53 protein-coding genes, 1 tRNA gene and 1 other RNA gene (1 of these 55 running past the window's edge) are annotated in these 55,895 nt (G+C 65.7%); 31 read left to right on the top strand and 24 right to left on the bottom strand.

Translation table 11 applies throughout. The annotated features are described in order from the left end of the window. Positions 1–214, bottom strand: the 5' end (the start) of a protein-coding gene (locus C5689_RS12555) for a helix-turn-helix domain-containing protein (protein ID WP_108917610.1). Its footprint begins 404 nt before the window's first position; 214 of the gene's 618 nt are visible here — the first part of the coding sequence; it begins with the start codon at positions 212–214; its stop codon lies beyond the left edge, outside the window. Positions 215–379: 165 nt separating this feature from the next. On the opposite strand from C5689_RS12555, the gene C5689_RS12550 reads away from it, so the two are divergent. Further along, positions 380–1,225 (top strand): UDP-2,3-diacylglucosamine diphosphatase, encoded by an 846-nt coding sequence (locus tag C5689_RS12550; protein ID WP_108917609.1) that lies wholly within the window; start codon positions 380–382, stop codon positions 1,223–1,225. Further along, positions 1,225–2,316: a glycosyltransferase family 4 protein gene (locus C5689_RS12545; RefSeq protein ID WP_108917608.1), complete on the top strand. Its 1,092-nt coding sequence runs from the start codon at positions 1,225–1,227 to the stop codon at positions 2,314–2,316. The genes C5689_RS12550 and C5689_RS12545 overlap by 1 nt, the downstream gene beginning before the upstream one ends. Here C5689_RS12545 and C5689_RS12540 read toward each other — a convergent pair. Together C5689_RS12540 and C5689_RS12535 are read right to left on the bottom strand one after the other, a co-directional pair. Beyond that, a complete protein-coding gene (locus C5689_RS12540) occupies positions 2,266–3,153 on the bottom strand; it encodes a hypothetical protein (protein WP_108917607.1) in 888 nt (295 codons plus the stop codon). The genes C5689_RS12545 and C5689_RS12540 overlap by 51 nt on opposite strands. Positions 3,154–3,248: 95 nt before the next feature. After that, entirely contained in the window at positions 3,249–3,848 is a 600-nt protein-coding gene (locus C5689_RS12535; RefSeq protein WP_167398719.1) for a nucleotidyltransferase family protein, read from the bottom strand. An 89-nt stretch (positions 3,849–3,937) separates the two neighbouring features. Between C5689_RS12535 and C5689_RS12530 the strand changes: the two genes are divergently transcribed. Beyond that, positions 3,938–4,720 (top strand): HesA/MoeB/ThiF family protein, encoded by a 783-nt coding sequence (locus tag C5689_RS12530; RefSeq protein ID WP_108917606.1) that lies wholly within the window; start codon positions 3,938–3,940, stop codon positions 4,718–4,720. Here the strand turns inward: C5689_RS12530 and C5689_RS12525 are convergent. From C5689_RS12525 to secA, 9 genes are all read right to left on the bottom strand, one after another. Next, entirely contained in the window at positions 4,704–5,054 is a 351-nt protein-coding gene (locus C5689_RS12525; protein WP_108917605.1) for a RidA family protein, read from the bottom strand. The two genes, C5689_RS12530 and C5689_RS12525, sit on opposite strands and share 17 nt — an antisense overlap. 473 nt (positions 5,055–5,527) lie before the next feature. Beyond that, the gene (locus C5689_RS12520) at positions 5,528–7,063 is read right to left on the bottom strand and encodes an acyl-CoA carboxylase subunit beta (RefSeq protein WP_108917604.1); all 1,536 of its coding nucleotides are present in this window, start codon (positions 7,061–7,063) and stop codon (positions 5,528–5,530) included. 61 nt (positions 7,064–7,124) lie between these two features. Continuing rightward, positions 7,125–7,781: a COG3904 family protein gene (locus tag C5689_RS12515; protein ID WP_108917603.1), complete on the bottom strand. Its 657-nt coding sequence runs from the start codon at positions 7,779–7,781 to the stop codon at positions 7,125–7,127. A 116-nt stretch (positions 7,782–7,897) separates the two neighbouring features. Then, positions 7,898–7,973 (bottom strand) — tRNA-Val (locus C5689_RS12510). 186 nt (positions 7,974–8,159) lie between these two features. Next, positions 8,160–8,444, bottom strand: a complete 285-nt coding sequence (locus C5689_RS12505; protein ID WP_108917602.1) for an HU family DNA-binding protein — start codon at positions 8,442–8,444, stop codon at positions 8,160–8,162. 284 nt (positions 8,445–8,728) lie between these two features. Next, positions 8,729–11,155, bottom strand: a complete 2,427-nt coding sequence (gene lon, locus C5689_RS12500; RefSeq protein WP_108917601.1) for an endopeptidase La — start codon at positions 11,153–11,155, stop codon at positions 8,729–8,731. Positions 11,156–11,444: 289 nt separating this feature from the next. After that, the gene (gene clpX / locus C5689_RS12495; protein ID WP_018266556.1) at positions 11,445–12,710 is read right to left on the bottom strand and encodes an ATP-dependent Clp protease ATP-binding subunit ClpX; all 1,266 of its coding nucleotides are present in this window, start codon (positions 12,708–12,710) and stop codon (positions 11,445–11,447) included. 323 nt (positions 12,711–13,033) lie between these two features. Beyond that, complete coding sequence (locus C5689_RS12490; RefSeq protein ID WP_108917600.1) at positions 13,034–14,254, bottom strand: 6-phosphofructokinase; 1,221 nt, start codon at positions 14,252–14,254, stop codon at positions 13,034–13,036. Between the two features lie 97 nt (positions 14,255–14,351). Next, entirely contained in the window at positions 14,352–17,177 is a 2,826-nt protein-coding gene (gene secA / locus C5689_RS12485; protein ID WP_108917599.1) for a preprotein translocase subunit SecA, read from the bottom strand. Between the two features lie 239 nt (positions 17,178–17,416). Here secA and C5689_RS12480 point away from each other — a divergent pair, with 239 nt between their 5' ends. Continuing rightward, positions 17,417–17,710: a GIY-YIG nuclease family protein gene (locus C5689_RS12480; protein WP_108917598.1), complete on the top strand. Its 294-nt coding sequence runs from the start codon at positions 17,417–17,419 to the stop codon at positions 17,708–17,710. Between the two features lie 294 nt (positions 17,711–18,004). Here C5689_RS12480 and C5689_RS12475 read toward each other — a convergent pair whose 3' ends face one another. Continuing rightward, the gene (locus C5689_RS12475; protein ID WP_108917597.1) at positions 18,005–18,979 is read right to left on the bottom strand and encodes a polysaccharide deacetylase family protein; all 975 of its coding nucleotides are present in this window, start codon (positions 18,977–18,979) and stop codon (positions 18,005–18,007) included. Here C5689_RS12475 and C5689_RS12470 point away from each other — a divergent pair. The 3 genes from C5689_RS12470 to C5689_RS12460 are packed head-to-tail and all read left to right on the top strand — an operon-like array spanning position 18,978 to position 20,790. After that, on the top strand, positions 18,978–19,454 hold the full coding sequence (locus C5689_RS12470; protein ID WP_108917596.1) for a GNAT family N-acetyltransferase: 477 nt from the start codon (positions 18,978–18,980) through the stop codon (positions 19,452–19,454). The two genes, C5689_RS12475 and C5689_RS12470, sit on opposite strands and share 2 nt — an antisense overlap. 5 nt (positions 19,455–19,459) lie before the next feature. Next, positions 19,460–20,443, top strand: coding sequence for a zinc-dependent alcohol dehydrogenase family protein (locus tag C5689_RS12465; RefSeq protein ID WP_108917625.1), 984 nt, complete (start codon positions 19,460–19,462; stop codon positions 20,441–20,443). Continuing rightward, complete coding sequence (locus tag C5689_RS12460) at positions 20,440–20,790, top strand: acyl carrier protein (RefSeq protein WP_108917595.1); 351 nt, start codon at positions 20,440–20,442, stop codon at positions 20,788–20,790. Before C5689_RS12465 ends, C5689_RS12460 begins: the two co-directional genes overlap by 4 nt. 39 nt (positions 20,791–20,829) lie before the next feature. On the opposite strand, the gene C5689_RS12455 is transcribed toward C5689_RS12460, so the two are convergent. Continuing rightward, complete coding sequence (locus tag C5689_RS12455; RefSeq protein ID WP_108917594.1) at positions 20,830–22,335, bottom strand: bifunctional aminoglycoside phosphotransferase/ATP-binding protein; 1,506 nt, start codon at positions 22,333–22,335, stop codon at positions 20,830–20,832. A gap of 220 nt (positions 22,336–22,555) precedes the next feature. After that, the gene (mgtA, locus tag C5689_RS12450; RefSeq protein WP_244594684.1) at positions 22,556–25,165 is read right to left on the bottom strand and encodes a magnesium-translocating P-type ATPase; all 2,610 of its coding nucleotides are present in this window, start codon (positions 25,163–25,165) and stop codon (positions 22,556–22,558) included. A gap of 116 nt (positions 25,166–25,281) precedes the next feature. Between mgtA and C5689_RS12445 the strand changes: the two genes are divergently transcribed. Beyond that, the gene (locus C5689_RS12445; protein WP_108917592.1) at positions 25,282–26,634 is read left to right on the top strand and encodes an O-antigen ligase family protein; all 1,353 of its coding nucleotides are present in this window, start codon (positions 25,282–25,284) and stop codon (positions 26,632–26,634) included. On the opposite strand, the gene C5689_RS12440 is transcribed toward C5689_RS12445, so the two are convergent. Together C5689_RS12440 and C5689_RS12435 are read right to left on the bottom strand one after the other, a co-directional pair. Next, the gene (locus tag C5689_RS12440; protein ID WP_108917591.1) at positions 26,606–28,291 is read right to left on the bottom strand and encodes an outer membrane beta-barrel protein; all 1,686 of its coding nucleotides are present in this window, start codon (positions 28,289–28,291) and stop codon (positions 26,606–26,608) included. The genes C5689_RS12445 and C5689_RS12440 overlap by 29 nt on opposite strands. A 104-nt stretch (positions 28,292–28,395) precedes the next feature. Further along, positions 28,396–28,656: a DUF2312 domain-containing protein gene (locus C5689_RS12435; RefSeq protein WP_108917590.1), complete on the bottom strand. Its 261-nt coding sequence runs from the start codon at positions 28,654–28,656 to the stop codon at positions 28,396–28,398. Positions 28,657–28,898: 242 nt separating this feature from the next. Here C5689_RS12435 and C5689_RS12430 point away from each other — a divergent pair, with 242 nt between their 5' ends. From C5689_RS12430 to C5689_RS12420, 3 genes are all read left to right on the top strand, one after another. Then, on the top strand, positions 28,899–29,360 hold the full coding sequence (locus C5689_RS12430; protein WP_108917589.1) for an RDD family protein: 462 nt from the start codon (positions 28,899–28,901) through the stop codon (positions 29,358–29,360). A gap of 120 nt (positions 29,361–29,480) precedes the next feature. After that, positions 29,481–30,212, top strand: a complete 732-nt coding sequence (locus C5689_RS12425) for an arginyltransferase (RefSeq protein ID WP_108917588.1) — start codon at positions 29,481–29,483, stop codon at positions 30,210–30,212. A 137-nt stretch (positions 30,213–30,349) separates the two neighbouring features. Further along, complete coding sequence (locus C5689_RS12420; protein ID WP_108917587.1) at positions 30,350–30,760, top strand: hypothetical protein; 411 nt, start codon at positions 30,350–30,352, stop codon at positions 30,758–30,760. A 145-nt stretch (positions 30,761–30,905) separates the two neighbouring features. Here C5689_RS12420 and C5689_RS12415 read toward each other — a convergent pair whose 3' ends face one another. Beyond that, positions 30,906–31,298, bottom strand: coding sequence for an AprI/Inh family metalloprotease inhibitor (locus C5689_RS12415; RefSeq protein WP_108917586.1), 393 nt, complete (start codon positions 31,296–31,298; stop codon positions 30,906–30,908). A 204-nt stretch (positions 31,299–31,502) separates the two neighbouring features. Between C5689_RS12415 and hemN the strand changes: the two genes are divergently transcribed. The 3 genes from hemN to C5689_RS12400 all read left to right on the top strand — a co-directional run bounded on the left by hemN (position 31,503) and on the right by C5689_RS12400 (position 34,406). Further along, entirely contained in the window at positions 31,503–32,849 is a 1,347-nt protein-coding gene (hemN, locus tag C5689_RS12410; protein ID WP_108917585.1) for an oxygen-independent coproporphyrinogen III oxidase, read from the top strand. A 278-nt stretch (positions 32,850–33,127) separates the two neighbouring features. Next, the gene (locus tag C5689_RS12405) at positions 33,128–33,868 is read left to right on the top strand and encodes a P-loop NTPase family protein (protein WP_108917584.1); all 741 of its coding nucleotides are present in this window, start codon (positions 33,128–33,130) and stop codon (positions 33,866–33,868) included. A 43-nt stretch (positions 33,869–33,911) separates the two neighbouring features. Beyond that, positions 33,912–34,406, top strand: coding sequence for a bactofilin family protein (locus tag C5689_RS12400; protein WP_108917624.1), 495 nt, complete (start codon positions 33,912–33,914; stop codon positions 34,404–34,406). A gap of 3 nt (positions 34,407–34,409) precedes the next feature. Here C5689_RS12400 and C5689_RS12395 read toward each other — a convergent pair whose 3' ends face one another. From C5689_RS12395 to C5689_RS12385, 3 genes are all read right to left on the bottom strand, one after another. Beyond that, positions 34,410–35,918, bottom strand: coding sequence for an acetate--CoA ligase (locus tag C5689_RS12395; protein WP_108917583.1), 1,509 nt, complete (start codon positions 35,916–35,918; stop codon positions 34,410–34,412). Positions 35,919–35,982: 64 nt separating this feature from the next. Beyond that, complete coding sequence (locus tag C5689_RS12390) at positions 35,983–36,924, bottom strand: ribose-phosphate pyrophosphokinase (RefSeq protein ID WP_108917582.1); 942 nt, start codon at positions 36,922–36,924, stop codon at positions 35,983–35,985. Between the two features lie 92 nt (positions 36,925–37,016). Continuing rightward, positions 37,017–37,229, bottom strand: a complete 213-nt coding sequence (locus C5689_RS12385; protein ID WP_108917581.1) for a hypothetical protein — start codon at positions 37,227–37,229, stop codon at positions 37,017–37,019. Positions 37,230–37,403: 174 nt separating this feature from the next. Between C5689_RS12385 and C5689_RS12380 the strand changes: the two genes are divergently transcribed. The 3 genes from C5689_RS12380 (at position 37,404) to C5689_RS12370 (ending at position 40,209) form a co-directional block, all read left to right on the top strand. Then, on the top strand, positions 37,404–38,108 hold the full coding sequence (locus C5689_RS12380; RefSeq protein ID WP_108917580.1) for a GNAT family N-acetyltransferase: 705 nt from the start codon (positions 37,404–37,406) through the stop codon (positions 38,106–38,108). Between the two features lie 140 nt (positions 38,109–38,248). Continuing rightward, positions 38,249–39,469, top strand: a complete 1,221-nt coding sequence (gene mnmA / locus C5689_RS12375; RefSeq protein WP_108917623.1) for a tRNA 2-thiouridine(34) synthase MnmA — start codon at positions 38,249–38,251, stop codon at positions 39,467–39,469. After that, on the top strand, positions 39,469–40,209 hold the full coding sequence (locus C5689_RS12370; protein ID WP_108917579.1) for a class I SAM-dependent methyltransferase: 741 nt from the start codon (positions 39,469–39,471) through the stop codon (positions 40,207–40,209). The genes mnmA and C5689_RS12370 overlap by 1 nt, the downstream gene beginning before the upstream one ends. A 4-nt stretch (positions 40,210–40,213) precedes the next feature. Here C5689_RS12370 and C5689_RS12365 read toward each other — a convergent pair whose 3' ends face one another. Both C5689_RS12365 and C5689_RS12360 read right to left on the bottom strand, forming a co-directional pair. Further along, positions 40,214–40,531 carry a helix-turn-helix domain-containing protein gene (locus C5689_RS12365; protein ID WP_108917578.1) on the bottom strand — a complete coding sequence of 106 codons (318 nt, stop codon included), beginning with the start codon at positions 40,529–40,531 and terminating at the stop codon, positions 40,214–40,216. Beyond that, positions 40,525–40,878 (bottom strand): type II toxin-antitoxin system RelE/ParE family toxin, encoded by a 354-nt coding sequence (locus tag C5689_RS12360; protein ID WP_167398718.1) that lies wholly within the window; start codon positions 40,876–40,878, stop codon positions 40,525–40,527. The genes C5689_RS12365 and C5689_RS12360 overlap by 7 nt, the downstream gene beginning before the upstream one ends. Before the next feature lie 93 nt (positions 40,879–40,971). Between C5689_RS12360 and ssrS the strand changes: the two genes are divergently transcribed. From ssrS to mutT, 9 genes are all read left to right on the top strand, one after another. Continuing rightward, positions 40,972–41,127, top strand: a non-coding RNA gene (gene ssrS / locus C5689_RS12355) — 6S RNA. 30 nt (positions 41,128–41,157) lie between these two features. Then, positions 41,158–41,748, top strand: a complete 591-nt coding sequence (locus C5689_RS12350) for a 5-formyltetrahydrofolate cyclo-ligase (protein ID WP_108917577.1) — start codon at positions 41,158–41,160, stop codon at positions 41,746–41,748. 98 nt (positions 41,749–41,846) lie between these two features. Further along, positions 41,847–44,774 (top strand): bifunctional [glutamine synthetase] adenylyltransferase/[glutamine synthetase]-adenylyl-L-tyrosine phosphorylase, encoded by a 2,928-nt coding sequence (locus C5689_RS12345; RefSeq protein WP_108917576.1) that lies wholly within the window; start codon positions 41,847–41,849, stop codon positions 44,772–44,774. A gap of 292 nt (positions 44,775–45,066) precedes the next feature. Beyond that, entirely contained in the window at positions 45,067–45,969 is a 903-nt protein-coding gene (locus C5689_RS12340) for a peptidylprolyl isomerase (protein ID WP_108917621.1), read from the top strand. Between the two features lie 139 nt (positions 45,970–46,108). Further along, complete coding sequence (gene argJ, locus C5689_RS12335) at positions 46,109–47,356, top strand: bifunctional glutamate N-acetyltransferase/amino-acid acetyltransferase ArgJ (protein WP_108917575.1); 1,248 nt, start codon at positions 46,109–46,111, stop codon at positions 47,354–47,356. Between the two features lie 144 nt (positions 47,357–47,500). Next, a complete protein-coding gene (locus C5689_RS12330) occupies positions 47,501–48,196 on the top strand; it encodes an HAD family hydrolase (protein ID WP_108917574.1) in 696 nt (231 codons plus the stop codon). A gap of 61 nt (positions 48,197–48,257) precedes the next feature. Next, positions 48,258–48,680, top strand: coding sequence for a hypothetical protein (locus tag C5689_RS12325; protein ID WP_146188381.1), 423 nt, complete (start codon positions 48,258–48,260; stop codon positions 48,678–48,680). Between the two features lie 77 nt (positions 48,681–48,757). Beyond that, a complete protein-coding gene (locus tag C5689_RS12320; RefSeq protein ID WP_108917572.1) occupies positions 48,758–49,270 on the top strand; it encodes a hypothetical protein in 513 nt (170 codons plus the stop codon). 12 nt (positions 49,271–49,282) lie between these two features. Continuing rightward, entirely contained in the window at positions 49,283–49,684 is a 402-nt protein-coding gene (gene mutT / locus C5689_RS12315; protein WP_108917571.1) for an 8-oxo-dGTP diphosphatase MutT, read from the top strand. Here mutT and C5689_RS12310 read toward each other — a convergent pair. Then, a complete protein-coding gene (locus C5689_RS12310) occupies positions 49,653–50,975 on the bottom strand; it encodes a DUF1835 domain-containing protein (protein ID WP_108917570.1) in 1,323 nt (440 codons plus the stop codon). The genes mutT and C5689_RS12310 overlap by 32 nt on opposite strands. A 294-nt stretch (positions 50,976–51,269) precedes the next feature. On the opposite strand from C5689_RS12310, the gene C5689_RS12305 reads away from it, so the two are divergent. From C5689_RS12305 to C5689_RS12285, 5 genes are all read left to right on the top strand, one after another. Beyond that, positions 51,270–52,178: a class I SAM-dependent methyltransferase gene (locus C5689_RS12305; RefSeq protein WP_108917569.1), complete on the top strand. Its 909-nt coding sequence runs from the start codon at positions 51,270–51,272 to the stop codon at positions 52,176–52,178. Positions 52,179–52,401: 223 nt separating this feature from the next. Next, the gene (gene rimP, locus C5689_RS12300; protein WP_108917568.1) at positions 52,402–53,181 is read left to right on the top strand and encodes a ribosome maturation factor RimP; all 780 of its coding nucleotides are present in this window, start codon (positions 52,402–52,404) and stop codon (positions 53,179–53,181) included. A 24-nt stretch (positions 53,182–53,205) separates the two neighbouring features. Further along, the gene (nusA, locus tag C5689_RS12295) at positions 53,206–54,840 is read left to right on the top strand and encodes a transcription termination factor NusA (protein WP_108917567.1); all 1,635 of its coding nucleotides are present in this window, start codon (positions 53,206–53,208) and stop codon (positions 54,838–54,840) included. Then, the gene (locus C5689_RS12290; protein ID WP_280176410.1) at positions 54,837–55,577 is read left to right on the top strand and encodes an RNA-binding protein; all 741 of its coding nucleotides are present in this window, start codon (positions 54,837–54,839) and stop codon (positions 55,575–55,577) included. The genes nusA and C5689_RS12290 overlap by 4 nt, the downstream gene beginning before the upstream one ends. Continuing rightward, the coding region (locus C5689_RS12285) for a translation initiation factor IF-2 associated domain-containing protein (protein WP_193487724.1) at positions 55,570–55,895 on the top strand (326 nt) is incomplete at its 3' end. The genes C5689_RS12290 and C5689_RS12285, both read left to right, overlap by 8 nt.

The raw sequence follows: 55,895 nt of genomic DNA, 5'->3' as shown, positions 1-55,895 counted from the left end.
GGGCGAGGCGCCAGATGGTCGCGAGCGTCGGATTGGTCTCGTTGCGCTCGATCTGGCTGATGATCGATTTGGCGACGCCGGATTGCTGGGAGAGTTCCGACAGCGACAGATTATAGGCCTTGCGCAGACGCTGGACAGTCGCGCCGAGCTGGCCGGACAAAGCCAGAGCTCCCGCCTCCAGAATCTTCTGCTTCTCCCGGCCTTCCACACCCATGACATCCGCTCCTCGTCGATCCGCTCGGCTAGTACTCGAATTCGTTCGAAATATCGAACGGGAAATTCGCCTTCGCCATTCGCGCCTCGGCCGGTGTCATCGTTACGCAACAAGAATCTGGTGGGAAGGAGACGCTGCGGCACAAAAAGAGGCGAGCGCGTCGAAATGACCGCAAACGATTCATTGGCCGATTCGCAGAGCGCCAAGCGCTTCAGGACACTGTTCCTGTCGGATCTCCATCTCGGCACGCGAGGGCTTCAAGCCGAGCTTCTGCTCGACTTTCTGAAGCATCACGACGCCGACACCATCTATCTCGTCGGCGATATCGTCGACGGCTGGCGCTTGAAGGGCGGCTGGTATTGGCCGCAGGCCCACAATGACGTCGTGCAGAAGCTGCTGCGCAAGGCGCGCAAGGGCGCGCGCGTCGTCTATGTGCCCGGCAATCACGACGAATTCGCCCGCGACTACACGGGCATGGAGTTCGGCGGCGTCGAGGTCGCGGACACCGACATTCACGAGACCGCCGACGGCAAGAAAATGCTGGTCATCCACGGCGATCAGTTCGACATCGTCGTGCGGCACGCGCGCTGGCTCGCCTTTCTCGGCGACTGGGCCTATGAGGCCGCGCTCTTCGCCAACACCTGGGCCAATCGTGTGCGCCGCCTGTTCGGCGTCGATTATTGGTCCTTCTCCGCCTGGGCCAAGCTGAAGGTGAAGAACGCCGTGAACTTCATCGGCGATTTCGAGCAGACTCTGGCGGCGGAAGCGGCGCGGCGCGGCGTCGACGGCGTCGTCTGCGGTCATATCCACCACGCGACGATCCGCCACATAGAGGGAATGCTCTATGTGAACACCGGCGATTTCGTCGAGAGCTGCACCGCGATCGCCGAGCATCCGGACGGCCGCTTCGAGATTCTCTATTGGCGCAAGACCGCCAAGGAGCAGGCGGCCGCCGAGGCCGCCGCCGCCCAGCAGCCGCCGGCCCTGCCGCAGGCGAGGGCCGCCGCCTGATGCGGATATTGATCGCGACGGACGCTTGGCGTCCGCAAGTCAACGGCGTCGTGCGTTCCCTGGAGGCGATGGCGAGCGCGGCGAGCGCGCTCGGCGCATCGATCGATTTCCTGACCCCGCAGGATTTCTCCTCCATCCCAATGCCGACCTATCCGGAAATTCAGCTCGCCTTCGCCACTGCCGGGGCGGCGGCGAAACGGCTGGCCCAGGGCTATGATCACGTCCATATCGCCACGGAAGGGCCCGTGGGGCTGGCGACGCGCGCCTGCTGCCTGCGCCAGGGCCGGCGCTTCACGACGAGCTATCACACGCGCTTTCCCGAATATATTCACGCCCGCACGCGCTTTCCTGTCGGCGTGACCTATGCGCTGCTGCGCCGCTTTCACAATAGCGGCGCCGGGACGATGGTCTCGACGCAAACGCTGGCGCAGGAGCTTTCCGCGCGGGGATTCCGCCGGCTGATGCGCTGGTCGCGCGGCGTCGACCATCAGCTCTTTCATCCGGAGAAGGCCGTCGATCTCGGCTTACCGCGGCCGATCTATCTCTATGCCGGCCGGCTCGCCGTGGAGAAGAATATCGAAGCCTTTCTCGCGCTCGATCTTCCCGGCACGAAGCTTCTGGCCGGCGACGGACCAGCCCGCGCCGCGCTCGAGGCGGCCTATCCGCAAGCGCGTTTCCTCGGCGTGCAGACCAGCGCCGAGCTGGCCACGCTCTACGCGAGCTCGGACGTGTTCGTTTTTCCGAGCCGCACCGACACTTTCGGAATGGTGCTGCTGGAGGCCATGGCCTGCGGCTTGCCGGTCGCCGCCTTTCCGGTGGCGGGGCCTCTCGATGTCGTCGGCGCGAGCGGCGCCGGCGTTCTCAGCGAAGATTTGCAGGCGGCCTGCCTCGCGGCGACGGAGATTCCGCGGGCCATTGCACGCGCCCATGCGCTGACCTTCACCTGGGAGGCGAGCGCGCAGCAGTTTCTCGGCAATGTCGCGCTCGCGCATCAAAACGGCGTCGAGGCGGCGGCTCAGGCGGCCGCCGGTAAGTCCTCGTCAGCCAAACAGCCGAAGCTTTTCGTGCAGGGAGAGATGATCGAGCCGTGACAGCGCGACGAGGCGCGGATCGACCGGTCCCGCCGGCTCGGCCCTCGTCGAAGCGCGTATAGGAAGGCCGACCTCGGACGAACCGAATTTGGGCGCATCGAGCTCGAGCGGCGCGGTCTCCTCCGGCAGAATCGCGCGAGCGACCAATTCCTCGAACACGATCTCATTGGACGCCAGCTCGGCGAAGGCGGCAGATTCGGCGATCTCTATCGCCTGCGGCGGCTCCTCGATCTGGACGACGGGCTCGGGCTCGAAGGCGACAGGCTCCGGCTCGGAAGCGACGGCCTCGATCTCGATCGACTCGCCGACGACTGCTTCCGCCTCGAAGGATTCGACCGAGATCGGCTGGGCGTCGATCGGCTCGGGCTCGATGATCTCGGCCTCCGCCAAAGTCTCGAACTCGACGCGCTCCTCGAGGATTTCACGCGGCTCGTCGACGATCTCGATCGCCGCGGCCTCGACGATCGCGCTCGGCGCCTCTTCCGGCTCCGCCGCAGGCGCATCGAGCAATTTGGAAAATTGCTCGACCAGCGCATCGGCCTGCGCGCAGAGCTTCTCCTCGACGCCGCTGGCGCGCAGCGTGCGTGCGAATTCCCGCGCGCGCTCGACGAGGCGACGCGGCAGGCGCCAGTCGGCAACGGCCTCCTGCTCCTCTGCGCGCGCGGCGGCGCGCTCCAGCCGATCCACCGCCAGCACCAGCCGCTCGGTCTCCTCGGCGCGCTGACGACGCGCATATTCGAGCAGGAACCAGCGGCCGCGCACGGTCTCCATCACCGCGGCTTCGATTCTCTCATAGTCTTCGGGATAGAGTCCGGTGGGCGGGGCCGGTAGGTTCATAGGCGGTCCTTGCGGGACAAAGCGCCGAATCAGCGCCTGTTCAAGGAAAGTCTGCGACGGCGTTTTATGCAAGCGCGAAAACGCTTTCACGCGGATCACGCGTGTGTTTCGGCGATGGTGAGAAAGGGCCAGCGCGCGCGAAGGCTCGCGGCTTTCGCCGCGAACAGCTCCGGCCGCAGATTGAGCGGATTGGGGCGCAGCACGCCGGCGAAAAGATCGTCGAGACGCGCCGGCGCATAGAGCTCCAGCGCGCCGTCCACACAGCGCGCGGCGACACGCGTGCATTCGATGAGAAAACGATCGACGCCATCGGCGCTGCTGCGCAGCTGCGGATAGCCCGGACCGAAGCGCTCGCCATACCAAAGATGCACGCGCGCCTGATTCTTCAAATCGACGCGAATCGGAAGATCGGCGAAGAGCGCGCGAGCGCGGCGAATGACGCGATCCTCCGCATCATAGGAGAGATCGTCGTCGAAATAGAAAATGTCGTAATCGAATATGTCCTGCGTCGCCGGCCGGCCGTAGTCGAGATTCCAAACCGTCTGGAACAGGCAGCCGGCGACGAGCCAGACGTCGGCGAGCCGAAGGGTCGGCAGACGCTCCAGGATGACGGCATTGTGCGGATTGCTCTGGATCGCCGTAGCGAGACGCTCCTGCGCCTCTGGCGCCGGGGGGTCGAGGGGAGGCCGCGTCATCTTCTCCTCCGATTTCGCGCTCGCCGCGAAGCTGCTAAATATTACGACGAACGCGGCCGCCGCGTGAGCTTCGGCGCAGGAAAAACGACATGAGCCTCTCGGCCGAAGAAATCGAGCGCTACGCCCGCCACATCGTCCTGCGCGAGGTCGGCGGGCCCGGCCAGCAGCGGCTGAAGAAGGCGCGCGTGCTCGTCGTCGGCGCCGGCGGGCTCGGCGCGCCGCTGCTGCAATATCTCGCGGCGGGCGGCGTCGGCGTGCTGGGCATTGTCGATGACGACGAGGTCTCGCTGTCCAATCTGCAGCGGCAGGTGATCCACCATACCACCGCCGTCGGGCGACTGAAGGTGGACAGCGCCAAGGACGCCATCCATCGGCTCAACCCGCATGTGCATGTCGAGCCCCATGCGCTGCGCCTCACCGACCAGAATGCGCGAACATTGATCGCGGACTACGACATCGTCGCCGACGGCTCCGATAACTTCTCGACGCGCTATCTCGTCTCGGACGCGTGCTTCTACGAAAAAAAGCCGCTCGTCACGGCGGCGGTCGGCGGCTTCGACGCCTCGCTGACGACGCTGCGCCCCTTCGAGAGCGACGCTGCGGGCAAGCCCAATCCGACCTATCGCTGTCTCTTCCCCGCCGCGCCGCCGCCGGGCGCCGTGCCGAGCTGCGAGGAGGCCGGCGTGCTCGGCGCGCTCACCGGAATCGTCGGCGCGATGATGGCGCTGGAAATCATCCGCGAGATCGTCGGCTTCGGTGAGGGGCTGGTCGGGCGCCTGCTGCTGATGGACGCCCGCTCCATGCGCTTCGAGACCCTGCGCTACGCCTATGATCCGGACAATCCGCTGACCGGCCTCACAGCGCCGCGATGACGGCGATCTCGACCTTGTAATCGGGCGTGACGAGCTTCGCCTCGACAGTGGCGCGAGCCGGCGGATTGCTCTTGTCGACCCAGACGTCCCAAACCGAGTTCATCTCGGCGAAAGTCGCTATGTCGGCGAGGTAGATCGTCGCCGAGAGAATCTTCGCCTTCTCGCTGCCGGCCTCCTGCAGAATCGTGTCGATGAGTCCGAGGATCTCGCGCGTCTGATCGGCGACCGCGCCGCCCTTGGCGGCGTCGGCGACCTGGCCCGCCGTATAGATCACGCCGCCATGCACGACGGCCTTGCTCATGCGCGCGCCGGCGCCGATCCGCTTGATGGACATTTCCGTTTCTCCGAAGGTTGCGAGTGGAGCCGCAGGCGGAGGGCGCCGCGCTTTATAGGCAGTAGCTATCTATCGAATGAAAAGCTCTATCGCGCCTCTACAGACACAAAGAGCGGGGACGGCCCTTGCCTCTCCCCACTCTTTGGTACCCGTCCTTTGACCGGACTCGTCGATAGGCGCCATCCGCGAGAATAGTGTGGAGCGTCTCGCGAGACGTGCAGAGTTCCGGCGTCCTCCCCGACTTGGACCTCAGCCAGCGATTGTCGAACGCTTTCTGCGTTCAAATGTTTTTAGCCAGCTCGGCGAAAGGGACATTATGACAGGCCGAATGCTTTGTCATCTGAAAAAGCCCGCCGCTGGAATGAAATTGTGCGGCGGGCGCCCGACTTCGGGGCAGGCTGTTCTCCGCTCGAGCGGAAAGGCGCGCCGGCCCACCCGGGGAGCCGGCGCGCCGACCTATCCGAAAGGATGGGTCAGAGCGGGATGTTGTCGTGCTTCTTCCAGGGGTTTTCCAACTCCTTGTGGCGCAGCAGGGCCAGCGCGCGGGCGATGCGCTTGCGCGTCGCGCTCGGCATGATCACCTCGTCGATATAGCCGCGCTCGGCGGCGACGAAGGGCGACAGGAAGCGATCCTCATATTCCTTGGTGCGCTGGGCGATCTTCTCGGCGTCGCCGATATCGGCGCGGAAGATGATCTCGACCGCGCCCTTGGCGCCCATGACGGCGATCTGCGCCGAGGGCCAGGCGTAGTTCACATCGCCGCGCAAATGCTTGGAGGCCATGACGTCATAGGCGCCGCCGAAGGCCTTGCGCGTGATCAGCGTCACTTTCGGAACAGTGGCCTCGGCATAGGCGAAGAGCAGCTTGGCGCCATGCTTGATGAGGCCGCCATATTCCTGCGCCGTGCCGGGCAAGAAGCCGGGAACGTCGACGAAAGTGACGATCGGAATATTGAAACAATCGCAGAAGCGCACGAAGCGCGCCGCCTTCTTCGAGGCGTCGATGTCGAGCACGCCGGCCAGCACCATGGGCTGATTGGCGACGAAGCCGACCGTACGGCCCTCGATGCGGCCGAAACCGACCACGATATTCTTGGCGTGCGTCTCCTGAATCTCGAAGAAATCGCCCTCATCGGCGATCTTCGTGATCAGCTCTTTGATATCATAGGGCTTGTTGGGATTGTCGGGGACCAGAGTGTCGAGCGAGGCGTCCAGGCGCTCCGCCTCGTCGAAGCTCGGCCATTCCGGCGGCTCCTCCTTATTGGAGGAGGGCAGGAAGTCGATGAGCCTGCGCATCTGCAGCAGCGCCTCGACGTCATTGTCATAGGCCTTGTCGGCGATGGAGCTCTTGGTGGTGTGCACAGAGGCGCCGCCCAGCTCCTCGGCCGTCACCGTTTCATTGGTGACGGTCTTCACCACATCCGGGCCGGTGACGAACATATAGCTCGTGTCGCGCACCATGAAGATGAAGTCGGTCATGGCCGGCGAATAGACGTCGCCGCCGGCGCAGGGGCCCATGATGACGGAAATCTGCGGAATGACGCCCGAGGCCATCACATTGCGCTGGAACACCTCGCCATAGCCCCCGAGCGCCGCGACGCCCTCCTGAATGCGCGCGCCGCCGGCGTCGAACAGGCCGATGATCGGCGCCCTGTTCTTCAGCGCCATATCCTGCAGCTTGGTGATTTTCTGCGCGTGGGTCTCCGAGAGAGAGCCGCCGAAGACGGTGAAATCCTTGGCGAAGACGAAGACGGCGCGGCCATTGACCGTGCCCCAGCCGGTGACGACGCCGTCGCCGGAAATTTTCTCGCCCTTGTCCATGCCGAAATCGGCGCAGCGGTGCTCGACGAACATGTCGAACTCCTCGAAAGAGCCGTGATCGAGCAGCAGATCGATGCGCTCGCGCGCCGTGAGCTTGCCGCGCGCATGTTGCGCGTCGATGCGCTTGACGCCGCCGCCGAGACGCGCCGAATCGCGCCGCTGCTCGAGACCATCGATGATATGTTTCATGGAACGACCAATCCTGCCGGTTGAGTGGATGCGCCGAGGAGTTCCCCGCTCGGCGGCTCTTTTACAGCTTTGGCGAGCCGAGACGCCAGCGGGCGATCTCGGCGGCGGAAAGAAGATGGACGCGATCGGGCGAGGTGCGCTCGGCCAGCGCGATCAGATCCTGGCTCACGCCCATGGAGGCGCTGTAGCGGGCCAGAGTGCGGCGCATTCCGCCATCGTCGTAGCGGCGCTCGCGCAGCGTCTCGCCGCTCCTCGGATCGACGCCGTCGACATAATTGAACATGCGATGCACGCCGACCCGGCTCTGGCGCGGAATCACCCGTTTGCGGCCGCCCATCAGCGCATAGACGCAAGCGGAATAGCAGCGCCCGGAAACGAGCGCGCCGCTCTCCGGCTCGACGCGCGCGACGATCACCGCCATGCCGAGCCGGCGCAGCGCCTGCCCGAGCTGCATGGAGGCGACCACGCGGCCGCCGGGCGAATCCAGCAGCACGATGCTGCGCAGCTCGGTCTCGCGCCCCTGCTCGCGCAGAAAGCCGACAAAAGCGTCGGCCGTGTCCTCGACGATCTCGCCCTCCGCCACGATGACGCGCGGGCAATGCTCGGCGCAATGATCGTTCGCCGTCGTCGCGAGACGGAAGGACATCTCCTCGGCCTTGGCCGAAGCCGCCGCGCTCAGCGCGGCCGAGACGAGGAGAAGGACGAAATTACGGCTCATGCTGTCGGCGCTGCGTCCTCGATCCCCGAAGCGGCCATTCGCCGCCCTTTGTCGCCGCCCTTCGCCGGCGGCCGAATGCTCTGCCGCTCGCGCGGGCCTCTCCCGAAATCGCGGCATGGTGGGCGGTGACGGGCTCGAACCGCCGACCCTCTCGGTGTAAACGAGACGCTCTACCGACTGAGCTAACCGCCCGCGCGTCGACCAGGATCGACGCCGCATGTTTTAGGGGAGGGCGCCCCCTCCGCGCAAGACGCGTCGCGCGAGGCGAGAGACGACAATGCCGCCGGCGACGGTCGCGCCCCGGCGGCGAGCCTGAATTCCAGTCGAAAGGGGCGAGCGGCGGCGGAGCCTGCCTGCTCGGCCGGTTTGCGCTTTCGGCTATTTGGTCTTGTTGAGCTCGGCTTTGAGCGTGGCGCCGGGCTTGAAGCGGGCGCTCGTGGAAGCGGGAATCGTGATCTCTTCGCCGGTCGCGGGATTACGGCCCTTGCCCTCCGCGCGCTTCTTGACCGAGAAAGTGCCGAAACCGACGAGACGCACCTCTTCGCCCTTCTTGAGAGCCAGGGTGATGCCGTCGATCACCGCATCGAGGGCGGCGGCGGCGGCGGCCTTCGACGTTTCGGTCGCCTCGGCGACATGCTCGACCAGTTCCAATTTATTGACCATGGTCTCATCCCTCCTGCTTCCGCCGGGAGCCGGTCGTCGACATGGGCTGAGCGCCGAAAATCGAGCGGCGTCGAATCGCTCGGACCCGGCACAGTGGAGTGATGTGCTGGAATCTCAGTAAAAGCAAGGGTTAGAAGAAAGCGCGACGCCGGAATCCCTGGAATTCCGGGCGCCTGAGGGCAAGATGCGCTGGAAAGGGGCGGAAACCCGGGCGTTGCGCGGACTGGCGCGAGGCCGGGCGGCCCCTCCCCCGCGGCAAAGCCGCAGGCGAGGGGCCGGAGCCTTCAGTGGGCGCGCACGCCGGCCGCGTCGTCCTCGACAACTGTCTTGGCGATCTGAGCCGCGGGCTCCTCCCAGACGATCGGCGTCGGCTGACGCACGAGCGCATGAGCGAGCACCTCGTCCATTCGCGAGACCGGCACGACCTCGAGGCCATTCTTCACCGAGTCCGGAATATCGGCCAGATCCTTGGCGTTCTCTTCCGGGATCAGCACCTTCTTGAGGCCGCCGCGCAGCGCCGCCAGCAGCTTCTCCTTCAAGCCGCCGATCGGCAGCACGCGACCGCGCAGCGTGATCTCGCCGGTCATGGCGATGTCGCGGCGCACCGGAATGCCGGTGAGGATCGAGACGATCGTCGTGGCCATCGCCGTGCCGGCCGAGGGGCCGTCCTTGGGCGTCGCGCCTTCCGGCACATGCACATGGATGTCGCGGCGGTCGAACAGAGGCGGTTCTATGCCGAAATCGACGGCGCGGGAGCGCACGTAAGATGCGGCGGCGGAGATCGACTCCTTCATCACATCCTGCAGATTGCCGGTGACGGTCATCTTGCCCTTGCCGGGCATCATCACGCCCTCGATCGTCAGCAGCTCGCCGCCGACGCCGGTGACCGCGAGGCCGGTGACGACGCCCACCTGATCCTCGAGCTCCGCCTCGCCGTAGCGGAACTTATGCACGCCGAGATAATCGGTGATGTTGTCATTGGTGACAAAGACCTTCTTGCCCTTCTCCTTGGAGAGCAGAATTTCCTTCACCGCCTTGCGGGCGAGATTGGATATCTCGCGCTCGAGATTGCGCACGCCGGCTTCCCGCGTATAGCGGCGCACCAGCGTCAGCAGCGCCTCATCATCGATCGACCATTCGTCGGCGGCGAGGCCGTGCTTCTTCACAGCATTCGGAATGAGATGCTTGCGCGCGATCTCGGCCTTCTCGTCTTCCGTATAGCCGGCGATGCGGATGAGCTCCATGCGGTCCATCAGAGGCGCAGGGATGTTCAACGTGTTCGACGTCGTCACGAACATGACATTGGACAGATCGTAATCGACCTCGAGATAGTGATCCGCGAAAGTCGCGTTCTGCTCGGGATCGAGCACTTCGAGCAGGGCGGACGACGGATCGCCGCGGAAGTCCATGCCCATCTTATCGATCTCGTCGAGCAGGAAGAGCGGATTGGACGTCTTCGCCTTGCGCATCGACTGGATGATCTTGCCGGGCATGGAGCCGATATAGGTGCGGCGATGGCCGCGAATCTCCGCCTCGTCGCGCACGCCGCCGAGCGACATGCGCACGAACTCGCGGCCCGTGGCCTTGGCGATCGACTTGCCGAGCGAGGTCTTGCCGACGCCGGGCGGGCCGACGAGGCACAGGATCGGGCCGGTCAGCTTATTGGCGCGGCTCTGCACGGCGAGATATTCGAGAATGCGCTCCTTGACCTTCTCGAGGCCGAAATGATCGGCGTCGAGCACGCTCTGCGCCGCCTCGAGATCGCGCTTGATCTTGGACTTCTTGCCCCAGGGCAGCGCCAGCAGCCAGTCGAGATAATTGCGCACCACCGTCGCTTCCGCGGACATGGGCGACATCTGGCGCAGCTTCTTGAACTCGGCGACGGCCTTGTCGCGCGCCTCCTTGGAGAGCTTGGTGTTCTTGATGCGCTCCTCGAGCTCGGCGAGATCGTCCTTGCCGTCCTCGTCGCCCAGCTCCTTCTGGATCGCCTTCATCTGCTCGTTGAGATAATACTCGCGCTGCGTCTTCTCCATCTGGCGCTTGACGCGCGTGCGGATGCGCTTCTCCACCTGCAGCACGGAGATCTCGCTCTCCATCAGCGCGAGGCATTTCTCCAGGCGCTTGGCGACGGCGATCGTCTCCAGAACATCCTGCTTCTCGGCGATCTTCACCGAGAGATGCGAGGCGACCGTGTCGGCGAGCTTGGAGAAATCGTCGATCTGCGTGACCGCAGCGGCGATCTCCGGCGAGACCTTCTTGTTGAGCTTCACATAAGAGTCGAACTCGGCGATGACGGAGCGGCCGAGCGCCTCTACCTCGACGGGCTGATCGATCTCGTCGCCGAGCGCCTCGGCGTCGGCCTCGTGATATTCATCGACGCGGGTGTAGTTGCGCACCTTGGCGCGGCCGACGCCTTCCACCAGCACTTTGACAGTGCCGTCGGGCAGCTTCAGCAGCTGCAGCACGGAAGCGAGCGTGCCGATGGAATAGATCGCGTCGGGAGCCGGATCGTCGTCGCCCGCATTCTTCTGCGTCGCGAGCAGAATGAGCCGCTCGGACTTCGTCACCTCTTCCAGCGCGCGGATCGACTTGTCGCGTGCGACGAAGAGCGGAACGATCATATGCGGAAAGACCACTATGTCGCGCAGCGGCAGAACCGGATAACTCTCGATTGCGCCGGGAACGATGGAATTGCGCTTTTCGTTCGTCATGTCTTTTTTCCTGTTCCGTTTCGCTCCCCGCGGGGGAAGCGGGGCGAGGCGACGCTCTGACGCAAAGGGACGCTTCTGACGTTAAAGGGACGCTTGCAAGTTCCAGGCCCGACAATCCGGCGGAAATCCGCCTTCTTAAGAGACCCGCTCACGCACGAACGGCGTCGAAGGCGATTACGCAACAAATGGGCCTAGTGGCAGAACGATTCAAGATACTGAAAAATCAGACGCATGTAGCAGGTTGGGCGGGAGCTGCGAAAAAGATCGCGCTCTCCCGCCCAAAAAAGCGTCAGGCGCTCGCGCCGCCGCTCTTCTCGTTGCGCTCTGCGTAAATGTAGAGCGGACGCGCCTTGCCTTCGACGACCTCGGGGCCGATGACGACCTGCTCGACGCCCTCGAGGCCCGGCAGCTCGAACATGGTGTCGAGCAGAATGCCTTCCATAATGGAGCGAAGGCCGCGCGCGCCGGTGTGACGCTCGATCGCCTTGCGGGCGACGGAAGAGAGCGCCTCGTCCTGGAAGGTGAGCTCGGTGCTCTCCATCTCGAACAGCCGCTGATACTGCTTGACCAGCGCATTCTTCGGCTCGGTGAGGATGCGCTTCAGCGCCTCCTCGTCGAGATCCTCGAGCGTCGCGATCACCGGCAGACGGCCGACGAATTCGGGAATCAATCCGAACTTCAGCAGATCCTCGGGCTGCACATGGCGGAAGATGTCGCCGGTGCGGCGCTCGTCCGGCGCCTGCACATTGGCGCCGAAGCCGATGGAGGTGCCGCGGCCGCGCGAGGAGATGATCTTCTCGAGACCGGCGAAGGCGCCGCCGCAGATGAAGAGAATGTTGGTCGTGTCGACCTGCAAAAACTCCTGCTGCGGATGCTTGCGCCCGCCCTGCGGCGGCACGGAGGCGATGGTGCCTTCCATGATCTTCAGCAGCGCCTGCTGCACGCCCTCGCCCGACACATCGCGCGTGATCGACGGATTGTCGGACTTGCGCGAGATCTTGTCGATCTCGTCGACATAGACGATGCCGCGCTGCGCGCGCTCGACATTATAGTCGGAGGCCTGCAGCAGCTTGAGGATGATGTTCTCGACATCCTCGCCGACATAGCCCGCTTCGGTGAGTGTCGTTGCATCGGCCATTGTGAAGGGCACGTCGAGGATGCGCGCCAGCGTCTGCGCCAGCATCGTCTTGCCGACGCCGGTCGGGCCGATCAGCAGAATATTGGATTTCGCCAGCTCGACGTCGCCATGCTTGGCGGCGTGATTGAGACGCTTGTAGTGATTGTGCACGGCGACCGAGAGCACTCGCTTGGCCTGCGCCTGGCCGATCACATAATCGTCGAGGACCTTGCAGATCTCGCGCGGCGTCGGAATGCCGTCGCGCTGCTTGACGATGGACTTGTTCTCCTCGCGGATGATGTCCATGCAGAGCTCGACGCATTCGTCGCAGATGAAAACCGTCGGACCGGCGATGAGCTTGCGCACCTCATGCTGGCTCTTGCCACAAAATGAGCAGTAGAGCGTGTTCTTCGAATCGCTGCTGCCGACCTTGCTCATGTCTCGTCTCCTGACCGATCGGCCCGCTGTGGCGAATCGAACCAACCTCACTCGATATCAGCGAGGGCCTAACAAAAGGTGCAAACAGGCCCTGGCCCGCCGCTCTCCCCCGTCCCCCAGCCTCCGGCGTCTACCGCGGATGCCAGTCTATAAGTCCCGGCCCGCAATGCAACCACGACGCCCGCATATAAATCAAGCAAGAATCGCGCCTTGGGAAGAGGGCCTGCGCCTTTTCTCGGCGCCTCCCCCTTCTAAAGAGTAAATTCCCTGGAAATCAAGCTCTTGACCCAGGGCGTCGCCAAATGTGCGACAGTCTCGAGACGTTACGTTCTCAGTTTTTTGGCGACAGGATTCAAGCGGAGCCTGTACGCATCCGGCATTCCCGAGCCGAGCAGAGGACGCAGATAAAGCCGGAAGGCGTCAGTGACATCCGTGCCATCCGCGGTCAGAAACTCGGCCGGCATCACCTTGGTCTTGCCGGCGACCTCCAAGAGCGGCGTGAGCCGATAATCCACAGAGTAGAATCCCGTGCGGTGTATCGTCACGGAGCCGTCGCGATCGCCCCAGAGCGCGAACTGCACCGCCTTCTCGCCGACCTCGCGCGCCTCGCGCTGATCCACATCGGAGACGCAGCCGACGAAGCTGCGCTGCACATAGCCGAAAGTGTCGGCGCGCACGCGCTTCAAGCCGAGCTTCGTCTTGACGAGCTCGGTCAGCATATCGGCGAGAGCGCCGCCGCCCAGATGCACATTGCCATGCGCGTCCTTCTCCACTTGCTCGGCGAGCTTGACCGCGATCGGCGTGTGGTTCTCATCGGAGATTCCCTCCGAGACCGCCACGACGCAGCGCCCATATTTGTCCATCGTCGCTTTGACGTCGGCGAGGAAACGCTCCGTGTCGAAGACGCGCTCGGGAACATAGATGAGATGCGGCCCGTCATCGGGGAATTTCTTGCCGAGCGCGGAAGCCGCGGTGAGAAAGCCCGCATGGCGGCCCATGACCACGGCGATATAGACGCCGGGCAGCGCCCAATTGTCGAGATTGGCGCCGGCGAAGGCCTGCGCCACCCAGCGCGCCGCCGAGGGAAAGCCCGGCGTGTGATCATTGATCATCAGATCATTGTCGATCGTCTTCGGAATATGCACGACGCGCAGCGGATAATCGGCCTTGATGGCTTCCTCGGAGACGATGCGCACCGTGTCGGAGCTGTCATTGCCGCCTATGTAGAAGAAGCAGCCGATCTCATGCGCGCGCAGCACCTCGAAGATCTCGTGGCAATATTTGAGATCGGGCTTGTCGCGCGTCGAGCCCAGCGCCGAGGAGGGCGTGCAGGCGACCATCTCGAGATTATGCGTCGTCTCCTGCGTCAGATCGACAAAATCCTCATTCACGATTCCGCGCACGCCATGATAGGCGCCATAGATGCGCTCGACCGTACGGAACTTGCGCGACTCCAGCACGGCGCCGACGAGAGACTGATTGATGACGGCGGTCGGTCCGCCGCCTTGCGCGATGAGGACCTTGGAGAAATCGATCTTCGACACGAGGGCTCCTATGGAAAGGCAATAGCAGTGGGCAATCGGGCGGCGGTGGAGCGGTCGTTCGTCCGACTGCCGACTGCCTATTGCCCCCTGCCTCTCTTCACACCAATGCGCCGTGGCAGTGCTTGAACTTCTTGCCCGAGCCGCAGGGGCAGGCCTCGTTGCGGCCGACCTTGCCCCATGTCGCGGGATTGGCGGGATCGCGCACGGCATCGGCCTCCGCCACCGCGCCGCCGACCATCGCCGACGACGAGAAATCGGTGGCCGCGAGCCGGGCGTTGAGCTCGGCGAGCGCGCTCTCGCCGCCGCCGGCGGCGGTCGGATCCGGATGGACATATTCCATGGGCGGCAATTCGGCCGGAGCCGGCGGCGCCTCGAAGGAGACCTCGACCCGCATCAGCTGCGAAGTGACGGTCTCGTCCCAATGCGTCATCAGGCTGCGGAACAGCTCCAGCGCCTCGGACTTGTATTCGTTGAGCGGATCGCGCTGCGCCATGCCGCGCCAGCCGATCACCTGGCGGAGATGATCGAGCACGACGAGATGGTCGCGCCACAAATGATCGAGCGCCTGCAGCACCACCTGCTTCTCGATCATGCGCGAGAGCTGCTCGGTGTTGCGCTCGACGCGCTCGGCGTAGGACTGGTTCGCCGCGGCGAGCAGGCGCTCCTTGATCTCCTCGTCGGCTATGCCTTCTTCCTTCGCCCAATCCTCGATCGGCAGATCGAGATTGAGCTGCGCGCGCGCCGCCTCGGCGAGGCCCTCGGCGTCCCAGGCCTCGGCATAGGCGTCATGCGGAATATGCTTGGCGACGAGCTCGGCGACGACATCCTCGCGCATCTCGTTGACCGCCTCCGCGACGCTCTCCTCCGCCATGATCTCGCGCCGGCGCTCGAAGATCACCTTGCGCTGGTCGTTCATGACATTGTCGAACTTGAGAATGTTCTTGCGGATGTCGAAGTTGCGCGCCTCGACCTTGTGCTGCGCCTTCTCCAGCGCCTTGTTGATCCAGGGATGGACGATCGCCTCGCCCTCCTGCAGGCCGAGCTTCACCAGCATCGACTCCATGCGCTCGGAGCCGAAGATGCGCATGAGATCGTCCTGCAGCGACAGGAAGAACTTCGAGCGGCCGGGATCGCCCTGACGGCCCGAGCGGCCGCGCAGCTGATTGTCGATGCGGCGGCTCTCGTGCCGCTCCGTGCCGATGATGTAGAGGCCGCCGGCGACGAGCGCTTTCTCCTTGAATTCGGCGATCTCGGCGCGAATCTCGGCCTCCTTCGCCTCGCGGGCGGCGCCCTCGAGGCCGGCGCATTCCTGCGCAACGCGCATCTCTATATTGCCGCCGAGCTGAATGTCGGTGCCGCGGCCGGCCATGTTGGTGGCGATGGTGATCGCGCCCGGCACGCCGGCCTCGGCGACGATATAGGCTTCCTGCTCGTGGAAGCGCGCGTTGAGCACGGCGAACTGCCGCGACGGCTGGCCGCTGCGCGCCGCCTCATAGAGCTTGGCGAGCGCCTTTGTCGGCTCGGAGAAGTCGATCTGCTTATAGCCCTTGGAGAGCAGGAATTCGGCGAGCTGCTCGGATTTCTCGATCGACGTCGTGCCGACGAGCAGCGGCTGCATTTTGGCGTTCGCCGCCTCGATCTCGCTCGCGATGGCGTCGAGCTTCTCGCGGCCGGTGCGATAGACCTCGTCGTCCTCGTCGATGCGCTGCACCGGACGGTTGGTCGGGATTTCGATGACGTCGAGCTTGTAGATCTCGGCGAATTCGTCGGCTTCCGTCGAGGCCGTGCCGGTCATGCCGGCGAGCTTCTCATAGAGGCGGAAATAATTCTGGAAGGTGATGGAGGCGAGGGTGACGTTCTCCGGCTGGACCGTCTGCCGCTCCTTGGCCTCGAGCGCCTGATGCAGCCCTTCCGAATAGCGCCGGCCCGGCATCATACGGCCGGTGAACTCGTCGATGATGACGACCTCGCCCTTGCGGACGATGTAATCCTTGTCGCGCTGGAACAGCTTGTGCGCGCGCAAGCCCTGATTGACGTGGTGCACGAGCGTGACGTTCTGCGCCTCGTAGAGCGCGCCGTCGGCGAGCACGCCGGCCTCGGCCAGCAGCTCCTCCATATGCTCATTGCCGGCCTCCGTCAGATTGACGGTGCGCTGCTTCTCGTCGAGCTCGTAATCTTCCTTGTCGAGCTTGGGGATCAGTCTGTCGATGGCGTTGTAGAGATCGGATTTGTCGTCGGAATGGCCGGAAATGATGAGCGGCGTGCGCGCCTCGTCGATGAGGATCGAATCCACTTCGTCGACGATGGCGTAGACATGCGGGCGCTGCACCATTTGCGCCAGCTCATATTTCATATTGTCGCGCAGATAGTCGAAGCCGAACTCGTTATTAGTGCCATAGGTGATGTCGCTGGCGTAGGCGTCGGCGCGCTCCTCGTCCGAAATATCATGGACGATGACGCCGACGCTGAGGCCGAGGAAGCGATAGACCCGGCCCATCCATTCGGCGTCGCGGCGGGCGAGATAGTCGTTGACGGTGACGACATGAACGCCGCGGCCGGGCAGCGCATTGAGATAAACCGCGAGCGTCGCCACCAGCGTCTTGCCCTCGCCGGTGCGCATCTCGGCGATGGCGCCCTCGTGCAGCACCATGCCGCCGATCAGCTGGACGTCGAAATGCCTCTGGCCGAGCACGCGCTTGGCCGCCTCGCGGACGGTGGCGAAGGCCGGGACCAGCAAATCGTCGAGCCGCGCGCCGTTCGCGAGCTGTTCGCGGAACTCTTCGGTGCGCCCACGCAGCGCCTCATCGGACAAAGCAGCGAGCTCGGGCTCCAAAGCGTTGATCGCCTTGACCTTCGGCTGATAGGTCTTGAGCCGGCGGTCGTTGGCCGAGCCGAAAATCTTCTTGGCGAGAGCGCCGAGCATGCGCAAACCTTTCTAGATGAGCCTCCGGCGATGAGCCGGCGGAGGCCGCCTTTTCGCACATGTTCCTTTCGATTTGCCAATTTCTTTTCGAAAGGTCGGCGGGCGCGGCCGCGCGCTCGCGCTCACGGCTGTGGCGCGACGACGGGCGAGAGATAAGAGGCCGCCGAACCCTTGTCAATGTAAGGGCGCGACCGGTACGGTTCGAGCTTCGGAGCGGGCTCGATCCGGGGAAAAAGCTGATGGATCGGCTCTTTTGGGTCTATATTCTGGCAAGCCAGCGCAACGGCACGCTCTACATCGGGATCACCAACAACCTCTCCCGCCGCGTCTTCGAGCATAAGCGGAAGCTCACGCCGGGGTTCACATCGCGCTATGGGGTCGACATGCTCGTCTTCTACGAGTCCTATACGGATGTGACGGAGGCGATAGCCCGCGAGAAAAGCTTGAAAAAATGGAACAGGGCCTGGAAGCTGCAATTGATCGAGCGCATCAATCCCACATGGCGTGATCTCTATCAGGATCTCAACAGGTGAACCGATTTGATCGCAACGCCCGTCATTCCCAGCGAGCCGAAGGTCCAACCGGGAATCCAGGGCAGCCGCCCGACTCTACGCGACGCCCCTGGATTCCCGGCCCTCGCTCTGTGAGCGCCCGGAATAACATCGCCCCCGGAACGCCCCCCTGCCCGCGTCATTCCCGGCGGGCCGAAGGCCCGACCGGGAATCCAGGGCAACCACGCGACTCTACGCGACGCCCCTGGATTCCGGGTCGCTCGCTCCGCGAGCGCCCGGAATGACAGCGCCCAAGCGGATACGACGGGAGCCCCCTCACTCCGGCGCCTCCTCGATCCGCCGGAACGGCTGCGGCAGCCGGCCCTGCTCCAACAGTCTCGAGAACAGACGCAGCCCGGCCGGCTCATTGCCATTGGGATGCACGAGCACGATGGAGCCGTCCCGCGGCGGCGGCGACAGCACCAGCCAGGCGTCCGCGCCGAGCGCGATCAGATGGCGGCGGCGCAGCTCCTCCATCAGCCGCGCATCGGCGACGAGGCCGGGAAAACGGAAAAACACGGAAGGAGTCGCGCTGCGCTCGATCAGCAGCCGCTCCACCCGGAAAATCTCCGCGTCGAGATCGACGCCCGGCCGCAGCAGATAATTCTGCCCATCGGCGAGGCGGGGAACATAAGGGTGGCTGTAGGAATGGCCGACCCAGTCGATTCGCAGCGTCCCGCTCGCCGCCTCGGCCATCAGCCAGTCGAAATCCGCCCCATGGCGCTCGATCCAGAGCCCCGACACGGAGAGCGCGACCGGCGCGCCGGGGACGAGCTCGGCCAATCGGCGCAGAAAGTCGCGGTCGAGCGGCCGCCGGCTCGGGCAGAGATCGCCGGTGAGAAAAGAGCCCGCCCCCGCCCCATGGCCGAGACCGGCGCTGATCGACAGACTGCGGCCGGCGGCGAGACGCGGCTCATCGGGATCGCCTGCCCGCGGCCGCAAGGCGCGCAAAAAGCGCGTGTCCTTCTGCTCCGCCTCTGTCGTTTCCCGACAGCGCCAGACGCTTTCCGCCTCGAGACTCGTCTCCAGCGTCGCCGGATCCACCGTCAGCGCGACCGTCTCGCCGTCGAGCCTCATGCGGCGAATGGCGAGGCGCTTCTCGCCCGCCGGCCCATGGCATTCGAGAAAGACAGGCCGATAATCCACGAGACGGCGCGCCGCCTCCCGCCCGCGAGCGGACGGGACGATTGCGAGAATTATGGCGAGCGCCCAGAATAAAGCCGTCGCGCGCCTTTGCGGGAGATGGTCCATGATCGAAAAAGCTCCTCCCGACAAAGCGCTAGCCGAAACACCCCCCGCCGCGGAGACGCTCGCCGTCGTCTTCCACGATCTCGCGCGCGAGAGCCCGGCCGTCGCGGCGGCGCTCGGCGGCGAGATCGCCGCGAGATTCCGCCCCCGCGACGAGGCGCCCTTCTCCACCATCGCCCATGACGAAAAGGGCGCGCTGATCGGCGGGCTCAACGGCGTCTCCCACTGGCGCTGGCTCTATATAAGGCATTTATGGGTCGCGCCGGAGCGTCGCGGCATGGGGCTCGGGACCGCTCTGCTGCGCCGCGCGGAGGGAGAGGCCCGCACGCGGACCTGCCTCGGCCTCTATATCGACAGCTTCGACCCGCGCGCTGCGGCGCTCTATGAGCGCTTCGGCTTCACGCGCTTCGGCGAGATCGCCGATTTCCCGCCCGGCCATAGCCGCATGTTCTTCTCCAAGCGGATCGCCGACACATGACGGAAATGACCGCCATGGTCCTGCGCCGGCCAGGAACGCCACTCGAGGCCGAGCGCCGTCCCCTGCCCCGCCCCGGCGCCGGCGAATTGCTGCTCGAGGTCGAGGCCTGCGGCGTCTGCCGCACCGATCTCCATGTCGTCGACGGCGAGCTCGAGCATCCGAAGCTGCCGATCGTTCCTGGCCATGAGATCGTCGGCCGCGTGGCGGCGATCGGCGCGGGCGTCACGGGCTTCGTTGTTGGAGAACGTGTCGGCGTCCCCTGGCTCGGCCACACTTGCGGCTGCTGCCCCTATTGCTCCAGCGGCCGCGAGAATCTCTGCGACGATCCGCGCTTCACCGGCTACACGCGCGACGGCGGCTACGCCACGCATACGGTCGCCGACGCTTCCTATTGCTTCCCGCTGCCGTCCGATGGCGATGCGGCGGCTCTGGCGCCGCTGCTCTGCGCCGGGCTCATCGGCTGGCGCTCGCTGAAGATGGCGGGCGACGCGCGCGACATCGGCATTTACGGTTTCGGCGCCGCGGCGCATATCGTCGCGCAAGTCGCGATCGCGCGAGGACGGCGCATCTTCGCCTTCGTGCGGCCGGGCGACGCCGCGGCGCGCGATTTCGCGCTCTCGCTCGGCGCCGTCTGGGCCGGCGGCTCCGACGAGACGCCGCCGGAAAAGCTCGACGCCGCCATTATCTTCGCGCCCGTCGGCGCGCTGGTTCCGCGCGCGCTCGCCGCCGTGCGCAAAGGCGGGACCGTCGTCTGCGGCGGCATTCACATGAGCGACATTCCCTCATTTCCCTATGCTCTGCTGTGGGAGGAGCGCCGGCTCGTCTCGGTCGCCAATCTCACGCGCGAGGACGCGCGCGAATTTCTGGCGCTCGCGCCGCAAGTCGGAATCGAAACGCATGTCGTGCGCTATCCGCTGACTGCGGCCAATGAAGCGCTCGCGGATTTACGCGACGGACGTCTGCAAGGCGCGGCGGTGCTGATTCCATGAGCGCTCCCTGGAATAGAGCCGAGGCGCAACGTCGGATCATCGCCGTTGTGAGCCGAGAGACCAGCTATCGCGAGGAGGATATCGGCCCCGACACCGACCTCGTCTTCGATCTCGGCGTCGCCGGAGACGATGCAGATGTTCTGTTCCGAGAAATAACGAAACTCTACCCGATCGATTTTTCCGGGAGCGATCTCCCCGAGCGCTTCGGTTCGGAAGGCTTCCGGCCATGGCAGCCGCCGCTATTGCTGCTCGGAATGCTCAAATCGATTTTCACGCGAATCGTCTTCGGCCAAGCGCAACAGGCCGAACCGGCGGCGTGCGCATTCGTGACGTCACGGACTGGGTGATGGCCGGAAAATGGACGCCGCCACAATGAGGTTTTCCGGTCAAAGCAGCGCCGCAACGCGGCGAGCGATCGTCTCCACCCCCTCCGAAGCGTCGATAGGCGTCCATCGCATTGCGCCGAGATCATAATTGCGCTGCCGCGCCGCTATCTCCTGCGTCGCATCCGACACGTCGCTCTGCCGCGCGCCAACGCGCGAGACACGAAGCGACCCGTCGGCCTCGAGCCAAAATCCCGCGAAAGAAACGCCCACGCGCCGCGCCGCCTCCTCGAGCGCATCGCGCTCGCTCTCGCGCGCGTAAACGGCGTCGACGATGACGCACCAGCCGAACGAGGCGACGCGCGTCGCCTCATTCTGCATCGCCTCATAGACCCGTGCGGAAACGGCCGCTGTATAAGCCTCCTGCGGCAGCGGCGATGTGGGCGCGACGCCGAACAGCTTTTTGCGCAATCGATCGCTATTGAGCGTCCGCGCGCCGGGCGCGGCGCCGACGAGCGGAGCCAAAGCCGCCGCGACGCTGGACTTGCCGGAGCCGCTGAGCCCGCCGATCGCAACGATGCGTGGCGTCACGGGCCGCAGCAGCGCGCGAGCGAGATCGAAATAATCGCGCGTCTCCTCATTCAGCGCAGCATGATCTGCGTCCGCATCCAGCGCGCGCGCGGCTGCGACATCGGCGCGGATCGCAGCGCGCAGCGCCATGAAGAAGGGCAGCAGCGGCAGCCCCTCCGCCTCGTCGCGATGATCCAGATAGCGATTGAGCGCGAAAGCGGCGAGCGCATCCAGCCCGCGCCGGCGCAGATCCATCAGCAGAAAAGCGAGGTCGTAGAGCACATCGATCGTCGCAAGATCGTCGGAGAATTCGATGCAATCGAAAGGCGTCGGCTCGCCGTCGACGAGGCAGATATTGCGCAGGGTGAGATCGCCATGGCAACGCCGCACCTTGCCGGCGTCGCGCCGACGATCGAGCATCGCGCCATGGGTCTGCGCCGCCGCGCGCAGCTCATCGGCGAGCGCACGGCGCTCCTGCGCCGAGACAATGGGCGATTTGGCGAGCGAGCTCGCCTCACCGAGATCGAGCAGCGAAGCCATGACCAAAGCGCCGCCGCGCTCTTCGATCACTTCCGCGCCATCGTGAAATTGCGCGATGCGCTCGGCGAGACGCTCGACGAGCGGCGCAGAGAGACGGCCGGCGACGGCGAGATTGTCGAGGAGATTTTCTTCCTCGAAGCGCCGCATCTCGACGACGGCGTCGATGAGCGCGCCATCGCCGTCGAAACACAGCGCGCCATCGCCCCCGCGCGTGATGCGGCGCGCGGCGAGATAGAGCTGCGGCGCCGTGCGGCGGTTGAGCGCATATTCGTGCTCGCACATTACGAGGCGAATCTGCGGCGTGTGGAAATCGAGATAGGGAAAGACGACATCGCGCTTGAGCTTATAGACTCGCTCCTTGGTCAGCACGACGATCGAGATGTGCGTGACGATCGTCTGCGCGTCTTCGCCCTGCGCCATGAGAAAGCGGACGGTCTCGTCCTGCGCGCCGAATGTCATGCGATGACGCCTCCAAAATCCTTGCAGAACGCGCGCCCCTTCTCCCACTTGTGGGAGAAGGTGGCCCCGCGAAGCGGGGTCGGATGAGGGCACACGATCGCATTCGAGTCATTCGTCGTCCGCGCCCCCATTCGCAGCGAGCCCTCATCCGACCCGACTTCGTCGGGCCACCTTCTCCCGCAAGCGGGAGAAGGAATAGAACACGAAGTTCCCGCCTCCATCACATTCCCCATTTCTTCACGAACCAGCTCTTCACCAAATGCGCCAGCACCGAATAGCAGATCAGAAATGAAAAAATCGCCGGCCAATAGAGCAGCGGCAGCGGCGTGAAGCCAAAGACGCCGGCGATGGGCGAAAAGGGCAGCGCCGCGCCGATGACGCAGACGACCAGTGTCGTCAGCAGCAGCGCATTGCTCGCCCGGCTCTCGATGAAGGGAATCCGCGCCGTGCGGATGATGTGGATGATCAGCGTCTGCGTCAGCAGCGATTCGACGAACCAGCCGCTCTGGAACAGAGCCGGATCGGCCAAGGCGCCGAAGCCGTAGATCATCAGCGCAAAAGTCGCATAATCGAAGATCGAGCTGATCGGCCCGACGCAGAGCACGAATTTGGCGATACTGTCTATGTCCCAGCGGCGCGGCCGCTCGAGATATTCGGCGTCGACATTGTCCGTCGGGATCGCCGTCTGCGAAAAATCATAGAGTAGATTATTGGTGAGCACCTGTATCGGCGTCATCGGCAGAAAGGGCAGGAACACGCTCGCGCCGAGCACGCTGAACATATTGCCGAAGTTCGAGCTCGCGCCCATCTTGATATATTTGGTGATGTTGGCGAACACTTTGCGGCCCTCGAGCACGCCGTCGCCGAGCACGGCGAGGCTCTTCTCGAGCAAGATGATATCGGCCGTCTCCTTGGCGACGTCGACCGCCGTGTCGACCGAAATTCCGACATCGGCCGCCTTCAGCGCCGGCCCGTCATTGATGCCGTCGCCGAGATAGCCGACGACATGGCCCTTGCGATGCAGCGCATCGATGACACGCGCTTTCTGCGGCGGCGAGAGCTTGGCGAAAACGCTCGTCTCCGAAGCGAGAGCCGACAAATCCTCCTCGCTCATCGACTCTATCTGCGACCCGAGCGCGATGCGCCCGACCTCTAGCCCCACATCCTTGCAGATCTTGCGCGTCACAATGTCATTGTCGCCGGTCAATATCTTCACCGCGACCCCGGCTTTGGCGAGCGCCGCTATGGCCGGCGCCGCGCTCTCCTTGGGCGGATCGAGAAAGGCGATATAGCCGAGCAGCGTCAGCGCGCTCTCATCGGCGACGGAAAAGCTCGTCTGCTCCGGCGGCAGCTCCTTATAGGCGACGGCGACAACGCGGAAACCATCCGCGTTCAGCTCCTCGGTCTCGCGCTGCGCCGCCTCGAGATGCGAAGGATCGAGCGCGCCGCAATCTTTCTCCGTCTCATAGCGCGCAGAAATGGCGAAGAGCTCCTCCACAGCGCCTTTGCAAATGAGCAGATGCGGGCCGTCGTCGCGGCGCACGACGACGGAGAGGCGGCGCCGCTCGAAATCGAAAGGAATTTCGTCGATCTTCTCGAATTCATGATCGGGTCGCAGCGCTGTCGCCAATTCGTGATGGTCGAGCACGGCGCGATCGAGCAAATTCTTCAAGCCCGATTGAAAATGGCTGTTGAGGAAAGCGAATTCGAGAACGCGGTCCGACTCCTCGCCGAATATGTCGAGATGGCGCTTCAATATGATGCGGTCCTGCGTCAGCGTGCCGGTCTTGTCGGTGCAGAGCACATCCATCGCGCCGAAATTCTGGATAGAGTTGAGCCGCTTCACGATCACTTTCTTGCTGGCGATGGCGATCGCGCCTTTGGCGAGATTGACCGTCACGATCATCGGCAGCATTTCGGGCGTGAGGCCCACGGCGACGGAGACGGCGAAGAGCAGCGCCTCCAGCCAGTCGCCCTTGGTGACGCCATTGATGACGAACACCGCAGGCGCCATCACCGCCATGAAGACGATCATCAGCAGAGTGAAGCGCGTCAGCCCCTTGTCGAAGCTCGTCTCGACGCGCGCGCCGGCCATTTTGTCGGCGAGCGCGCCGAGGCAGGTGCGCCGTCCCGTCTCGATGACGATAGCCGTCGCATAGCCGCTGACCACATTCGCGCCCATCAGCGCGAGATTTTGCGCGGCGAAAGGGTCGCTCGCCGGCGCGGCATGCGCGAATTTCTCCACCGGCATGGATTCGCCGGTCAGCGCCGATTGATTGACGAACAGGTCCTTGGCCTCCAGCAGGCGCAGATCGGCGGGGATCATGTCGCCGGCCGAGAGGCGAACGATATCGCCCGGCGCCAGCCGCTCGATCGGCTCCTCGACGAAATTATCCGCCGTATGCGCGCCTGGTCGGCGCACGGAGGCGTGCGTGCGTACCATGGCCTGCAAGCGCGCGGCGGCCTCGTTGGAGCGGTGCTCCTGGAAGAAGGCGAGGCCGACGCTCAGCACCACCATTGCGGCGATGACGACCGAAGCGCGCAGATCGCCGAGCGCATAAGAGGCGACGGCGAGAGCGAGCAGCAGCGCGTTGAGCGGATTTTTCGCCCTGCCGGCGAGCTCGCGCAGCAGGCTGGGGCGCCGCTCATGGGCGATGCGATTGAGCCCGACGCTTCGCAGCCGATGCGCCGCCTCGCGCACGCTGAGCCCCGCGCGTGAGCTGTGCAGGGAGGCGAGAACCGCCTCGCCCTCGGCCTGCGCGGCGCGCAGCAGCGCGCCGTCGAGCCGCTTCTCATGCAGGAGGCGCGTCGCCGAAAATCGATGGTTCATCTCTTGCAAATTCCCGATTCGGGCGGGGAGCGGAAGAAGCGAAGCTGTTTCATCGCGGGCCGGCAAGGGCGCATGATGTCGCTTCGCTATCAAGTTCAGGTCACGCTTTCTTAACCATGACGAGGCTAGCAAATTCACAAGGCGCCGTCCTCACCTCGCGCGCGTCGCGCCCCAAGGCGCGCGACCTCCTGGATCGTTCCGATATGGGACAAGCGATGACCGAGGCCGCGGCGGCGGCGCCACAGCCTCGTTGGACATTGAACTATCCACGGCTGCTCAATGCGCTGTTCTGGATCACCGCCTTTTCCGGCTCGGTGGTGTTCATCGAGCCTTCGCCCTATGACGGGCTCATCCTGCTGACGCTCATCGTCTGGGTGCTGGGCGGCGTGCGCATTCATCGCGCCGTTCTGCCGGGCGTCGCCCTGCTCGTTCTATGGACGCTCGGCGGCTACATCTCGCTCATTCCCTATTGGAACGAGCCCGATCCCGTCGAGTTCATGACGCATACGCTGTTCATCTCGACGACCGGCGTCTTCTATATGCTGTTCTTCTCGGAGAACACGTCGCGGCGCTTCGATCTCTGCATGAGCGGCTATGCGGCGAGCTGCATGCTCGCGGCCGTCATCGCCGTCGGCTCCTGGGCGGGCCTGTTCGGCAATCCATTGACGATGACGCTCGACGGACGCGCCATGGCGCCCTTCAAGGATCCCAATGTGCTCGGCTCCTATATGGTGCCGGGCGTGCTCTATTTCGTGCAGCGCCTGCTACTCGGCCGCTGGGCCTATTGGCCGGTGACGCTCGCCGGCCTCGCGCTCTCGGGCGCGGCGCTGTTCACCTCTTTCTCGCGCGGCTCCTGGGGCGCGGCGGTGGTGTCGATCGCGCTGATGACGATCATGTCGGTGGCGACGGCGGATTCGCGCAAGATGCGGCTGCGCATCGGCTTCATGGCGCTCGCCGTCGTCGGCGTGGTGGCGGTGGGGGTCGGCGCGGCGCTCACCGAGCCCTCTGTGCGCGAGTTCTTCTTCAAGCGCGCTTCGGCGACGCAGGATTATGACGAAGGACCGACGGGCCGCTTCGGCAATCAGAAGCGCTCGCTGCCCATGCTGGTCGAGCGTCCCAACGGCATGGGGCCGCTCAGATTTCGCCTCACCTTCGGGCTCGAGCCGCACAATAGCTACATCAACGCCTTCGCCTCCAATGGCTGGCTCGGCGGCTTCGCCTTTCTGGGGCTCGTGCTGACGACGACTTTCATCGGCTTCCGCCTGTCGCTGACGCGCTCGCCCTATCTGCGGCAGGGGCAGCTCATCTGGTCGGCGATGTTCGTGTTCTTTTTGCAGGCGCTGCAGATCGACATCGACCATTGGCGCTATTTCTTCATCTATCTCGGCGCCGTCTGGGGCCTCGAGGTCGGCCGCGTGAAATGGGCCGAGCGCAACGCGGCTACGGCTCGAAGCGAAGCCCGCCCATGATGACATTGGCGGTAAAATTGGAATTGGCCGTCGAGCTGACGAGACGCTGCCAGAAATAGCTGCCCCTGATGGCGATGGAGCGGGTGAGCTTGTATTCGAGCTTCACGCCCGCCGTGCCGACCTGCTCGAACGTGTCCGCGCCCTGATAATTATTGGTCTGATAGCTGCCGGTCGCGGTGATAGTGAAATTGCGGAACATCGCATGGGTCACATCGAAAGTGACATTGCGCGAGAGCACGCCCGCGGCGCCTTGCAGCGTCGTCTCCGAGAGCATCGTTCCGGTGCGCAGCGTGAAAGTGGTGAGCGGCGTCGCCGTATAGATGATGGCGGCGTCGATGATCGGCCCGCGCAGGCGCGGCAGGCGCGGATCGGCGTAGTCGCGCTGCGCATAGCCGCCGGAGGCCTCGCCCGTCACCAGATCGGTGATCTTGAAGGTGCTGCCGATGCGGCCGGAAACGCCCGCGCTGTCCCGCGCATAGCCATAAGGATCGAGCCAGCTGTCGTGGACGCGCTTGTCGATCATCGCCTCGACATAGGGCTTCATCGACGGATTGAGCTCATAGGCGAGGCGCGGATTGAGTCCATAGGCGTTGTAGCTCGTGCTCATCAGATTGAGCACCGAGCCGTCGTTGTAATAGGCGTTCTGATAGATCCAGCGATCGTAGACGCCGCGCAGCGTCGCGTCGAGCCGACCGAAGCTCTGCGTCACGCCCGCCGCCGCGCCCAGCGACACGATGAGCGGCCGATTGACGACCACGACATTGGGCAGGCTGGTGACGAGGCCGGGCGCACCCGGCCGCTGCGTGTCGAGCGTGAACTTTCCTTCGAATTTCACTTTCGTGTCGCGCGCGACGTCCCAGCGATAGAAGACGTCGCCGGCGCCGTCCGGCCGATCGGCGTTCTGGACGCTGGCGTAATCGACATAGCCGAGGCGCAGATTTCCTTGAATCTCGTCGCGCATCCATTCCGAGCGCAGCCGCAGTCCGGCGTCGACTCGGAAGAATTTCGAGCCCTGGACGTCGGAGGTCACGCGATTGGGATTGGTGTCATAGCCATAGCTCGGCTCGGCATAGGGGTAGAGCCGAAGCGCCCCGATCCCCAGGCCGAGCGGCGCATAAGGGTTGGGCTCGATTCTGGGCTTGGGCCGCGCCGGAATTTGTGCGGGCAGAGCGACATTGGGCGGCGGCGGCCGCTCGGCGGGAAGGTCCAGCGAGCCGCGGAAGCCGCGCATACGCAGCTTGGCCTGTCGCTTTATCTTCTCCTTGGCCTGGAACGAGGTCTTATAGGGCTCGAGCGGCGGCAGCGGATGCGCCGGAGAGAGCGGTGGCGGCTTCAAGGGCGACGGCGGCGGATTTGGCCTCGGCAGACGCGCCCGCACGCGCGGCAATCCATAATTGGGCGCGCCCGGAGAAATCTCCGGGGCCGCCCGCCGCTCCTGCTGCGAAACATTGGGCTGCGAGACGTAAGGCGGCGCCGCCTCCGCCCCCGGTATGGGCGGAACGGCCGGAAGATCGCGCAGCGGGGCGATGTCGAGCGAAGAGGGCGAGAGCGTCTGCCCCTCGGCCGGACGCAAAGGCGCCAGCGCCGCCGGCGCAGCCAGCGACAAGGCGATCAGCGTCGTTGCCGCAACGCGGCTCTGAGACTTGGCGGAAGCCACTCTTTCCCTCGCGCGGACGCCCTGTTCGAAGCAGGCGCGATGGAATCGAGCGTTAAGGAGTTATGGTTAACAAAGGCTTACCGGCAAAGGCTCAGGCCGGCGGCTCACTCGCCGAGGGCCGCCATATAGAGTTCGAGAATCTCTTCTTCTTCCGCGCGCTTATGCTTGTCCTGACGGCGGAGGGAAACGATCTTGCGCATGATCTTGGGATCGAAGCCGGTGCTCTTGGCCTCGCCATAGACATCCTTGATATCGTCGGCGATGGCGCGCTTTTCCTCCTCGAGCCGCTCGATGCGCTCGATGAAGGAGCGCAAATGCCCGCCATTGACCTCGCCGGTCGGATCGATCCCGGCGCTGGCCTCCATCTCTCGGGCGGCGACCCTGTTGCTGGCCATGATCTTCTCCTGAAGGCTTCGAGGACTTTCGGACTCCCGGGCGCAGGACCCGCGGCTCCCGCGTCCAGGGCAAAGGCGAGCCATGCCAAGCCGCGGCCGGCGCCGTCAAGCGCGCCGCGAAATAATCCCCGCTTTCCTCCCGTTCGAGCTTGACGCCCATCCGCGCGCCCCCGACATCATCGGCGGATCGCTCGAGAGGAGAGGATACGCAGATGTACGAAGCGGGCGGCGACGGCCGCATCTATCCGGTCGCGCCCGGCCTGCCGCCACGGGAGGCGCTCGCCGGCGTGCGCACGCGGCGCGTTTTCGCCGTCTGCCTCGATTTCTTCGCCGTGGCGCTGCTCTCGGCGGCGCTGTGGCTCGCTCTGCTGGTGCTCAGCTTAGGCCTCTCGGCCCTGCTGCTGCCGCCGTTGTTTCCGCTCGTCGCCTTCTTCTACAATGGCCTCACCGTCTCCGGCTGGCGGCGGGCGACTCCCGGAATGCGCGCCATGGACCTCGAGGTGCGCCTCGCCAATGGCGCGCCGACGCCCTTTCTCAACGCCGCCGTCCAGGGCGTGCTCTTTTATGTCAGCTGGCTGTTCCCGCCGCTGCTGCTCGTCACCTTCGTCACGCCGGACAAGCGTTGCCTGCACGACATTTTGGCCGATGTGATCGTGCTGCGGCGCGCCGATTGAGGCGGACGAGCGAAAACTTCTTGGCGCTCGGCGGACGTCGATTCTAATATCCGCGTCTGTCCGCGCTGGAAGGCGTCGGAGCGTGCGGTATATCGGATTTCGCGACAGGACCAGACCAGCGTGACGAGAGAGCCCCGCGACGCGCCGCAATTCTATCTCACCTCGCCGGCGCCGTGCCCCTATCTGCCGGGGCGCGACGAGCGGAAGGTGTTTACCCATTTGATCGGCCGCCGCGCGCCGGCGCTCAACGACACTCTGACGCAATCGGGCTTCCGACGCTCGCAGACCATCGCCTACCGGCCGGCCTGCGAGACCTGCCGGGCCTGCGTCTCGGTGCGCGTGAAGGTCGAGGAGTTCCAGCAATCCAAGGGCTTGCGCCGGGTGGCGCGGCGCAACGCCGATCTCTTCGCCGAGGCGCGCCGCCCCCATGCCGTGACCGAGCAATATGCGCTGTTCCGCGCCTATGTCGGCGCGAGGCACAATGACGGCGGCATGGCCGATATGAGCATGATCGACTATCAGATGATGGTCGAGGACAGCCATGTGGAGACGCGGCTGATCGAATATCGGACGCCGGCCGACAATGGCGGCCCGGACCGGCTCGTCGCCTGCTGCCTCACCGATTATCTCGCCGATGGATTGTCGATGGTCTATTCCTTCTACGATCCGACGATGGACGAGCGCTCGCTCGGCGCCTTCATGATTCTCGACCATGTGGAGCGGGTGCGGCGCGCCGGCCTGCCGCATCTCTATCTCGGCTATTGGGTCGATGGCTCCCGCAAAATGGCCTATAAGGCCCGCTTCCTGCCGCAGGAGCGGCTCGGCATGGACGGCTGGAAGCGCATCGGCTGATGCGGCTCCCGCTTTCCTGAAGGCCAGATGAACGAAGCGGCCATGCGCCGTTCAGCTTCGGGACGTTAATTTTTCCTTCGTCATCGGGAATTGCCGGCCGCCATTCGGCGCGGCCGATCGAGCGAAGGAGAGCGTCCATGGGCGCGAATATCACGAAAATCGCCGCAATCGCGGTCGCGGGCGTCATCGCCGCGACGACTGTGGGCGCCGCCACGCCGGCTCGCGCCGACGGCTGGGGCCATCACGGCGGATGGGGCCACGGCGGATGGGGTCATCACGGCGGCTGGGGCCATGGCGGCTGGGCGCGTCCGGGCTATGGCTATGCCGGCTATGGCTGGCGCGGCCATCGTGGATATGGCTGGGGCGCCCCGGTCGCGGCGGGCGTGCTCGGCGCGCTGGCGGTCGGAGCGGTCGCGGCCGCCGCCTCGCAGCCCCACTATGGCTATGGCTATGGCTACGGCTATGCGGGCTGCTATCCGGCCAATCAGCCCGTCCTCGACGATTGGGGCAATGTCGTCGCCTATCGTCGCGTGCAGGTCTGCAACTGACGCGCAGGTCTCCGCAACTGATCGATTTCGAAGAGTTCGGCGCCCGGTAGCCAGGGGCGCCGAAGCCCGCCGCCGCCTCCCCGCCCCCTCTCGCGCGACGGCGAGGACAGGCCTCCCGGACTTCCCCTCCGGGAGGCCTTTTTCGTCAGAGACGGCGCAGCGACAGCGGCTTGCCTTCTTTGGAGTCGCGGCGCCAGAGCCCATCGGCCTCCAGCTCGAAATGCGCCTTGTGGCCCTTGCGGGCGGTGAGCGAGAGACGCCCCCGCTCCAGCGCCCAGCCCACCGGATCGAAAATCACCACGCCCTGGTCGCGGCAGGCCGGCGCCAGCTGCGCCCGGAAGCCGCCCGGCCCGCGCGCGCGGTCGTCGAGCGTCAACATGCAGCCTGTGTCCTTGTCGCCGGCCCGCAGAATCGCGTAGCGGCCGGCGGCGCCGGGCTGCGACGCCGCGAGCGCTGGCGCCGCGAAGGTCGGCAGTCCGACCGCGACAGCGAGGCCGAGGCTCGCGGCCAGGGCGAGGGCTGCGGAAAATTTCGACATGGAAGGCTCCGGGAAATCGTCTGCGAATCGTGAAAAGATATTGCGCTCACCCTGCGCGAAGACAAAGCCTGACGGAAGAAATTTCGGCGCGCCGGCGCGCGGAGCGGGACGGAATGCGAGGAGCCTTTTGCGAAGCCGGCCGGCAAGGTCTAAATGACAGCGCCAGGAGCCCCGCGACGCCCCTCGCCATCGGAGCCGACAAAGATGACCAGCGCCTCTCTCGCTCTCGCCGAACGCTCGGCGCCGCGTTACACGAGCTATCCCACCGCCCCGCATTTTTCCGCGGATGTCGGGCCGGATCAGGCCGCGTGCTGGCTCGCCGAGCTCTCGCCGCAGGCCAATCTGTCGCTCTATCTGCACGTCCCCTTCTGCCCGGCGATCTGCACCTATTGCGGCTGCCACACCAAGGCGCTGCGCCAGGACGCGCCGCTCACCTCCTATAAGGAGACGCTGCTGCGCGAGATCGAGCTGGTCGCGGCCTCGACGCCGGCGCGCCATGTGCGCGCGATCCATTGGGGCGGCGGCACGCCGAGTATGCTCGGCCCCTCGCGCTTTCGCGAGGTCGCGCATGTGCTCGGCGAGCAATTCGACATCGCCCGCGACGTCGAGCACGCGATCGAGCTCGACCCGCGCCTCGTCGACGCCGCGCTCGCCGACGCGCTGGTCGTCTCCGGCGTCAATCGCGTCTCGCTCGGCGTGCAGGATTTCAATCCCCATGTGCAGAAGGCCGCCGGCCGCGAGCAGCCTTATGAAGTGGTGGAGCGCTGTGTCGCCATTCTGCGCGCCGCGGGACTCGAGGCGATCAATTTCGATCTCATGTACGGTCTGCCGGAACAGAGCGTCGACGATGTGATCCGCACCGCAAAGCTCGCCGCCGGCCTCGCGCCGAGCCGTCTCGCCGTTTTCGGCTACGCCCATGTGCCTTGGTTCGCGGTGCATCAAAAGCTGATCGACCAGGCCGCGCTGGCCGGCGCCAATGAGCGCCTCGCCCAGGCGGAGGCCGTGCGTGCGACGCTGGAGGCGGAAGGCTTCGAGGCGATCGGCCTCGATCATTTCGCGCGGCCGCAGGACACGATGGCGCAGGCCGCGCGCGAAGGCCGGCTGCGCCGCAATTTCCAAGGCTACACGACCGATGAGGCGGATGCGCTCATCGGACTCGGCGTCTCCTCCATCGGCCGTCTGCCGCAAGGCTATATCGGCAATATCGGCGACACGGGAAACTGGCGCCGCTCCGTCGAGGCGGAGCGCCTGCCCATTTCGCGCGGCCTCGCCTTCAGCGCGGAAGACAGAGCGCGCGGCGCCGTCATCGAGCGATTGATGTGCGATTTTTCAGTCGATTTCGGCGCGATCGCCGCAGCGCATGATTTCCGCGAGGATGCGTTCGACGACGCCGTGCCGCGTCTTTCGACTCTGCTCGACGAAGGCCTCGTCGCGCTCGACGGACGCCGTCTCACCATCGCGCCACGCGGCCGTCCGTTCGCGCGTCTGGCCGCGGCCGCATTCGACGCCTATCTCGAAGCCAAGGCCGCACGACACTCCGTCGCGGTGTGAGCCGCGCGGATCGACCAATTGCGAAATGCCGACGCGCGGCGAGCGAAGCGATCGACTCGTCGCCGCCACGGTGATATTACTGGCTTGTTTCTTATCCCCGGCTCAATTTCGTCAGGCCGTACATCGGCATTGACAAAGCGATCACAACCTCGAATTGTCTCGTTATGTACTAGTACTATCGTCTAGGCGACTCCCACAGCTTTCGTCGCGCAGCATCGCATCAGCTTGCGTTCGTTCGCCGAGCGGCGTCGTGCACATCATTCCGAGGAATCAGGATAATGCTCGCATCGCCGCTCGTTCTGGTCGGAGCCGACAAGGGCGGAGTCGGCAAGACGACCGTGACGAGACTCCTGATCGATTTTCTACAGATGTCGAACCGCGCGGTGCGCGCCTATGACACGCAGGCGCCGACCGGCGCGTTGAAACGCTTCTATCCCGACATCGCGCAGATCATCGACATACGCGACGTGCGCCACCAGGCGCGTCTGGTCGAGAGCCTGACCGGGCACACCGCCGTCACCATCGTCGATTTAAAAGCCGGACAGCTGATGCGCACGCTGCGTTTCATGGAGGATGTCGGCCTGCTCGACGCTGCGGAGCACGGCGAAGCGCGCGTGATGGTGCTGCATCTCATCGGCGCCTCGGTCGCCTCTCTGTCCGAGCTCGAAGAGGTCGGACCCTATAAAAACAAATGCGAATATCGCGTCGTCAAGAACTGCGTCAACGCCTCCAATTTCTTTCGAGAGAACGCCGGGTTCTCCGAGCGCTATCTCGGCGAGAGCGACGCCAGCCGCGAGATCATCGTGCCGCGGCTCGATCCGCTCGCCTATGAGGCCGTCGAGCTCACCGGATTGCCGTTCTCGTCTTTCGTGTTCGACGAGCCTGCGCGCGCCGCGGAAACTCGGCCGCGCTCTTTCGTGCTGCGCGGCTATGTGCGCACATGGCTCGAGCGTTCATGGACCAATTTCGAAGCCGCGGGGCTACGCAGCTATGTCGCTTCGCCCTCCGAGCAAATCTAATTCCAAGAAGCCGGCAAACGGCGCAACGAAGGAGACCATCGTGATGAAAGACTTTCGCCCTGAAGAGAAGAATGTCGTTTATATCGGCGAAGGCGTGTCGCTGACGGGTTCGGTGAAGGCGCAGGACACGATCGTCGTCGACGGCGCCATCGATGGCGAGATTTCCTGCAGCCAGCTGATCGTCGGCCCGTCCGGCGTCGTCAATGGCATGATCTCCGTTTCCGACGCGGATATTTATGGCCGCATCGGCACCGACATCACCATCAAGCAATTGCTCATCGTGCGCTCCACCGGCCGCGTCGAGGGCAAGTGGATCTACGGCGAGATCGAGGTCGAGAAGGGCGGCGTGCTGTTCGGCACGGCGGAGTCGACGGAAATCCGCTCCGAGCGCAAACCCGCGGGGCCGAAGGACGAGAAGGCCGGCTCTTTCAAGCGTTTCGAGAAGCCCGAGCTCGTTTCTTCCAATGAGGCCGATGCGGAAGCCGCGCCCGTCACCAGCATTTCGTCGCGCGCGCTGCGCGATCGCCGCAAGGCCTGACGATCAAGGCAGAGCCGCGCGCATCAGCTTGCCATTGCGATTGCGCGGCAGCCCGTCGAGAAAAACGATCTGTCGCGGCCGCTTATAGGCCGCGAGATGATCCGCGCAATGGGCGAGGATGTCCTCCTCGCTCAGCGCCGCGCCGTCGCGCAAGATCACATAGGCTTTGATGATCGTCTGATCATCGCGGCCGGGCCGCTCCGCGACTGCGGCGTCGGCGATGAGCGGATGCGCCAGCAGGCATTTTTCCACTTCCGCCGGCGAGACGCGATAGCCGAGCGCGTTCATCACCTCATCGGCGCGGCCGTGGTGCCACATATAGCCGTCGCCGTCGAATTCGACGAGATCGCCGGAGACGAACCAGTCGCCGCGAAAGGCGTCCCTTTCTTCATCCGACCTGTTCCAATAGCGCAGCATCAAGCCCGGCTCGTCGCGACGCACGGCGAGCACGCCGGTCTCGCCGACGCCGAGCGGCTCGGTGCCGCCGTCGCGCGGCAGAGCCGCGACGATGCGTCCCGGCTGCGGGCGCCCCGGCGAGCCCGGCCGCGCCGGAACGCTCGGCGCGCTGGAAATGAAGGTCGAAATCTCGCTCATGCCGAAAGCCTCGTAGAGCTCGGTCTTGGCGCGCGCGCGCCATTCCTCGAGCAGGCTCGGCGACAGAGCGGCGCCGGCGGTGAGGCCGTGCCGCAGGCTCGAGAGATCATGCGTCTCGAGCGCCGCATATTTGAGAATCTGGCGATAGACGCCGGGCACGGCGGCGAAAATGGTCGCGCCATGGCGCGCGATGAGGCGCGGCCAGACTTGCGGGTCGGGACGGCCATTGTAGAGCACGGCGGAAGCGCCATTGGCGAGCGGATCGACGACGCCGACGCCGAGCGTGTAGGTCCAATTCATCGCGCCCGCGTGCAGCATCACATCGGCGGATGTCAGCCCCTGCCAATACGCATACATGGGCCGCCGCGCCCAGGCGGCGCGATGCGCGTGCAGAACGCCCTTGGGCCGGCTCGTCGTGCCGGACGTATAAACGAGATAGGCGGGATCGTCGGCCGCCGTATCGGCATATTCGTCCAGCGGCGCGCCGGCGACGAGCCGCGCGAGATCCTCGCCGCGCAGAACCGAAACGCCGTCGCGCGAATGATTTTCGCTCTCGAAATCGCGGCCGAGCACGAGCGCCGAAGCGCCGCAATCCTCGCGCAGGAAGGACGCCTCCTCGAAAGTGAGCTGCGAGGAGGCGAGCAGCGCGACATAGCCCGCCGCGATGGCCCCGAAATAGGAGAGGACCGCGCCGGCCTCATTTCCCATGCGGATCATCACCCGCGCGCCGGGCGAAAGGCCGAGATCGCGAAAGCCCGCGGCGAGTGCGCGCACGTCGCGATCGAGCGCGCCGTAAGTCCAGCTCGTCTCGCTCTCGTCGCCGACGATGACGATCGCCGTCTTGTTCGGGTGAACGCGCGCGTGATCGGCGATGCAATAGCGGGCGAGATTGAAACGTGCGGGAACGGGCTCGATCATATGCTCACAAGCTCTCGAGAGCGCGCGCTCCTTCTCCCGCTCGCGGGGAAGCGAGCGCGCCCCGTCAGTCGAAGAGGCTCGACACGCTCTCTTCGCGCGCCGTGCGGGCGATGGCCTCGCCGATCAGCGGGCCGATCGGAATGAAGCGAATATTGCGCGCCTCCTGCACCGCGGGCGTCGCCGCGATCGTGTCGGTGAGCACCAGCTCTTTCAGCTTGGAGGCGGCGACGCGCTCGGCGGCCGCGCCCGAGAGCACGCCATGAGTGATATAGGCGGAGACCGAGGTCGCGCCCTGCGCCAGCAGCGCCTCGGCGGCGTTGCACAGAGTGCCGCCCGAATCGACGATGTCGTCCACGAGAATGCAATTGCGCCCGGAGACGTCGCCGATGATGTTCATCACCTCCGATTCGCCGGCGCGCTCGCGGCGCTTGTCGACGATGGCGAGCGGCGCATCGATGCGCTTGGCGAGCGCGCGGGCGCGCACCACGCCGCCGGTGTCCGGCGAGACCACCATCGCATTGGGCAGCTTGGCGTGCGACTTTATGTCCGCCACCATGACCGGCGCCGCGAAGAGATTGTCGGTCGGAATGTCGAAGAAGCCCTGAATCTGCCCGGCGTGGAGATCGACGGTCAGCACGCGGTCGGCGCCCGCGCGGGTGATGAGATTGGCCACGAGCTTGGCCGAGATCGGCGTGCGCGACGTGCCTTTGCGGTCCTGCCGCGCATAGCCGAAATAGGGAATGACCGCAGTGATGCGACGCGCCGACGCGCGGCGCAGCGCGTCGATCATGATGAGCAGCTCCATCAGATGGTCGTTCGACGGCGCCGAGGTCGACTGCACGACGAAAGTGTCCTGCCCGCGCACATTCTCCTGTATCTCGACGAACACCTCCATATCGGCGAAGCGCCGCACCTGCGCCCGACACAAAGGCACGCCGACATAGGCGGCGATCGTCTCGGCGAGCGCGCGGTTGGAGTTGCCTGCGAGAATTTTCATCGCCGCCATAGAACGCCTCGACCCTCAACACGTGACACGGCGGCCTCTTAGCAGCGATGCGGCCGTTGGACAATACGGCAGGAATATGACACCCGCTCTCGTCACGCCTCGCCGCGCCGGCAGACGATCTTCAGATATTCCAAACCCTCGCGCGGCGCGAGCGTCGTGCGGGCAATGGTCGCCTGTCCTTGGAAGCCGCACTGCGACTGGCTCGGCACTTTGGGGCCCTGAACGACGTCGATCGCCGTCTCGGGCCGGCACTCGCTCGGCGAGACCGAAAACGAGCAGACCAGGATCACAACGGAATAGAGCATCGGCTTTCTCCCCCGCAGAGCGCGAACCTCGATCGCCGCTGTCTCGCCGGCGCCCCTTCGCGGCCTCTTCGATGACGAAGCTAGGGCATGTTCCGTACCACTGCGATGGTTTAAAAGCAGGACCGCCGCCTTGTTCGGACCCTGAGACAAATTCTTCGGACCCCTGAGACAAAAATGTCACAACTGCCGCCGCCCGCTCCGCTCTCGGCTCCCTTCGTCGCTCCCACGCGAACGCGCCTCTCCGGCCGGCTGACGACGCTCGTCCCGCTGGCTCCGGAACATGCCGAGGATCTCTATGAGGCGACGCATGGACAAGAGCGCGAGGCTCTGTGGCGCTATCTCTTCATCGGCCCGTTTCCTGATCTCGCCGCCTTTCGCGCCGCCCTCGCCGAAATGGCGGAATCCGCCGCAATGGTCTATTTCGCCGCGCTCGCCAATGAAAACGGCCGCGCCCTCGGCTTCCAGGCCTATCTGAACATAGAGCCGGCCAATCGCGCCATCGAAGTGGGCGGCGTGCTCTATTCTCCGGCTCTCCAGCGCAGCGCGGCGGCGACGGAGGCCCAATATCTTTTCGCGGCCCACGCCTTCGAGACGCTCGGCTGCCGCCGCTATGTCTGGAAATGCGACAACGCCAATGAGAAGTCCAAGGCGGCGGCGCTGCGGCTCGGCTTTTCGCCGGAGGGGCTCTTCCGCCAGCATATGATCGTCAAGGGCCGCAATCGCGACACGGCCTGGTTCTCGATGCTGGACAGCGAATGGCCGGCGCGCAAGGCCGCCTTCGAGGCCTTTCTCGATCCTGGCAATTTCGACGCCTCGGGCCGCCAGAAAACGCCGCTCTCGGCCTTGAACGGGCAGGCCCGCGCGGCAAATAGGGGCTGACGGCGGCGCGCCAGAGACCGGCTCGGACGGATTGCCTCGCCGAACGGATGATGGTTTACAATGAATTGCGAGACGTTGGCGCGGATTTGACGCTTCCGCCGGCGGTTCTCGCGCAACGCTCTTCGGACGGTCCAAAGACGATGACGACGGCCGGCGCCAGAATTCTCAACAGCCTCGATCTGCCCAAGCCGCCGGGCGAGACGCGGGTCGTCGTGGCCATGTCCGGCGGCGTCGACTCCAGCGTCGTCGCCGCTCTGCTGCGCGAGGAAGGCTATGACGTCGTCGGCGTCACGCTGCAGCTCTACGACCATGGCGAGGCCACGCATCGCAAGGGCGCCTGCTGCGCCGGCCAGGATATTCAAGACGCCCGCCAGGTGGCGGCGCGGCTCGGCATTCCGCATTACGTGCTCGACTATGAGAGCCGCTTCCGCGAGACCGTCATCGACACTTTCGCGCAGAGCTACGCCAGCGGCGAGACGCCGGTTCCCTGCGTCGCCTGCAATCAATTCGTGAAATTCGTCGATCTTTTCGAGACCGCCAAGGATCTCGGCGCCGACGCTCTCGCCACCGGCCATTACATCGCCTCGCGCGAGGACGGCTTCGGCGGCCGCGCGCTCTATCGCGCCTTCGACGCCGCGCGCGATCAGAGCTATTTCCTCTTCGCCACGACGCGCGCGCAACTCGACATGCTGCGCTTTCCGCTCGGTGAATACGCCAAATCCGAGGTGCGCGAGCTGGCCCGGCGCTTCGATCTCGACGTCGCCGAGAAGCCGGACAGCCAGGACATATGCTTCGTCCCCAGCGGCCATTACACCGATCTCGTCGAGCGCCTGTCGCCCGGCGCCGCCGTACCCGGCGACATCGTCCATGTCGACGGGCGCGTGCTCGGCCATCATGCCGGGGTCATCCATTACACCATCGGCCAAAGGCGCGGCCTCGGCCTCGGCGCCGCCGTCTCCGGCCGCGCGGCCGAGCCGCTCTTCGTCGTGCGGCTCGACGCCGCCAAGGCGCAAGTCGTCGTCGGCCCGCGCGAGGCGCTGGAAACGCGCCGCGTCGCGCTGCGCGACGTGAATTGGATCGGCGCGGGCGATCTTTCCGATCTGCCGGCCGAGGGGCTGCCGATTTCCGCGCGCGTGCGCTCCACCCGTCCGCCGGCGCCGGCGCTGCTGCGGCCGCTGCCGGGCGGCGGCGCGGAGGTCGTCTTCGAGGCCGGCGAATTCGGCGTCTCGCCTGGCCAGGCCTGCGTCTTCTATGAGCGCGACGATACGCGCGGCCGTGTGCTCGGCGGCGGCTTCATCGCGCAAGCCGAAGCGGAGCCCCCCGCGCCGGAGCCGGCGCTCGAGCTCGATCGGAGTGCGTGATGAGCGATGCGCGTGGCGTTTCCGGCTTCAATTTCTTCGAGCACGGCCTCGATCGCCAGGCGATAGAGGCCGCCTACTCCCGCTGGGCGCCCGTCTATGATCTCGTTTTCTCCCATATGCTCGGCCCCGGACGGCGCGCCGTGGCGACGATCGCCTCGCGCGCCGATGGGCGCATATTGGACGTTGGGGTCGGCACCGGCCTCGAGCTGCCCATGTTCCGCGACAAGGCGCGGGTCGTCGGCGTCGATCTCTCCGAGCCTATGCTGCAACGCGCCTCCGCCCGCGTCGCCCGCGAGGGGCTGAAGAACATCGCCGGCCTCGCCCGCATGGACGCGAGCCGCCTCGCCTTTTGCGACGCCAGCTTCGCCTGCGTGGTAGCGCCCTATCTGCTGACCGTTGTGCCGGACCCGGAGGAGACGCTGGACGAGCTCGCCCGCGTGGTGCGGCCGGGCGGCGAGATCGTGCTCGTCAACCATGTCAGCTCGTCGGATTGGCCGATGTCGGCGCTGGAGGAGTTCATCGGCGAGAGCTTTTCCGTCACTCTCGGCTGGCGCCCGCAATTTCCCTGGTCGATCATCGGCGACTGGATCGACTCGCGCACCGACATGCGCCTCACCGAGCGCCGCGTGCTGCCGCCCTTCGGCCTGTTCACGCTGACGCGCATCGAACGCCTCGCCCGCTGGGGCGAGCATTCCCGCCGGCCCTATGACGAGCATCGTCGGCCGTTCGAGCACGCGTGAGCGGTCACACCAGCTCGAAGCGCAAGCGCCGGCCGACGACCTTGGCCGCACGCACCAGTGTGTCGAGCGTGGCGCTATCGTTCTTCGGATCGAGCAGCCGATCGATCTGAGCGCGGCTCGTCTCCATCATCTCGGCCATTCGCGCTTTGGTGATTCCCTTCTTCTTCATTTCGGCGGCGAGCTGCGCGGCGATCACTTCCTTGATCGCTGCGGCCGTGACTTCCTCTCGAATGCCCTGCTCGTCCAGCCAGCTCTCGAAAGTCGAGCCGAGGTGAGGATTTTCTCCGACGCCCGGCGCAGGATTTTGCTTTTTCGTCACCATGATGCGACCTCTTTCAGCCTCTGTCGCGCGAGCGTCAGCTCATCCGCCGGCGTGCGTTGCGTCTTCTTGACGAAGGCATGAAGCGCGATCAGCGCGCCCCCATGAAAGCCGAAGAAGACGCGCGCCTCGCGCTTGCTCGGCAAGGACGACCGGACCTCCCACAAGCCGCCGCTCAACGGTCGGCACAAGGGCAAGCCGACCGGCCAGCCGAACTGGACCTTCATCATGTCGCGCCCGACGGCGCGACGATCGTCGAGCGGCAATTCGTTCAGCCATTCCCGCACTGGTTCGCGGCCGGCGAGAGTCCGCCAGAAGCGAAGGGGAATGGGCTCGAGAGCTTCGGTCATAGATTTAGGGCACTGTATCAAAAAAGATACCAGCCCACAAGCCTCGCCACGTCGCCTCTGGCGTTCCCGCCCGCGTGGGATTACATTGCTCTTGCGGCGCTGCGGGGTGCGTGACGGACTTTAATTCCCCGGGGCCTTATCGATCTCTAAGGGAGCTGTCCCTGGCCTTGCCCGTGGGCTCGGTCACTACGGCGCCCACCTACGTTGTAGGTTCCCGGGATCGATGTCCCACGGCTCACGCGGCCCGCGCTTTTACACATCGGACGATAAATCGCCCCAATGACCGTCGACGCCAAGACCGAACTGCGCCGGCGGACGCTCTCCCGCCGCGATCTCGTCTCCCATGAGGAGGCGCACGCCGCCTCGATCGCCGTCGGCGAACGCGCCCTGGCGCTGGTGCGTCGATTCGCGCCACGCGGCGCCGAGACCGGCGAGGTCGTCTCTGTCTATTGGCCGATCCGCAGCGAGCTGAACACGCGCCCGCTGCTGGAGATTCTGGCGGCGGAGAAAATCGCCACCGCCCTGCCGGTGATGACGGCGGTCAAGCGCCCGCTGATCTTCCGCGGCTTCACGCCCGGCGATGATTTGGTGAAAGGCCCCTTCGGCCTCTCCGAGCCGGCCGAGACCCGGCCCTCCTTCGATCCCGACATCGTCTTCTCGCCGCTCGCCGCCTTCGACCGCAGGGGCTATCGGCTGGGCTATGGCGGCGGCATTTATGACGCGACGCTCTCGCAGCTGCGCGCCAAGAAGCGCATCGTCGCCGTCGGCGTCGCCTACGCCTGCCAGGAGACCGACTCCGTGCCGACCGAGCCGCACGATCAGAAGCTGGATTTTCTGCTGACCGAGCGAGAGCTGATCGAGTTTTCGTGACGCGCGTTTGCGTCGCCGCGTTCGGCCGAATCTTGCCGCGCGACTCCTTCTCCCACTGGTGGGAGAAGGAAGCGCTGCCCGCAGGCAACAGATAAAAAATGACGCAGACGAATTCCCGCTCGCTGCTCTCCCGCGCTCTCCTCATCATCGAGCCGATCGACCATGCGCAAGCCGAGGCGGCGCTCTCGCGCGTGCTGGAGCGCGACGCTGGCGCGCTCGCCGCCGTCATCGCCGCGCAGGGAAATGCACGGCCGCTGCTCGAGGGCGCCCTCGGCTCTTCGCCTTTTCTCACCGAGCTTTCCGCGCGCGATCCTGCCCGGCTCGCGCGCCTGCTCACGGACGATCCCGACGCCAGCCTCGCCCGGCTCGTCGAGGCCACGCGCAACGCCGCCAAAGGCGTCACGGACGAAGCGGAGCTGATGCGCGCTCTGCGCCGCGCCAAGCAGGAGGGCGCGCTGCTGGTCGCGCTCGCCGATCTTTCCAAAGCCTGGGATACGATGCAGGCGACCGATGCGCTCACGCGCCTCGCCGACACCGCGCTCGCCGCTTCCATCGCCTTCACGCTGCGAGAGGCAGCCGCCGCCGGCAAGCTCGAGCTCTATGATCAGCGAATGCCGGAGCGCGGCTGCGGCTGGATCTTCCTCGCCATGGGCAAGGAAGGCGCCTTTGAGCTCAACTACTCTTCCGACATAGACATCATCGTTCTCTTCGATCGCGCCCGCGCGCGCGTCACGCAGCCGGCCGAAGACGTCGATCTCTTCGTCAAAATGACCAAGCGCATCGTGCGCATTCTCTCGGAGATCACGCCCGACGGCTATGTGTTCCGCGTCGATCTGCGCCTGCGTCCAGACCCCGGCGCGACGCCCATCGCCATACCGCTCGAGGCCGCCTTCTCTTACTACGAGAGCATGGGCCAGAATTGGGAGCGCGCAGCCTTCATCAAGGCGCGCGCCGCGGCCGGCGACATTCCCGCCGGCGAGGCGTTTCTGAAAGAGCTTTCGCCCTTCGTCTGGCGCAAAAATTTCGATTTCGCCGCCATCGCCGACGTGCATTCGATCAAGCGGCAGATTCACGCTTTCAAAGGCCATGGCGAGATCGCCGCGCTGGGGCATGATCTCAAGCTCGGCCGCGGCGGCATTCGCGAGATCGAATTTTTCGCGCAGACGCAGCAGCTCATCACCGGCGGGCGCAATCCCGCTCTGCGCGGCCGCGCGACATTGGAGACGCTGGACGCGCTCGTCGCCAATGGCTGGATCGAGCCGCGCGTGCGCGACGATCTCGCCGAGGCCTATCTCTTTCTACGCGATGTCGAGCACCGAATCCAAATGGTCGCCGACAAGCAGACTCATATTCTGCCACGCGACGAGAAGGAGGCGCTGCGCATCGCGCGCATGGCCGGCTTCGCCACGCTCGAGGATTTCACGCGAGCGCTGGTCGCGCATCTCGAGACGGTGCAGAGCCATTATTCGCATCTCTTCGAAAGCGCGCCGCAGCTCTCCTCGCAAACCGGCAATCTCGTCTTCACCGGCGGCGAGGACGATCCCGGCACGCTCGAAACCTTGTCGCGTCTCGGCTTCGCGCATCCCAAGACAGTGACGGAAACGATCCGCGGCTGGCATTTCGGCCGCTATGCGGCGACGCGCTCCACCAAGGCGCGCGAGCGCCTGACCGAGCTGACGCCGGCTCTGCTCGAAGCGCTCGCCGTGACGCAGAACGCCGATCAGGCCTTTCTCGCATTCGACAAATTGCTCGCCGGGCTTCCCGCCGGCGTGCAATTGTTTTCCGTGCTCGTCTCCAATCCGCGCTTGTTGAGCCTGCTGACGGCGATCACAGGCGCCGCGCCCAAGCTCGCGGCGACGATTGCGCGGCGCCCGCGCGTGCTCGACGCGGTGCTGGAGCCGGCCTTTTTCGAACATCTGCCCGATGAATCGGAGCTCGCCGCCGCGCTCGCGCGCAGCCTCGCCGAAACGCGCTCCTATGAAGAAGCGCTCGACGCGGCGCGCGTCTTCGGACAGGAGCAGAAATTCCTCATCGGCGTGCGCATATTGACCGGCGCGCTCTCTGTGGCGGAGGCCGGCCTCGCCTATGCGCGGCTCGCCGAATGCGTCATCGCCGCTCTGCTGCCGCGCGTCGAAGCGGAATTCGCGCGCGCGCATGGGCGCATGGAGGGGCGCGTATGCGTCGTCGCGCTCGGCAAGCTCGGCGGCCGCGAGATGACCGCCGCTTCCGATCTCGATCTCATGCTGCTCTATGACGCAGACCCACACGCCGAGTCGGATGGCGAGCGCCCGCTCGCCGCCGCGGCCTATTATGCGCGCCTCACGCAGCGGCTCATCGCCGCGCTCTCCGCGCCAATGGCGCAGGGCCTGCTCTACGAGGCCGATTTTCGCTTGCGGCCGTCGGGCGGCAAGGGGCCGCTGGCGGTGAGCCTGACGGCCTTCGAGGATTATCACGCGCATGAAGCCTGGACATGGGAGCATATGGCGCTGACGCGCGCGCGCATCGTCGCCGGCGCGCGCGATTTCGCGGCGACGGTGGAAGCCGCGATCCGCGCCGCGCTGACACGCCCGCGCGACGAAGCGAAAACGCGCGATGATGTCGCCGACATGCGCCGCCGTCTCGCGCGCGACAAGCCGGCGAAGAGCCTTTGGGATTTGAAGCAGGCCCCGGGCGCGCTGATCGATGTGGAGTTCGTCACGCAATATTTGCAGCTCCGCCATGCGAGCGCGCATCCGGCCTGTCTTTCGACGATGACGTCGACAGCGCTGGAGCGTCTCGCCGGCCTCGGGCTGATGGACGCGAATGAGGCGGCGACGCTGATCGAAGCCGCCCGCCTCTATCAGAGCCTCACGCAATTGCTGCGGCTTTCCATCGACGCTGATTTCGATCCGGCGCAGGCGCCGCGCGGTCTCGTCGAGCTGCTGCTGCGCGGCGGCGAGGCGGCGGATATCGCCCGTCTCGAAGCGCAGATCGCAGAAACGCAGCGCGCGACGCGAGAGATTTTCACGCGCATCGTCGGCGCGTGAAAGCCCCGCGCCGGCGCCCGCGGCGAAACGAGAGTCACGTTCCCGGGCTCGAAGCGGCGGCTCGATCGTGGAGCTTTCCCGACCGGAACCGGAAGAACCTCCCGACCAGAGCGCGAGCGGCGTTGCGCAACCCTCGACCCTTGCAATATAATCTCGACCAATTCCTTCGAGACGTCGCCGCCGGCCCTCGCCGCGCCCTAATTTCCGTGTTCCCCTTTGCCTGGACTTGCTCTAGTGGAACGCTGTTCGCGACAGGCCTCCCCCGCCTGTCGCTCTTTTGTTGGAGACTATCATGCCTCACCTCAAGACCACGCGTCTCGGCAGCCGGGGCGTCCTCGCCGCGATCGGCGTCTTCGCTCTGCTGACGATGGGCGCGGCCCCGGCGCAGGCCAAGGTCCTCGCCAAGGTCAATGGCGTCGACATCACCGACGACGACGTGAAAATTGCACTCGACGATCTCGGCGCCGGCCTGCCGCGGCAGCTGGAGGGCAAGGCGCGGGAGAATTACATTCTCGATTTCCTGATCGACGAGCAGCTCGTCGTGCAGAAGGCGCAGCGCGACAAGCTCGGCGAGACGCCCGATTTCGCCAAGAAGCTCGCCTATTTACGCGACAAGGCGCTGATGGAGGCGCTGCTCGGCAAGGTCGCCAAGGACGCGACCACCGAGGCCGCCGTCAAGAAGACCTATGACGAGGCCGCCAAGAATCAGAAGCCCGAGACCGAGATCCACGCTCACCACATTCTGGTGACCACCGAGGACGAGGCCAAGGCGGCGCAAAAGCGCGTCAAGGCCGGCGAGGATTTCGGCAAGGTCGCCAAGGAGCTCTCCAAGGACACGGGCGCGCAGGGCGGCGATCTCGGCTGGTTCACCAAGGACCGCATGGTGCCGGAATTCGGCGACGCGGCCTTCAAGATGGAGCCGGGCCAGATCTCCGATCCGGTGAAGACGCAATTCGGCTGGCATATCATCAAGCTGGACGAAAAGCGCCCGAAGGTGTTCCCGCCGCTGGATCAGGTGCGCGATCAGGTCTCCCGCTATGTGGCGCAGAAGGCGCAGTCGGACCTCATCGTCGAGCTGCGCCAGGGCGCGAAGATCGAGCGCACCGAAGCTCCGGCGCCCGACGCCAAGCCGAGCGAGACAAAGCCGGGTGAGGCGAAGCCCGCCGAGACCAAGCCGGCCGAGAAGAAGAAATAGTCATGAGGCGGTAGTGAGTGGGGCGTAGGAGCAGGGAGTGGGGAAGCGCGGCCCGCCGCATCCCGTCCCGCTCGCTACGCCCTGCTCACTGCTCACCCCTCCCCTGTCGCTCTCGCTTTTTTCAGGACCCATACCGCGCATGGCCAAGGCCGCACCCGTTTCGCCGCTCGCTCCCAAGACCTACCCGGACATTCCGCCGATCGAAGGCGTCCGCTTCGCCGTGGCGCAGGCCGGCATACGCTACGCCGGGCGCACCGACGCGATGCTCGCCCTTTTCGACGAAGGGACGCAGGTCGCCGGCGTCTTCACGCGCTCCAAATGCCCCTCCGCTCCCGTCGACTGGTGCCGCGCCCGGCTCGAGGGCGGCAAGGCGCGGGCGCTGCTCGTCAATTCCGGCAACGCCAACGCCTTCACCGGCAAGGCCGGCAAGGAGGCGGCGAAGCTTTCCGCCAAGCTCGTCGCCGCGGCGGCGGGCGTGCCCGAGAAGCAGGTGTTCCTCGCCTCCACCGGCGTCATCGGCGAGCCGCTGGACGCGACGAAATTCGAGCCCGTGCTCGGCAAGCTCGTCGCCGATACGCGCGGTGACGCCTGGCGCGAGGCCGCTTCGGCGATCATGACCACGGACACCTATCCCAAGCTCGCGACCCGCGTCGCCAAGCTCGGCGACGTCGAGGTGCGCATCGCCGGAATCGCCAAGGGCGCGGGCATGATCGCGCCCGACATGGCGACCATGCTCTCCTTCGTCTTCACCGACGCGCCGATCGACGCCGAGGTTCTGCAGAGCCTATTGTCGAAATCGGTGCAGAATTCGTTCAACGCCATCACCGTCGACAGCGACACTTCGACATCGGACACGCTATTGCTCTTCGCCACGGGCGCGGCGGCCGAGCGCGGCGCGCCGGTGATCGAGAAGGCGAGCGATCGCCGCCTCGAGGGTTTCCGCCGCGCGCTGGACGAAGTTCTGCTCGACCTCGCGCATCAGGTGGTGAAGGACGGCGAAGGCGCGCGCAAATTCGTCGAGGTGACGGTGATGGGCGCCGAGACCCCCAAGGCCGCCAAGCGCATCGCCCTCTCCATCGCCAATTCGCCGCTGGTGAAGACGGCGGTGGCCGGCGAGGACGCCAATTGGGGCCGGGTGGTGATGGCGGTCGGCAAATCCGGCGAGGCGGCGGATCGCGACAAGCTGGCCATATGGTTCGGCGACATTCGCGTCGCGCACAAGGGCCTGCGCGATCCCGATTACGACGAGGCGGAAGTCTCGCAGATCATGAAGCGCGACGAGATCGCCATCCATGTCGATCTCGGCATCGGCTCCGGCGCCGCGCGCGTGTGGACCTGCGATCTGACGAAGGAATATGTCGCCATCAACGGCGACTATCGCAGCTGATCCTCTCCTTCGTGAGCGCTTCTTTCTCCCGCCCGCGGGAGAAGGAAGCGCGCGCATGACATACGCTCGTGATGTCTTCGTCATCGCAGCGTGTCGCGAATCGGCTTCTACTCGCCTCGGCTCGGGCGGCGAGGAAGCGGACTTATGGTTTTCCCCCATGCTGTAGAAGCGGTCCTCTTCGACATGGACGGCACGCTCCTCGATACGGAGCGGCTCTATGTCGACGCCTGGATCGCGGCCGGACGCGCCGTCGGCCATGAGATCACCGAGGCGTTCTGCCATCGCATGATCGGCAAGCCGATGCAGGATTGCGAGACGATGATGATCGAGCGCTTCGGCGCCGACTTCCCGCTCGACGCCTGCATCGAGGCCTGCGGCGCCTTCGTCGCCCGCGCCTCGCGCTCCGGCGTGCCGCTGAAGGAGGGCGCGCGCGAACTGGTCGACTACCTCACGGCGATGAATATTCCGCTCGCCATCGCCACCTCCTCGCGACGGCCGACCGCGGAGCATCATCTGAGCCGCTGCGGCTTGCTCTCGCATTTCTCCATTCTGGTGACGCGCGACGATGTCGCCCGCGGCAAGCCGCATCCCGAATCCTATCTGCGCGCCGCGCGCGCGCTCGGCAAGGAGCCGCGGCGCTGCCTCGCGCTCGAGGATTCGCCGACCGGCCTGCGCTCGGCCGCCGCCGCCGGCGCGATGACGATTCTCACGCCGGACATTTTGCAGCCCTCCGCCGAGGAGCGCGCGCTCTGCCTCACCGTCGTCGCCAGCCTGCGCGACGTGCTCGAGCTGCTGCGCGCGCAAGCCGACCGGCAGCCCTTAGGCGCCATTGCGCGCTGACGAAAGTCGACTCGATTTCTAGACTCCGCAGCGATTCGCCCCCTGCCCGATGGAGACGAAGATGACGCCGCGCCGCCCGCTTTTTGCGGTCTCTCTTGTTGCGCTTTTTCTGCCCCTCGCCGCCTGCGCCGGCGCTTATGAGGAGGCGCGCGAATATGCCGCCCTCTCCGGCGTCGTCGTGGAAAAGAGCGCCGACAGCGGAGCCGAAAAGCCCGACAAGAAGAAGGGCGGAAAAAAAAAGGCGGGAAAAAAGAACGAGGGAAAAAAGAAAGGCGCCGAGAAGAAAGAGGCCGCCGCCAAGGACGACAAGAACGCGCCGCCGGCCGTCGGCGCCTGCGTCACCTATCAATTCATGGGCGGCGCCGATTGCGAGGAAGCGATCACCAAGCGCGATTGCTACGACAAGCGCACCAATGTCGTCGACTGGCGCAAGGAGACGAGCTGCGCCGCCGCCTTCCTGTCGCCGCCCGAGCGGAAACCTTAAAACAGCTATAGCCTTGCCTCGGCCCGGCGGAGCGGCGACATTGGCCGCGCAATTTCGCCCTATCGAGGCCTCTCCCCATGCGTTCCGCCGCCCTCTGCGTCGCGCTCGCGCCGCTCGCTCTTTCCGCCTGCAACAGCGCCGCGCCCGAGATGCGCTTCGATCCCGCCGAGGCCGCCTTCATCAGGCAGGAGGGCAAGGCGACGATAGAGGGCCAGGCCTTTCTGCGCGATCAGCAGGGCAAGATGAATGTGCGCTACGCCGCCGGCGAGGTGGTGCGGCTCATTCCCGCCACCGCCTATGCGCAGGCGCGATTCTCGCATTTCTACGGCAAGCGCAAGTTCATCGCCGCCCTCTTCATGCCGACGCCGACGCAGGACGCCGAATACGCCGCCTATACGCGCACGACCAAGGCGGGCGCGACCGGCCGCTTCACCTTCGACAAGGTCGCGCCGGGCCGCTATTTCGTGGCGACGCAGCTCACCTGGGTTCCCAAGGGCGGCTTGCTCAGCGAGGGCGGCGCGATGTACGACGAAGTCGTCGTCACCGGCAAGGAGACCGATCCGATCGAGGTCGTGCTCTCCGGCAATTGAGGGAAACGCGCCTTGTCTCTGCTTCTCGTGGTCGCCGCCGCGCTCGTCGATCCGCAAGGCCGCGTGCTGATCGCCCAGCGTCCGCAAGGCAAGCAGCTCGCCGGCCTGTGGGAGTTCCCCGGCGGCAAGCTCGACCCCGGCGAGCGGCCGGAGCAAGCGCTCGTGCGCGAGCTGGCCGAAGAGCTGGGCATAGAGGTGGCGACCGCCGATCTCGCGCCGCTGACCTTCGCCAGCCATGCCTATGAGGCGTTTCATCTTTTGATGCCGCTCTATCTCTGCCGGCGCTGGCGCGGCGAGCCGCACGCCCGCGAAGGCCAGGCGCTGGCCTGGATGCGGCCGAGCGAACTCGATGCGGCGCAAATGCCGCCGGCCGACGCGCCGCTCATCGCTCCGCTCGTCGCGCTGCTTGGCTGAACGCGAATTCCGAGCGGGCCTCGTCCCAGCGCCAGCAAGGCGCGTCGCCGGAGATGGAGACGCCGCCGAGCCAGCGCGGCGGCGGACGAAGCGACATCCAATCCGTCTCCCCCGCCAGAATGGCGCGCCCGAGCGGGGTGATCGTGAGCCGCTCCTTCGGCCAGCTGCGATCGTCGCTATCGAAAGCGCCCGTGAAGACCGGCTCCGCGACGCGCTTCATGTCCTCGACGATGGAATGAATCATCAAATCGGTGAGCCAGGGGAGCGGCTCGCGCTCCATCAACAGCCGCGAATAGGCATCGACCGCTTTATGCGGACGCTCCGCGAGAAGCTCGAGGATGAGACGCTCCGTCAGGCTCAGGCCGTCTTCGGTCCCAGGAAATTCCTGACAATGGCGCCGGACCGCGCGCGCGAGCTGCGGCAGCGCCGGGGCGCCCGCGCGGGCGACTCCGGCGAGCGGGCGCGGGTCGGGAGCGCGCAGCATGGACCAGACCTCGCGGCCGGCGAGCAGCGCCGCCTCGGCGACGGGCGCGCGCTCCTCCCAGAGCAGGCGCAGCGCCTCTGGCGGCAACTGCCCCAGTCCGAGAAAGCGCGTGGCGCCGGGGTAACGCTCGAGCGAGATCAGCTCGAGCCGCGGCGGAGGCGTCTCTGCGAATTGCGCGAGACAGCGGGCGAGAATGAGCTGATCATAGGGATCATGCTCCAGCCAGAGCACGACTCGCTCATAGCGAGACGCGGCCGCCTGCAAGCGCGCCTCCGCGACGGCGAGCTCTTCCGCGATTTGCGCTTCGCTCCGGTCGACGCCGGCGCCGTAGCTCTCCGCGAGAAAAGCGGCGCGCTCTGCGAGCCAGTCCGCCCGGTCGAGCACTGGACCCTGACAAAGCGGATCGGAATATTCGAGAAAATCGCCGATGAACCCGGCGTCGCGCAAGCTCGCCTCTATGTCGTGACCGCAACGCAGATGCAGCGTCGTCATGCCGCGATCCGGCGCGGCCTCGCCACGCACTATGCCGCGCCAGCTGCGTTCCATCGCCGCTATGTGCGCTTTGAGCTTCGGCCAGCTCGGCAATCCGAGCTCGCGCGCGACGACGAGCTGCGCCTCGCTCAGCCGCTCCGGCGCGTCCGCGGACCTCGGATGATGACGGCGAAATCGGGAGAGCGCTTCGTCGTCCCCGGCGCGCAGGCTCTTCAGCAGCTCTTTGGCGCGCTTGCCCTGTTGCTCGAGATTCAAACGAAAAGGCGAAGCGAGACGGACGGCGGCCGCGCTCGCGGCCCGTGGATCACGGGACATGGAACCCCCTCCTCGTGTCTGCGTCCGCTGATCAGACAGGAAAGGGCGTATTTTCGTGCGCCACTCTCGAAAGCGAGCGCGGGCGCAGCCCTTTCCGCGGACACGGGGGCTCCGATCGAGCCGTGCCGGCAGTCAAACAAATCGCCACGAGCAGGTCAAGGAACGGACGCACGGAAAACGCCTATCCTCGACCCGCTTGGCGCGGCGTGCTACATAAAGCGCATGTGAGATCCATCCCCATTCGAAAGCACATGAAACGCTCGCTCGCGGGCGCATTTTGCCACGGGGATTCACATGTCTGCCGAAAATGATAAGACCCGTCCGCACTCCGCCGAATATTTCGGCGCGGAGCGCGATTATTTGTGGAACGCCGACTTTCTCGATCTACTCGCGCGTCGCCTCGATCTGCGCGCTGTCGAGCGCGCCGCCGACATAGGATGCGGCGTCGGTCACTGGAGCGCCCTGCTCTATCCGCGTCTCGCGGCCGAGGCCCAAATCGTCGGCGTCGATCGTGAGCCGCGCCACCTCGTCGGCTATGTCGATCGTATGCGCGCCATCGCCGATACGCGAATGGAGGCGATCGCCTGCGATGCGAATCGCCTGCCCTTCGCCGACAGATCATTCGATCTGGCGACGTGCCAGACGCTGCTTCTGCATCTGCGAGATCCCGCAGCGGCTCTCGCGGAAATGATCCGAATCGTCGAGCCCGGCGGACTGGTGCTCTGCGCGGAGCCGAATAATCTCGTCGCGCGCCTTCCCTTCAGCGGGCAGATGGGCGAAGAGGCCGTCGAGCGGCTGCTGCGGCTATCGGAGCTGGCTTGGCGGCAAGCGCTCGGCCGCGCCCGCCTCGGCAAAGGCGAGGAGTTCGTCGGAGAGCGGCTCCCCGGCCTGTTCGCCGGGCTCGGCTTGCAGGATGTGCGCGTCTGGCTCTCGGACAAGACCCATCCGAGCATCCCACCCCATTCCAGCCCGGGCGAGATCGCCAATGCGCAGGCCTGGGAGCGCTGGCGCGCCGAAGGCGTCGGTCCCTATGATCGGAACGAAATGCGCACCAATGTCCTCGCCAGCGGCGGCTCAGAAGAGTTCTTCGACTCCGCATGGCGCGACTTCGTGGATGGGGCGGCGGCAGGCGACGAGCGAGGCTGGAGCGCCGCGGGCGGCGTTTTGCTCTATGTGGTCGCGGGCAGACGTCCGAGGGCGTGACGGCGAAAAGATCGCGCGCGTTGAAAAAGCGCACGCGATCTCGCGAAAACTGCGGCGCGGCCCGGCGGCCCGTCTTTTCCTTGCCTCCATCCCGCAGCAGGTGTATAAGCCGTTCCGTTCTATCTCATAACGATCATTCTCGGATGGTCGCTGCTTGAGAGTGGGGCCCGGCCGGGACCCGCTCTTTTTTGTTTGCACCGGCCGGAAATTCTCGCAAGATAGGATGAGCCGCTTGGCAGAAACGCCCGCCGCCGGCGCCGTGGAGGCGCCCTCCCTCATCGACGAGCCGCGCCTCTGCGGCGAGACGGGAGTCGCGGCGCGCATTGCCCATATCGCCGAGCCCGTGCTGGCGCAGCTCGGCTTTCGTCTCGTGCGTGCGCGCATTCTCTCGCAGAACGGCATGGTTCTGCAGATCATGGCCGAGCGGCCCGACGGAACCATGACCATCGACGATTGCGAGGCCGCGAGCCAGGCGCTCTCGCCGGAGCTGGACGTCGAGGACGTCATCTCGGACGCCTATCGGCTGGAGCTGTCCTCCCCCGGCATAGATCGCCCTTTGGTGCGAGTCTCGGATTTTCGTCGCGCGATCGGCCATGAGGCGAAGATCGAGCTGACGCAGCCGCTCGCCTCTGGCCGCAAGCGTTTTCGGGGCAATATTGTCTCCGTCGAGGGAGACGGCCGCGACGCCGTGGTGACGCTCGAGCGCGACGACGCCCCGCCGGACGAAGAAAAAACCGTGCGAATGCCGCTGCGCGATCTCGACGAGGCCAAGCTGATGCTGACCGACGCGCTGATCCGCGAGGCGCTGCGCGCCGGCAAGGCGCAGCTCGAGGACGACGGCCCGAGCGAGGAGGAAGCGCCGCAAGAGGATGCGCGGCCTCGTCGCGGGCCCGGCCGTTTCGCCGCGGCGCGCGCCGATAAGGCCAAGCCGCTGGTTCCGGCCGGCGTGCAGACGGGATTCAAGAAAAAAGGCAGCGGACCCGGCCGTCGCGGCGACGCGTAGGGCCGACGTTTTTGGGAGCAAGATATGGCCGTCAGCGCCAACAGGTTGGAAATCCTGCAGATCGCCGATGCGGTCGCGCGCGAGAAATCGATCGACCGTTCGATCGTCATCGCCTCCATGGAGGACGCGCTGCAAAAGGCCGCGCGCTCGCGCTATGGGCAGGAGACCGAGGTCCGCGCCGAGATCAATCCGAAGAGCGGCGAAGTCCGCTTTTCGCGTCTGCTGCTGGTCGTCGATCTCATCGATAATGACGCGACGCAGATTTCCATCGAGGACGCGCGCAAGCGCAATCCGGCGGCGCAGGTCGGCGACTGGATTTCCGAGACGCTGCCGCCTTTCGATTTCGGCCGCATCGCCGCGCAATCGGCCAAGCAGATCATCGTGCAGAAGGTGCGCGAGGCCGAGCGCGACCGCCAATACGAAGAGTTCAAGGACCGCATCGGCGAGATCGTCAACGGCGTGGTGAAGCGCGTCGAATATGGCAATGTGATCGTCGATCTCGGCCGCGGCGAGGCGATCATCCGCCGCGACGAGATGATCCCGCGCGAGACCTTCCGTCCCGGCGATCGCGTGCGCGCCTATGTCTATGACGTGCGCCGCGAGCAGCGCGGTCCGCAGATTTTCCTGTCGCGCACGCATCCGCAATTCATGGCCAAGCTTTTCCGCCAGGAAGTGCCGGAGATCTATGACGGCGTGATCGAGGTGAAATCGGTGGCGCGCGATCCGGGCTCGCGCGCCAAGATCGCCGTCATCTCGCGCGATTCCTCCATCGATCCGGTCGGCGCCTGCGTCGGTATGCGCGGCTCGCGCGTGCAGGCCGTGGTCGGCGAATTGCAGGGCGAGCGCATCGACATCATTCCCTGGTCGGCGGACGCGGCGACCTTCATCGTCAATGCGCTGCAGCCGGCCGAGGTGGTGAAGGTCGTTCTCGACGAGGATTCCGCGCGCATCGAGGTGGTGGTGCCGGACGATCAGCTGTCGCTGGCCATCGGCCGCCGCGGCCAAAATGTGCGCCTCGCCTCGCAGCTCACCGGCTGGGACATCGACATTCTGACCGAGGCCGAGGAATCGGAGCGCCGCCAGCGCGAGTTCGTCGAGCGCACCAAAGTGTTCATGAACGCGATCGACGTCGACGAGGTGGTCGGCCGGCTGCTCGCTTCGGAAGGCTTCCAATCGGTCGAGGAGCTGGCCTTCGTCGATCTCGGCGAGCTGGCGACAATCGAAGGCTTCGACGAGGACACGGCCGCCGAGATTCAAAATCGCGCCCGCAATTATCTCGAGAGAGTCGAGGCGGAGAACGAAGCGCGCCGCGTCGAGCTCGGCGTGCTCGACGAGCTCAAGGAGCTCGACGGCGTCACCACGGCGATGCTGGTCAAGCTCGGCGAGAATGACGTGAAGTCGATCGAGGATCTCGCCGGCTGCGTGCCGGACGATCTCGTCGGCTGGACCGAGAAGAAAGACGGCGAGACGGTCAAGCAGACCGGCTTCCTCGATGGGATCGACATTTCTCGCGAGGAGGCGGAAGCGCTGATCATGGACGCGCGCGTGCGCGCCGGCTGGATCGAGGCGCCGGAGCCCGAGGCGGAAGCCGAGGAGACCGAGGCCGCTGAGCCGACGGAATCGCAGCAGGCAGAGGCGCAGCAGACCGAGGCGCAGTGACGAAACGAGACGGCGAGCGAATGAGAGAGGCCGAGGCGAGCGAACGGACCTGCATCGTCACCCGCCGGCGCGACGCGCCGGAGGGGATGATCCGTTTCGTGCGCGCGCCGGACGGCGTCCTCACGCCGGACATAAGATCGCGTCTGCCGGGTCGCGGCGCCTGGGTGACGGCGCGCGCCGATGTCGTGGCCGAAGCTTTGAAGAAAAGGGCCTTCTCGCGCCAATTGAAGGCCGAGGTCTCGGCCTCGCCGTCGCTTCCCGCCGACGTCGACCGGCTGCTGGAGGCCGACTGCCTGCAATCGTTGGCCATGGCCAATAAGGCCGGCGCGGTGGTCGCCGGCTTCGGCAAGGTCTGCGAGGCGCTGGAGAAAGGCGCCGTCGCCGCTGTGCTGGAGGCGCGCGACGGCTCGGCGGAGGGACGGCGCAAGCTCGCCCAGGCGGCGCGGCGCGCGGCCACGGCGCGCCGGGTCGGCGAGAGGGTCACAGAGACGATCTCTCTGTTCGATTCTCTTCAATTGGATTTGGCTTTGGGCCGCACAAATGTGATACATGCAGCCCTCGCGCCGGGCGGACCGACGCAAGCCTTTTTGGCGCGCTGCTGCCGCCTCGCCGCCTATAGAGGCGAGAGCGCAGCCGCAGACGCGCAGAACCACGACAGTGAGCGGACCGACGAGTTCGGCCCGCTGAAAGACGCAACCGAACAGGCGCAGCCCGAGGATCGGAAACTGGATGAGTGAGACCGAGACCGAGAACAGCGGCGACAAGACGCTGACCGTCACGCCGTCGAAGACGTTGCATTTGAAGCAGCGTCCGACCGAGCATGGCGGAATGGTGCGCCAGAGCTTCTCCCACGGCCGCTCCAAGGTGGTCGTGGTCGAGAAGGTGAAGCGTCGCGCCCCGGGCCATGTCGAGACCAAGCCGGCGGCTCCGCCTCCGACGCCGGCTCCCCCCGCGCCTGCGGCGCCCGCCGCCGCCGCTCCGCCCCCTCCGCCGCCGCGCGCCGAGACGCCGCGCCCGCAGCCTGCGCCCAAGCGCGGCGCCGGCATGGTGCTGCG

The sequence above is a fragment of the Methylosinus sporium genome (assembly GCF_003113265.1).
In the GTDB taxonomy this organism is placed as follows: Bacteria; Pseudomonadota; Alphaproteobacteria; order Rhizobiales; family Beijerinckiaceae; genus Methylosinus; species Methylosinus sporium.
Note: the sequence above shows the minus strand (reverse complement) of the source record. Positions and strands in the feature narration are given on the sequence as shown.

Coding starts and splice junctions, on each gene's coding strand:
- C5689_RS12550 (WP_108917609.1), top strand. CDS start 380: ATGACCGCAAACGATTCATTGGCCGATTCGCAGAGCGCCAAGCGCTTC.
- C5689_RS12545 (WP_108917608.1), top strand. CDS start 1,225: ATGCGGATATTGATCGCGACGGACGCTTGGCGTCCGCAAGTCAACGGC.
- C5689_RS12540 (WP_108917607.1), bottom strand. CDS start 3,153: ATGAACCTACCGGCCCCGCCCACCGGACTCTATCCCGAAGACTATGAG.
- C5689_RS12535 (WP_167398719.1), bottom strand. CDS start 3,848: ATGACGCGGCCTCCCCTCGACCCCCCGGCGCCAGAGGCGCAGGAGCGT.
- C5689_RS12530 (WP_108917606.1), top strand. CDS start 3,938: ATGAGCCTCTCGGCCGAAGAAATCGAGCGCTACGCCCGCCACATCGTC.
- C5689_RS12525 (WP_108917605.1), bottom strand. CDS start 5,054: ATGTCCATCAAGCGGATCGGCGCCGGCGCGCGCATGAGCAAGGCCGTC.
- C5689_RS12520 (WP_108917604.1), bottom strand. CDS start 7,063: ATGAAACATATCATCGATGGTCTCGAGCAGCGGCGCGATTCGGCGCGT.
- C5689_RS12515 (WP_108917603.1), bottom strand. CDS start 7,781: ATGAGCCGTAATTTCGTCCTTCTCCTCGTCTCGGCCGCGCTGAGCGCG.
- C5689_RS12505 (WP_108917602.1), bottom strand. CDS start 8,444: ATGGTCAATAAATTGGAACTGGTCGAGCATGTCGCCGAGGCGACCGAA.
- lon (WP_108917601.1), bottom strand. CDS start 11,155: ATGACGAACGAAAAGCGCAATTCCATCGTTCCCGGCGCAATCGAGAGT.
- clpX (WP_018266556.1), bottom strand. CDS start 12,710: ATGAGCAAGGTCGGCAGCAGCGATTCGAAGAACACGCTCTACTGCTCA.
- secA (WP_108917599.1), bottom strand. CDS start 17,177: ATGCTCGGCGCTCTCGCCAAGAAGATTTTCGGCTCGGCCAACGACCGC.
- C5689_RS12480 (WP_108917598.1), top strand. CDS start 17,417: ATGGATCGGCTCTTTTGGGTCTATATTCTGGCAAGCCAGCGCAACGGC.
- C5689_RS12470 (WP_108917596.1), top strand. CDS start 18,978: ATGATCGAAAAAGCTCCTCCCGACAAAGCGCTAGCCGAAACACCCCCC.
- C5689_RS12475 (WP_108917597.1), bottom strand. CDS start 18,979: ATGGACCATCTCCCGCAAAGGCGCGCGACGGCTTTATTCTGGGCGCTC.
- C5689_RS12465 (WP_108917625.1), top strand. CDS start 19,460: ATGACCGCCATGGTCCTGCGCCGGCCAGGAACGCCACTCGAGGCCGAG.
- C5689_RS12460 (WP_108917595.1), top strand. CDS start 20,440: ATGAGCGCTCCCTGGAATAGAGCCGAGGCGCAACGTCGGATCATCGCC.
- C5689_RS12455 (WP_108917594.1), bottom strand. CDS start 22,335: ATGACATTCGGCGCGCAGGACGAGACCGTCCGCTTTCTCATGGCGCAG.
- mgtA (WP_244594684.1), bottom strand. CDS start 25,165: ATGAACCATCGATTTTCGGCGACGCGCCTCCTGCATGAGAAGCGGCTC.
- C5689_RS12445 (WP_108917592.1), top strand. CDS start 25,282: ATGACGAGGCTAGCAAATTCACAAGGCGCCGTCCTCACCTCGCGCGCG.
- C5689_RS12435 (WP_108917590.1), bottom strand. CDS start 28,656: ATGGAGGCCAGCGCCGGGATCGATCCGACCGGCGAGGTCAATGGCGGG.
- C5689_RS12430 (WP_108917589.1), top strand. CDS start 28,899: ATGTACGAAGCGGGCGGCGACGGCCGCATCTATCCGGTCGCGCCCGGC.
- C5689_RS12420 (WP_108917587.1), top strand. CDS start 30,350: ATGGGCGCGAATATCACGAAAATCGCCGCAATCGCGGTCGCGGGCGTC.
- C5689_RS12415 (WP_108917586.1), bottom strand. CDS start 31,298: ATGTCGAAATTTTCCGCAGCCCTCGCCCTGGCCGCGAGCCTCGGCCTC.
- hemN (WP_108917585.1), top strand. CDS start 31,503: ATGACCAGCGCCTCTCTCGCTCTCGCCGAACGCTCGGCGCCGCGTTAC.
- C5689_RS12405 (WP_108917584.1), top strand. CDS start 33,128: ATGCTCGCATCGCCGCTCGTTCTGGTCGGAGCCGACAAGGGCGGAGTC.
- C5689_RS12400 (WP_108917624.1), top strand. CDS start 33,912: ATGAAAGACTTTCGCCCTGAAGAGAAGAATGTCGTTTATATCGGCGAA.
- C5689_RS12395 (WP_108917583.1), bottom strand. CDS start 35,918: ATGATCGAGCCCGTTCCCGCACGTTTCAATCTCGCCCGCTATTGCATC.
- C5689_RS12390 (WP_108917582.1), bottom strand. CDS start 36,924: ATGGCGGCGATGAAAATTCTCGCAGGCAACTCCAACCGCGCGCTCGCC.
- C5689_RS12385 (WP_108917581.1), bottom strand. CDS start 37,229: ATGCTCTATTCCGTTGTGATCCTGGTCTGCTCGTTTTCGGTCTCGCCG.
- C5689_RS12380 (WP_108917580.1), top strand. CDS start 37,404: ATGTCACAACTGCCGCCGCCCGCTCCGCTCTCGGCTCCCTTCGTCGCT.
- mnmA (WP_108917623.1), top strand. CDS start 38,249: ATGACGACGGCCGGCGCCAGAATTCTCAACAGCCTCGATCTGCCCAAG.
- C5689_RS12370 (WP_108917579.1), top strand. CDS start 39,469: ATGAGCGATGCGCGTGGCGTTTCCGGCTTCAATTTCTTCGAGCACGGC.
- C5689_RS12365 (WP_108917578.1), bottom strand. CDS start 40,531: ATGGTGACGAAAAAGCAAAATCCTGCGCCGGGCGTCGGAGAAAATCCT.
- C5689_RS12360 (WP_167398718.1), bottom strand. CDS start 40,878: ATGACCGAAGCTCTCGAGCCCATTCCCCTTCGCTTCTGGCGGACTCTC.
- C5689_RS12350 (WP_108917577.1), top strand. CDS start 41,158: ATGACCGTCGACGCCAAGACCGAACTGCGCCGGCGGACGCTCTCCCGC.
- C5689_RS12345 (WP_108917576.1), top strand. CDS start 41,847: ATGACGCAGACGAATTCCCGCTCGCTGCTCTCCCGCGCTCTCCTCATC.
- C5689_RS12340 (WP_108917621.1), top strand. CDS start 45,067: ATGCCTCACCTCAAGACCACGCGTCTCGGCAGCCGGGGCGTCCTCGCC.
- argJ (WP_108917575.1), top strand. CDS start 46,109: ATGGCCAAGGCCGCACCCGTTTCGCCGCTCGCTCCCAAGACCTACCCG.
- C5689_RS12330 (WP_108917574.1), top strand. CDS start 47,501: ATGGTTTTCCCCCATGCTGTAGAAGCGGTCCTCTTCGACATGGACGGC.
- C5689_RS12325 (WP_146188381.1), top strand. CDS start 48,258: ATGACGCCGCGCCGCCCGCTTTTTGCGGTCTCTCTTGTTGCGCTTTTT.
- C5689_RS12320 (WP_108917572.1), top strand. CDS start 48,758: ATGCGTTCCGCCGCCCTCTGCGTCGCGCTCGCGCCGCTCGCTCTTTCC.
- C5689_RS12310 (WP_108917570.1), bottom strand. CDS start 50,975: ATGTCCCGTGATCCACGGGCCGCGAGCGCGGCCGCCGTCCGTCTCGCT.
- C5689_RS12305 (WP_108917569.1), top strand. CDS start 51,270: ATGTCTGCCGAAAATGATAAGACCCGTCCGCACTCCGCCGAATATTTC.
- rimP (WP_108917568.1), top strand. CDS start 52,402: ATGAGCCGCTTGGCAGAAACGCCCGCCGCCGGCGCCGTGGAGGCGCCC.
- nusA (WP_108917567.1), top strand. CDS start 53,206: ATGGCCGTCAGCGCCAACAGGTTGGAAATCCTGCAGATCGCCGATGCG.